This is a genomic window from Serratia sp. CY31944 (assembly GCF_052169175.1).
GTDB classification, from domain to species: Bacteria; Pseudomonadota; Gammaproteobacteria; order Enterobacterales; family Enterobacteriaceae; genus Serratia; species Serratia sarumanii.
This window is the reverse complement of record NZ_JBJNLG010000004.1, coordinates 1-55791: the sequence shown is the minus strand read 5'-3', so window position 1 is coordinate 55791 and position 55791 is coordinate 1. Positions and strand designations below refer to the sequence as shown.

The window sequence follows — 55791 nt, the reverse complement described above, 5'->3', positions numbered from 1 at the left end:
CGCAATGGTGAAATTCATGCCGTGGTGCTCGCCGGTCCAGATGGCGTGCATGCCGCCGCGATCGGCGATTTCACACAGTTCGATCATCTCCTGGTAGAGCTTCTCCTGCGATTCTTCGGGTAACGTTCGTTCCATATGCACGAATAAAGACAGTTTCATCACACTCTCCCGCTTGGCTTCAACCGGCGAATTGCTTGATGGCACCGCTGTGCTCATCGCCATAATAGATACCGTAATTGCCCACGGCGTTTTCTTTGACGAACCGGCCCAGCATCGATCGCAGCGCCGGATCCTTGATCGGCAGCCGCGCCAGCGTCGGCATGTCGAACCATTCCGCCGCGCCCAGCTGCGGCGTCAGGCTGCCGGCGTCGGTCGGCAGCGCGCACAGGAAAACGATGTGTTGCTGGTGCTTTTGGCGGTCGTCATAGACGGAATAGACGAAGCCCGGATGGGCATTAATGCCCAGCTGTTGCAGCAGCTCCCCCAACGTTTCGCTGACGCTGCGTTTCTCCACCGCGCTGGACGGCAGTTGATAGCCGCCGTCATTTTGCCGCACCATCACGGCGTGCCCTTCAAACTCGATCAACGCGCTTACCACCACCTGCGGCCCGCCAATCAGCGACTGCGCGTTTTGATAAGGCGTGAAATAAGCGCCGCGGTAATACCCCAGACCGGCGGTGGCGTTGGACTCGAACCCTTCGACCTTGCCGATTAGAATGGCATGATCGCCGGCGTCCACCACCTGATGCAGCGAGCAGTCGAACCACGCCGAACTGTTATCGATCAGCGGCACCCGTGACGCGCTCCAGCGCCAATCGATCAGCGCAAAGCGGTCTTCGTTCTTTTGCGCAAAAATGGTTGAAGCCTCTTTCTGCTGTTCCGCCAGAATATTAATGGCGAAATGGCTGCACTGGGTAAAATGCGCCAGATTCGCCGAACGTTTATCGATGCTCACCAACAGCAGCGCCGGATCCAGCGACACCGACGAAAACGAATTGGCGGTGAAGCCAATCGGCTTCCCCTGCTTGTCTACCGAGGTCACAATGGTGACGCCGGTCATAAAGGCGCCGAAAGCGTCGCGCAACTGCCTGCGTTTATCCGCGTCCATTTGCCGCTCCTAAAGTCAAAGGTTGCTCTGAGGTCAGAAAATCAAGCATCAGCGCGTTGACGCGTTGCGCATCGGTCAGACTGACCATGTGTTTGGCGTTCTCAATGATTACCGCGCGCCCGTTCGGTGCGGCCTGCGCCATTTGCCGCGCCATCTCCGGGCTGGAATTGGCGTCGTGCTCGCCGGTCAGCACCAACACCGGGCAGCGGATAAGGTGCCAACGCGGGGCATACACCCGATCGCCGGTAGCAAACGCCTGATAGGCGCGGGCATAACCCGCTACGTCCACCTGTTGCAACCAGCCGCCCACCTGCCGGCGCAGACCCTGTTCGGCGGGATCGGCGCCAAACCACCGGCTCAGCGGCGAGTCGAGCTGCGTCTGGCCGCTGGCCAACGCGCTGGCGCGTTGCGCGACCGCGGCGCTGGCCTTTGCTGAGCGCTGAAACACGCCGCTCATCACCACCGCACGATTGACCCGCTCCGGATAATCGATCGCCAGACCGGCGGTGATCAACGCCCCCATCGAGTGCCCCGCCACCGCCGCGCTCGGCGCGCCCAGGGTATTTAAGAAGGCCGCCATCCAGCGCACGTAATCCTCCAGCGTCGCGGCGTGGGCGAAGCCTTCGCTTTCTCCGTGGCCCGGCATATCGACGGCGATGACCCGAAAGTGCGCGCTGAGCGCATCGAGCTGGGGATACCAGGCCTCCGCGTTCATGCCTACGCCGTGGATCAATACCAGCGGCTCGCCACGCCCGGCCTCCAAATACCCCACCCGCAAAGCGGGTTCAGACAGCTGCCGGATTGTTCTGATCATGGCCCAGCTCTTTCAGATCCAGATAACGATTGCCGATGCGGTGGTGCGGCCGCCCCCCCAGCGCCGCGCCCAGTGCGATGACGATTTCATCGTCGAAGGGCGCGTCGTTGATGTTGAACTGAAATGTCAGGTAGTGCTCGCGGCTGCCTTCGTCGTTTTTCCCCATCATCGGGATCAGGATCGGCGCGTTGGCCGGCCCGCGGGTATTGTTGAACGCCAGATAGCTCTTGCCGTTGACCGCCGAACGGTAGTGGTTGCCGAAATGCAGCGTGTGGATCAGCGCCGAGGCATGTTCCAACTCGCCGCCCAGCCCCACCACCGCGCTTTTGCCGAAGGCTTCCACCCGCTCGCCGGAGCCGGCTTCTTTGAGGATCAAACCGGTCAGCAGCTCGCCCAGCACCGGCGCCATTTCTCGAATCTTTGGCGCCAGATCCTCGACAAAGCCTTGCCCGGCCCAGGGGTTTTTAATCACCGCCGCCGCCGCGATCATCACCAGCGGTTTGCCGGCCGATTTGCCGCCGTCGGCGTAGAGGGTTTCTGTGGAAACCAGGGTCTTGCGGATGTCTTGATGCATAAGGGACCTCGAAAAGTAAATCAAATGTTAATCAGATGTCGCGAGTCGAGGGTATAGCATCGGGCAGATTGGTATGTCAAAATTTGGTATACCATAATACGGTATTCTTATTTTCACTTAGGGCGGTAGAGCAAATTTGAAAATAACAGCTGTTAATCAATGCATTAGTAAATTTGCGTGGGCTTTGGCAGGGAGTGAAACACCGGCCACGACCGCGTCCGCTCAGCACCCTGTGCCCGTGCCGCAGCCGTTGAGCCAGCGGCTATCGGCACCGAAAAGCGGTTTTTTTAGGCTATCTTTCGATTTTGTGAGCTGCTGCAACATTCGCCGTTTTGGCGATGCGGCGCGAAATCGACCGCCGTTGCTTTGCGGGTTGGAAAGATGTTAATAGTACCGGGCAAACGGAAATACGCGTCGTTATCCGGATTAATGATGATCCAAAAAAAATAGAGACAATTATGGTTCAGGCGTCATTGAAAATTGAGAATGCACCGGTCACCTTGCGCGAATTGGCATTGGCGAAAATTAGGCAGGCGATTATCTCAGGGTATTTTCAGGCCGGCGATCGTTTGGTGGAACGCAGCCTGTGCGAGGAGCTGGGCGTCAGCCGCAGCGTGGTGCGCGAGGTGATCCGTTATCTCGAAGCGGAGGGGCTCATTGAAACGCTCGGCAAGAAAGGGCCGATTGTCGCTATTCTGACCTGGGAAATTGCCGAGCAGATTTATACTATTCGCCTGCTGCTTGAACAGGATGCCGCTCACGACTGCGCCCTGAAAGCCGGGCCGGAAGATAAAAAGAAACTGCATGAAAAATTAATTGCGATTAATCAGGCGTCGGCCGGGCAGGACGATATTCAGCGCGTTGAAGCCTCGCAGGCTTTTTATGAAACCATTTTCCAGGTGGCCCATCACGCCATTGCCTGGGAAATCGTTCAACGCCTGAACAGCCGCATCAGCCGCCTGCGCGCCCTGACCCTGAAAACCCCGGAGCGCCAGCTGGCCGGCTTCGAGCGCATGACGCGCATTTATCACGCCATCGAACAAAACAATCCGACGCAGGCCAGGCAAGAAGTCATCGATCACCTGACCGAGGCCGCCGCGCTGGCCAAGCGCATTCTGCAACAGGAGTCCTGAGATGCCCGCTTACTGGATCGCCCATGTTACCGTGAAAGATCCGCAGCAATATCAGCATTACATGGATTTGGCGCCCCAGGCGTTTCGCCAGTTCAACGCCCGTTTTCTCGCCCGCGGCGAACAGGCGCAAACGCTGGAAGGCCCATCGTTTGTGAAACATGTGCTGATCGAATTCGACGACTACGCCACCGCGTTGGCCTGCTACCATTCGCCGGCCTATCAGTTGGCGAAACAACAGCGGCGCCACGTGGCGGAAGCCATGATTACCATCGTCGACGGCTTGCCGCCCGCCCATTAAAAAGCCCCCGCCGTTACGGCGGAGGCTGGGTGATGTGAGGCGTGATAACCGCGTTCAGAAGCGCCGGGTCAGGCCGGCGTTTTCCGCTAGTTATTTCTCTTCAGGATCTTCCCAGTTTCAGCCCAGATCTGGCTGCGATAATGATCGTCTTCCTGAGAGAAGAAAAGTACGGTCAGCCCATCCTTGTCCAACAGCGCAATGCCATCGGGAGCAGGACGCCACGCCACAGGCTCTTGCGGCAAGACGTCGGGCGTGCAATCAGATAAAAATTTCAGGCTATAGCCGCCGGCCGATTCCACACTCTCCGCGTTGAGCTGCACAACACAAGACTTTGATTTATCACTGACCGTCCACTGCCCGGATAGCGTTTCGGCGGAAGGTAACACCAGACTGCTTGCCATAGAGGCTCCTGAAAACAAGAAAATTATTCCGACAAGAATAAATTTGCACATAGCTGGCCCATGCGAAACGGTGGGCATCATCGCCCACCGTTGCCGTTTTACACGATAAAGTCAACAGCGACGTCGGCCTGCCCGACGATGTGCACCAGGAAGTCTGGATTTGCACCGCCATGGATATTGAAGGCCAATTCACTCAGATTGCTCTGGGTATCATAGGATACCAGCGCTTCACCGGCCTGCCCGCTGAAATGATCGACAAACTGAATGAAATCACTGCCTTTAGCGCCCTGGTTGAAGAAGGACAGATCGATCTTGTCCTTGCCTGACTCAAAGTCCCAAATGGTATCAGGAGCCCGAACAGGCGAGTCATTCACATCAGAGAAGACAAAAATGTCGTTGCCTTGCCCTCCCCATAACTGATCCTGGCCCGCTCCACCGTAAATGACATCGTTGCCGGCGCCGCCTTTGAGCGTATTGTCTGCGTGATTCCCAACAATGACGTCATTACCTGAGCCCCCTATCGCGTTTTCGATGGTGACGCCAGCGGCGATGGAAACATTCCCTTTTAATCCCCCGACGTCGGAGAAAGCGCCTTCGTTCAAGTTGATACGTTGATTTTGGCTATACCCCGAGAAATCAAGGGTATCATTACCGCCTGCATCCCAAACAGACATCACCAGTTTGTCGTGGCTGTCGTTAAGCGTATAGAAGTCTCGGCCTGTATTTGAATTAAACCCGTAAACGGTGTCGCCGGTTCGGGTGGTCATATTGGCGCCGTAAAGATGCTGGATTGCCGCGATATCATCAACCAGCGGCGCAGCGGCATAGTAATGGCCATGATCCGCATTGGTAATGGATTCATTCCAGTAACTCATTACGCTAAACTGCCGGGTATCTTCGGCGTAAACTGCCTTGGTATAATCTGGGCTGCCTTGCCCCGCATTATAAGTGCCCGGGTGATCTAACCCGAGAGTATGGCCAACTTCATGGGTAATGGTTAAGCGGCCGTAATTACCTAGCTCAGGATGCAAATTTTCGGAGTGATTCTTAATGTTGTACCAACTTTGCCCATCAGAATTGAACCCCCTGTAATCATTGCCATTATATGAGAACGGTTTCAAGGCATACGCTTGTCCTGTCCCCTCATAATTGCCAAAGGTAATATTGGAGGGTTGGCCTGCGGCAACTTCGACAAATTTGATGTTGGCAACATCGGCCCAGGATTGCAAAGACAGCTTCGCCTGTTCTTGTTGCTGTTGCGTGAACGCGCTCAGCCCCGTATCACGTTCCGGGGAGCGGTGGCCCAGGTTCAGTTCGTTATAATCCCAATCCGGGAAGGAATAGGTCACCGTCGCCTCTTTTCCCGTGACGTGAACGCCATTCCAGGTTTTATCGCCGCGCGCGATCTGCAACCCCGCCTCATTTATGTCATAAGACGGTTTGTTATTTATCGTCAGGCCATTCCCGCGCTCATGGTAGTGAATAAGATCGTTAACACTGTCCCAACCCGTTTCGTTTCCATTCATGGTATTACCCATAACTTTCTCCACAAAGTAGCTAGTATTGCTATGACATCCGAAATGTCCCTTGGGGATAATCAAGATCCTGAGAATAGCGATCACCCGATATGCCCCACTCTTTTTGCCTATCCCTTTACAATTGACTTTTAACTACCCGATGCCTCCTTATCCATGATTGAGAACTGATGCAACTGCGTGAGATCGCGATATGTCCGTGCAAAATGCACGGAAATAATAGGCGCATTGATCCGGCAAGGGTTTGATTCCAGAGTTTGCGCGTTGAGGCTAAGTTGAGATGCCGCTCAAAGGGGCGGATGGCAACGGCCGTTCGATACCTTGTCTCGTTGCCAGAGACCACAGCAGACGTGGTCTCGTGTTGTGACCGTTGCCTGCTATCCGAACCGTTACCCGAAGAAAATTACGTGAATGCATTTGCGCCACCATCCAGTTTTGCTAATGATTATCATTCGCGAGGCTATCTCACACGTAAGCAAAGTGTCAACAGATGAAACAAAACATTTCTTGATTTGCATCATGATTTTTTCGCTAAGCCCCAGTGAGCGGGCGACGACGGGCGTTGCAGAGTGCATAAAATGGCGTTTATCACCGTCTGGACTGGGTTTTTTGTCAGTGTTACCGCATAGAGCAGGCAGAATACCCTTCGGGGGTACATCATGGCGACTGAACATTTGGCCACAAAGAAACATCAAGAATGATTAATTTTCACAGCAATAACACGGCATGGTCCGATTACTTATTTTTCGCTGCAATATAAGGGATGCTTATAAATAACAGGAGTATTCCTAATGCGTTCACGCGGGATGTATTCCATGCTGGCGGGCCGATTTTTAGCCGCGCCCGCTGGCTATTCCCATTTTAATTGGCAAGACTATATTGAAAGAAGCTCTGCCCTGGAGCGAGAATATGGGTAATTTTCCGAGGAAATACCGCATGACCCTGTTGCCCAAGCAGAGCAATAACAAAAATCCGATTGATCTCTATGGCGAAATCGTAGACGACTTGCCCGGCCTGATTTGCTTCGGCAACCGCCTTGGCGGTTACTTCAATAAACAGTGGCGCGACTATACCGGCGCCATCGCCGGTGAACACGGCGCCGCCGACTGGCTCGATACCCTGCACCCCGACGATCGCGAGCGGCTGGCCGCGCAATGGCGCCAGGCGATCGTGGCCCTTTCCTCGTTCGCCGGCGAAGCCCGCCTGCGCGATCGCAGCGGCGCCTACCGTTGGTTTATGCTGGCGTTCAACGCCCGGCAGGACGGCATGGCGCTGGAGCTCAGCTGGTACCTCACGGCGACCGACATCCATCCGCAAATGCTGCAGCGCCAGCAAAACGTTCAGGCGCTCTCTATCCAGCAAGACATGCTGGACGCCAGCGTCGACTGCATCAAAGTGATCAATCACGACGGCACGCTGCGCCACATGAACCGCTCCGGCAGCCTGGCCCTTGGCCTTGATCCGGCGCAAAAAGAGTTTGGCATGCCCTGGCTGGGGCTGCTGTCGCCCGAGATCCGACGCCGCGGCAGTAAGGCGCTGCGCAGCGTCAGAGCCGGAAAGAATGCGCGCTTCACCGGATTGAGCGTGACGCCGCAGGGTAAAAAACAGCACTGGGACAACATTCTCACGCCGGTCAGCGACGAACACGGCGCCGTGGCCGAGATCTTGTGCGTCTCGCGCGACGTGACTTCACAGCGCGTGATGGAACAACGTCTGTTGCTCGCCAGCGAATATGACGAATTGACCGGCCTGCCCAACCGGCGCCTCTTCAAGAAAAAGCTGAAGCAAGAGATGAAGCGCGCCCTGCACGGCAACAAGTCCCTCGGGCTGATGCTGTTGGATCTTGACCACTTCAAGCTGGTGAACGACACGCTGGGCCACGCGGCGGGCGACCATCTGCTGCGGATCTTGGGTAAAAGACTCAGCGCCTGCATGAATGCGCACTCGTTCGTCTCCCGCCTCGGCGGCGACGAGTTTGCCGTGGTGATCAGCGACGTCGAAAACGAGCAGGATATTTTCCGCATCGCCAACAAGTTTCTGCTGCAGCTGGAGACGCCGATCACCCACGGCGGCAAGACGCTGCATTGCGGCATGAGCCTTGGCGGCGCCATCTATCCCAAAGACGCGCGCGACGCTTCAGAGCTGATGAAATGCGCCGATACCGCGCTGTATGAGCTGAAAGACGGCGGCCGCGGCGGTGTCTATATGTTCGACCGCAAAATGATGGACAAGGCGCGCGCCCGCGCCAGCCAGCTCAACTACGCACGCCAGATCGTGCGCGACAACTGCATCCGTCCCAGCTACCAGCCGAAGGTCTGCCTGACCGACGGCAGCATCGTCGGCTTTGAAGCGCTGCTGCGCTGGCACTGCCCGATCAACGGCGTGCAGCTGCCGGCAACGGTAAGCGAGGCGTTCAACGACTACGAACTGGCGACCAAGATCAGCGAGGCCATGCAGCTGAAGGTCTTCGCCGATATCGCCCGCTGGCGCGCGGCCGGCGTGGCGGTGCGGCCCATCTCGCTGAACGTGTCGCCGATCGAGTTTTTACGCGACAACTACGCCGAAACCTTCCTGCAGCGCCTGCTGAAGTTCCACATTCCCCACCCTCTGATCGAACTGGAAGTGACCGAACACGCGTTCAACAAGCACGGCTCGAAGTACGTGCTGCGCGCGCTGCAAATGCTCAAGGAGATGGGCATCCGCATCGCGCTGGACGATTTCGGCACCGGCCACTCCTCCTTTAGCCATATCATGGATTACCCGCTGGACTGCATTAAGCTGGACTGCGACTTCGTTCAACGGATGAATACCGAACCGGCGATCCTGGCGATCGTGGAAAGCATCGGCATCCTCGGCCAAAAACTGTCGATCGATATCATCGCCGAGGGCGTGGAAACCGAGCTGCAGCGGCAAACGCTGTGCGAAGCCGGTTTCCATATCGGCCAGGGTTATTTGTTCAGCCGGGCTGTGGAATCCCAGCGGGTGCCCGAGCTGCTGCAGGCGATACGACAACCAGCCAAAGGCGGCATGACGAACCGTTAAACCAGGCATCGCATATCCATATTCGGGGGTTTTGCCCCCCATATTCCCCACCGTTTTTTCACCACTTCCTCAGCGAGATATTTGTGAGAACCCTCACAAAGCATAAACGTATCTTTACATTTTTGAACGCTTAAGCTTCCGTTCTGTCGGATTTGAGTGTATTCCAGAGCGTCAAAGAGATTTTTTTTTCACTTAATTGGGAACGTTACCGGAGATTTGTTAAAAAATAGTTAATCCAAATCAATGCACTACTCAATGGCAGGAGGTTCTGCGATGCACGCTAGGCAAGAGAAGAATGCAATGTTCATTTCGTTCGATGCCGTCTCGGTCTCAGGAATCACGGTAGAAGCAATGAAGATTGCCAAACGACTGCAAGCCTGTGGATTTCGGTCTTATCTTGATCTGGGATACGACATCAAGATTGATAAGGGAAACTTTAATAAACCCTATAGACATGAGCATGATATCTACCGGGATGTCTTTACGCTTGTCCGCCTGGACGGCATCACGTCGATTCCAGACTACCACCCCGCCTTTCTCGACTACGCGCACGCGGCGTTGATCGGCCAGAAAACGCCCATTGACGAGCAAGAAAAAGTCGCTTTGTTGCACACCATTGCGTTGAAGGCGCGGCAGCTGGCGGATCGCCTCATCGCCCAATGGGAAGCGCTCGCAATCAGCCATGTGGTGGTGGAAAACGGCACGCTGCCGGAAAACATCATCTATACCAAAGCGCTGTATCTGGCGATCGAAGATTACGGCCGGCGTTATCGACTGACACGTTTCGTGATATGGCGCGATCATGACCTGATGTGGAACAGTGAAAAAAAGGTGCTCAAATACGGCCCCCCACCTTATTCTCACGCCATCAAACCTATCGCTTCAAAATACATTACCTATGTCACGCTCAATCACGATCTGAAGCAGAAGCTTGAGGCCTGGTGCAATCATGATGTCCATGTCGAGGTAAAGAAAAACACCTATGATTTCTCGGAAAGCCTCGAAAGGATAAACTGTAGAAAGCAGATTAATATACGTGAAAATGACATTCTTATTGCCAGAACCACCCGCATAATCCCCCAGAAAAGATTGGACCGCGATATTGTACTGGTCAGCAAGCTTAACGATTTATTTATACGTGACAACAACACTCGCCGAGTCTGTTTGGCGATCGCCGGCAATGAATATGAGAATCCTTCATGTTATTTGCAGCTCGCCAAATTGGCGCAGGAGCTGCAAGTTCTCCCCTACGTCAAATTTGTCGGCATGCTTCCCCATGCCAGTATGCGTTCGCAAAGTGATACGCTTTGCATAGAGGACCTTTATTATTCCTGCGATTTGGTCTCTTTTCTCACCTCATATGACTATGACAGCTACGGCAATCCCATTGGTGAAGCGGTAAGCTGCCGGCGCTGCTATATCGCCACCAGCTACGAGTATTACCATGAGGTCTATGGCCAGCACGGCTTTGAAGCCCCTATCATGACGATCTCTGAGTTACACGACGGTTTGCCAAGTGACGAATTCGTCGACGAACTCTATCAATTTATTAATAACAAAGAAAAAATGAGACGCGTAGCGGAAAACAATTTCACGCTAGGGAAACGGGTGCTGTCAAACAACGTCATGGAATATTTAAATATTAGTTAAACGTCAATATCACTTGATGTGATATTTCACTTTCAGACAAGGCATTTCTAACCGTGGACTTTCATTAGCCCTGGAGGATCTATGCGTGATACTGTTTTTGTGTCTATCGTACTGCCCGTTTATAATGAAAGCGACCGTATTGAGGCGGTCTTGCTTTCTCTATTCAATCAGAATACCAAAGATGAATTAATCACCCACGACACTTACGAGCTGATTATTGTCGATAATAACTCCACCGATGATTCCGTCGCTAAAATAAATGCTTTTAGTGAAAGTCATCCGGTTATGGATATTCTCGTTATCGATGAAAAGGTACAGGGGGTCTCTTCGGCCAGAAAACGCGGTATGGATTATGCGTCGCTGCGATCTAAAGCCCGCGATAGCCGGCTGGGAAAGAAACGCAAGCACTATATCGTGTCTGCCGATGCCGATTGCACCGTGGATGCATTTTGGCTTTACGAGCTGGTGAATACCATGCTCGATCAACAAGGTGACCTGGGCACCAGCAACTATTACTACAACCCCGTAGATTTTGAGCAGCGCCCCAACCTGTTCCGCGAGATCCAGAAAACGCTGCGTCTGCGCGAATTCTCGTTCTCCCTGTTCGGCGGCTTCCCCGACGGCAAGGGGTTCGGGGTGGAACGCAGCCTGTATGACGCGGTAGGCGGCATTGAAATCTTCTATCAGCTCAACAACGGCCGTTTTGTCGAGCACCTGTCCGACGACTGGGATTTCGGCATTAAGGTTATCGCCTACGGCGGCAAACCGGTTTACGCCCGGCATGCTTACGTTGAGATCAACAGCCGTCGGGTCGACACCATCCTCGACGAGGTAATCAACGGCATCGCCTACGGCAAAGACGGCATCATTATCATGAAGGACGTCCGGCCGGACGTTGAGCAGCAGAAAACCGTGCTGGCGGACGCCACACCGGCGGAGGCGAAACTGGCCTGGGATTACTCGGTCAAGGACTACACGCCCAAGAATATCTTACTGCCCGTGCTGCTCAACCCATATCTGCTGTTGGAAAACAGCGAAGTGCGCGATTTCTTCTCCGGCCCGTTAGCCGACCGCCTCTACCGCCGCATTCACGAGCTGAAACACGAAATGCGCATCATCGATTTCAAACCAATTCATGCCTACAAAACCCCCGCCTATCGGCTCTACCTTGAGTTTCGCGATGCGCTGTTTGCCGCCATGCGCCGCGCCGTCGGTGACGATATCGGTTTCCCGCCCGCATTGCCGACCTGTTTCGACGCGGTCAACGACGAGGATTTCTCCCGCTTTGTTTATTACTTCTGTGAAGACCGCGAGTCCGGCGAAGCACATAACTATTTCGGTAATGGAGGGGTCTTCTGATGAATGACGAAGCCTTGCAATCGTTATTGGATATCGATGAAAACTACCCTACGCCGCAGGTGAACGCTTTCCTGGCGCAACCGGAAAACCGGGCCTTTCTGGAGTATGTGCATAAGGATCCTTTCGGCTGTCACGTGTTCCCCGGCGATATCGTCGACTACCCGCTGTCCGCGTTTTTTGCCGATATGGAAGACGACATTCGTCAGGCGGGCAAAATCCATCTCTGGGCCTATATCCCGACCTGCCGCTATCGCTGCCATTTTTGCCAGTACCCCACGGTGATACTCAATCCCAAGGCGCCCGCCTCTCAGGAGGTATTCCGCGATTTGGTCGACTTCAATATCAAAGAAGCTCAAATGTGGCTGGCGCGCGTGCCCAGTCTGGCCAAGGTGGAAATCGGCGAATTCAACGTCTTCGGCGGCACGCCGTCCCTGCTGCCGGAGCCGGAACTGCGCCGCATGATGGCCTTCTACTACAGCCACTTTAACTTCGCCAACGCCACCCTACGCTTCGAAGGAGAGCCAGGCACCCTGAATAAAGCCTATCTGACACTGTTGAAAGAGCTCGGTTTCAGCAAAATCAGCTTCGGCACCCAGTCCTTCAATGATGACATCATCACCGCCTGTGGGCGCATGCATTCGGCCGAGGAGTGCGTGGAAACCATTTATCATGCGCGTGCACTCGGCATCGATTGGGTCAGCGTGGATCTCATCTATGGCATGCTTGGTCAAAGCGTGGACGACGTAAAATACGACATGGAAAAGGCGCTTGCGCTGGATTTGTCACATGTCGTCTGCACCAAGCTGCACATGGATGAGTTTATTAAAAATCGCACCGGCGTCTCGGGCGAACGCGAAAGCCTGTGGCAGAAAAAGGGGCTGATCAGTGTCAATAACATGCGTTTCCCAGGACTGGGCAAGCAGTACCAAATGCGCGAACTGGTCGAAAGATACCTGAACGACGGCTATACCGAACACCCCACCATGTACTTTCACCGCAATGATCAACAACCGGAAAAGTGGAAGGCACTGATCACCGATCTCGACAAACAGTATCCAGAAGTGGCGATCGGTTTGGGCGGCAGTTCCAAATCGACGCGCTCCGAAGCCATCAACATCACCGGTTACAAGAAATACAAGGACGCGCTTAACGAAGATCGGCTGCCCATCGAGGAAAGCCGCGGTTTTTCTCCGATCCAGCGCGAAGTGAACGCTTTCAAAATGGCGCTCTCCACCTTGCAGCCAGTGGACGATCGGGTGTTTAAACGGCGCTTTGACGGCAACAGTCTGTTTGCTAACCCGATCATCCGCCACACGTTGAAAATCTTGGTGGATAAAGCGTTGGTCACCGTCGATGGCCCGTGCGTCACGCTAACGCCCATCGGCATCACGCTGGTTGAAGCCATTATCAATACCCAATTTTCCGCAGAATTCCCCCATCAGGAGTAAATGATGAGCGCAACCGCCTCCAAACCTAAACCGGTATTCAGCTTCTATTACATCGGCATCGATACCGAAGCCGGCGTAACGCAACAACAGTTTGAAACCTTTGTCCGCGAAAAAGGCGTACATATCCCCTGTTATCCCGGCTGGCGCTGGACGTTGCTACGCGGCCTTCGCGGTGAGCGCGTCGGGCAATACCTGATGCTGTATGAGATTGACAGCGTCGAGCAGCGCGATCGTTACGTTACCGCTACGGGGCAGCGAACGACACAGGCGCATGAATTCTGGCGGCAGCATGCCGACGCGCAGGAGATCCTCGCCCAGTGGCGAAAATTGGGCACCTACAGTCAGTTGCCGACGCTGTTCAGCGATTACCGTCTGCTGGCGGAGAATGAAAGAAGTGACGTGCCGAGTGGCCCGCGTTATCAAGAACGGCCCGGAGAGGCACCCGAAGCACGCATTATCGGCATCCACAATCTGGCGCTGCACGAGGGCGTGACGCCGGCACAGTTCGAACGTTTTATCGCCGAGAATCATCATCGCATTGAAGATTATCCGGGTTGGAAGTTTCATTTGCTGAAGGGAGAGCGCGGTAATCGGCTAGACCAGTACGCGGTCATGATGGAAATCGCCAGCCTGGCGGCGCTGGACGTGTTCTACCCGGAACCCGACATCGCCACCGTCGAAGCGGCAACCTTCGCCAAAGCGCATCGCGACACCAAACAAATGTATGAAGAGTGGAAGCAACTGGCGTCATTTTCCGGTTCGCCGCAAATTTATACCGATTATCTGTCCGTCGCACAGAGCCGATCGTCATGATGCTGCATTGGCTAACCGGTGAGGCCACAGAGAATCATCGCCAGCAAATCGCCACCCGAGCGATCTTTTTCCTCGCCGGGTTGGGCATGGCCGCCTGGGCACCGTTGATCCCTTTCGTGAAAGCGCGGTTGGGCATCGATGACGGCACGCTCGGTTTGCTGCTGTTTTGCCTTGCTGCCGGCTCCATGGCGATCATGCCCTTTGCCGGTTATCTGATCGGCAAACTGGGCTGCCGCACCGTGTTGCTGGGTGCAGGCGTCTTGCTGTGCATCGACTTGCCGTTGTTGGCATTACTCGATGTCCCGCTGTTGATGGGGGTGGCGTTGGGGGTATTTGGCGCCGTTAACGGCATCATGGATGTGGCGATGAACTCACAGGCAATAGTCGTCGAGCGGGAGAGCGGCCAGGCGAAAATGTCCGGCTTTCATGGTTTTTACAGCCTTGGCGGCATTGCCGGCGCCGGTGGCATCAGTCTGCTCCTGCTGCTGGGCATCGTCCCGTCCCTGGCCATCGGCCTGATCGTCGTCCTTATCGCGATCCTGCTGCCGATCGTCGCCGGCGACTTGCTCACGTACGGCGGCATCGGCGAACGGTGCCGGGGCGGCGTGCGGCTAGCGCTGGCCCACGGCAAGATCCTGTTTATCGCCCTGCTCTGTTTCTTCGTGTTCCTGACAGAGGGAGCGATGCTCGACTGGTCGGCATTATTCCTTCATGCCGAACGCGGCGTGGCCAAATCGCAGGCAGGGTTGGGATTCACTCTGTATGCCATCGCGGTGGCCTGCGGACGGCTGTATGGCGACAGACTGATCGGCATCATCGGACGCTACCGCACTCTGCTGGTCGGTAGCCTGTGCGCCGCAGCGGGATTGCTGTTGATCGTCACCGTCCCTCTGGCCTGGGCCGCCTTTGGCGGGCTGATGCTGGTCGGACTGGGCATCGCCAACATCGTTCCCATTCTGTTCAACGCCGTCGGCAATCAAAAACAGGTACCGCCTGGCCAGGCCTTTCCCGCCGTGACGCTGGTCGGTTATGTCGGTTTATTAACCGGCCCGGCGCTGATCGGTTTTATCGCCAAATACACCACTCTGACTTTGGCTTTCGGTTGCACGCTGATCTGCCTGGTGCTGGTCTGCATCAGCGCCAGAGCCGTGACGCGCTCATCTCACTGACTTAATTTGCGAGGATCGTTTAATGAATGTATCAACAACGCCGGTTTTCTCCCTGCATTACGTGGGGATCAACCTGAAAAGAGGCATCGCCTCGGATCGCTTCGAGGATTTCGTTCGCCGCAAAGGCGTCGCCATCCCGGCCTATCCCGGCTGGCAATGGACGCTGCTGCGCGGCCTGCGCGGCGAGCGTGAAAATCAGTACCTGATGGTTTATCAGGCTAAGGACGCCGCCACCTACGCGCGCTATATCGACGGCAACGGCGAGCTGACCGATGAGGCGCACGCCTTTTGGCGGCAGCGCCCGGAGGCAGCCGCACTGATTGAGGAGTGGAAAACCTTCGCGACCTTCGCCGAACTGCCGACCCTTTACACCTGTTACAGCCTGGTGGCGGAGAATAGTCGCAGTTCGTTGCCTCCCGGCCCCAATTATCGCGACCAACCGGGACAGGAAAGCATTCAACGTGTCGTCGGCATTCATAACCTGGCGCTCAAAGCGGGCGTCACGCCCCAGCGTTTTGAACGGTTCATCACCGACAACATCCACCGCGTGGAAGACTACCCAGGTTGGAAGTTTCACCTGCTGAAGGGCCAGAGCGGCAACCGCCTGGACCAATACGCGGTGATGCTGATCATTGAAAGCCTGGCGTCGCTCAACGCGTTCCATCCGGATCTCGATGTCTCAACCGAGCAAGCGCTCAGGTTCGTGGCGGAGCATCAGGACACTGAACACATGTACGACGAGTGGAAAACACTGGCGTCGTTCTCCGGCGCGCCACAAATCTACACGGATTATCTGGCGATTAGCGGCAACGAGAATCACGCGCATCCGGCGTAAACCGAGTGGCGGCGTTGAGCGCCGCCGCCTTCACGGCCGCCGTTCGCCGAACGGCGCCAATTGCATGCCGACCAGCGTCACCACGCAGATGAGCGCCCCGGCGTAGAAGGTGGAGGCGGAACCGAACAGCTCCCACAGGGTTCCGGCTCCGAGACTCGCCAGCAGTAGCGCCACGCCGCTGATCAGATTGAACATGCCGAACGCGGTGCCGCGCAGGTGCGCCGGCGCGGTATGCGCCACCATCGCCGCCAACAGTCCCTGCGTCATGCCCATGTGCACGCCCCACAGCGCCACGCCAAACAGCACCCCGCCCCAATGATCGCTCAGCGCCAACACCAGATCGGCGGCGATCAGCACCAGCAGCCCGGCTTTCAGCAATCCTTCATGGCTCATGCGATCGGACAGTTTACCGAACGGATAGGCCGAGCAGGCGTAGACCAGATTCATGGCGACCATCACCAGCGGGATCAACGCCAGCGGCGTGCCGCCCTGCTGCGCCTTCAGCACCAGGAACGCTTCGCTGAAGCGCGCCAGCGTGAAGACGGCGCCGATGCCCACCACCCACCAATAGCCGCGCCCCAGCAGCCGCAGATTGGCGCGGGTGATCGGGTTGGTGCGCTTGTGGGTTATCGCGGCGGCCGGCTCTTTCAGGCCGAAAAACAGCAGCGCAATCGCCAGCGCCGCCGGGATCGCCGCCACCCAAAAGATGGCGCGAAAATCGTTGTGCCACAGCAGCATCAGGCCGACGGCCAGCAGCGGCCCTAAAAAGGCACCGACGGTATCCAGCGACTGGCGCAGCCCGAAAGCCGCACCGCGAATCTCCGGCGGCGTCACGTCGGCCACCAGGGCATCGCGCGGCGCCCCGCGGATGCCTTTGCCCACGCGATCCAGCAGGCGCGCGCTCATCACCATGCCGGACGACGACGCGATGGCGAAAAACGGTTTGCTGATGGCGCCCAGCCCGTAGCCCAGCAGCGCCAACCCTTTGCGCTTGCCGAGGTAATCGCTCAGCACGCCGGAGAACACCTTGACGATCAATGCCGTCGCCTCCGCCAGCCCTTCGATCAGCCCGATGACGATGACGCTGGCGCCGAGCGTCGTCGCCATAAACAGCGGCAGCAGGCTGTGGATCATTTCCGAGGAGACGTCCATCAGCAGGCTCACCCCACCCAACACCCACACGCCGCGCGGTATGCGGCCCAACGTAGCGAAACGCGACAGCATGGTTCATCCTCGAGAGATTCAGCGCCACCGGCGGCGCTTCATGACATTTCCAAGATTGGATAGTTGATTTTGTTCGTTCACAGATCTGCCGCCTTTAGAGATAGTGCAACGACCTTGTGACACCCATAATAATGCAGGTAATTAACATAATGATATATAGCAAAAAGATGATTGTGATGGCGGCGCTGCTGAGCTTTTCCGCCGCGGCCGCGCCAGGGGTGGATCTCGTCGCCAACGAAACGCCGATCCACACGGTGAAGAGCGCCGAAGCCGTGGCCAAAATCCCCGCCGATTTCAAGTTCGTAGAGCCCGGCACGCTGACGGTGGCCATTTCCCTGCTGGGCAGCGGCCCGCCGTTCGGCCTGTACGCCCGCGACAATAAAACGGTGATCGGCAGCGAGGCGGACATCGCGCGCCTGGTGGCCGACGGCTTGGGATTGAAACTCAAGCTGGTGCCCACCTCGTGGGAAGACTGGCCGCTGGGGGTGGCCTCCGGCAAATATGACGCCGCGGTTTACAACATCACCGTGACCAACGAACGCAAGACCAAATTCGATTTCGCCACCTATCGCCAGGATACGCTGGGGTTCTACGTCAAATCCGACAGTAAAATCACCCAGATTAACACCGCGCCGGATATCGCCGGTAAAAAGATCATCGTCGATTCCGGCACCAATCAGGAAGCGGTGCTACTGGCCTGGGACAAGGAGAACCGCGCCAAGGGGCTGGCACCGCTGCAGCCGGTGTATGTCACCGACAAGGCCGCCTCCACGCTGGCCATTCAGTCCGGCCGCGCCGATGCCACCTTCGGCCCCAACGTCTCCGGCGCTTATCAGGCGCGGCTGACCGGCAAAACCCGGCTGGTAGGCATCGTGCCCGGCGGCTGGCCGAAGACCGCCAACATCGCCGTCACGCTGAAGAAAGGCAATGGCCTGGTGGATGCGGTGCAGGCATCGCTCAACAGCGCCATCGCCAACGGCAGCTATCTGCAGGTGCTGGATCGCTGGGCGGAGAGCGACGAGAAGATCGCCCATTCGGAGATTAACCCGCCGGGGCTGGGGGATTGAGAGAGCAACAGGCTCCGCGCAGCGGGGCCTTATCGCCGCTCAATCGAGAAGTGTCATTCCGCCGCCGCTTTCTGCCTTCCCAGCTTGCGGTACAGCGTGCTGCGCGAAACGCCGAGCGCCTTGGCCGCCCGGCTGAGGTTGCCGCCCGCCCTGTCGATCGCCGCCTGCAGCGCCTCCAGGCCGGTATCGGCGTTCTCCTGGCGCGGCGCCAGCACCGCGATGGACTGCGGCAGATCGTCCAGAGTGAGCACCGCATGATCGTCCGCCAGCGCCAGCAGCACCTTGAGCGTACTCAACAGCTGCCGCACGTTGCCGGGCCACGGGTAGCGCGCCAGCATCGCCAACGCTTCCGGCAGCAGGCGAATGTCGCGCCGCTCGCCGCCCAGCTCTCGCCACAGCTGCATAATAAAGGCTTCCAGCTGCGCCCGCTCTCGGAGCGGCGGAATGCGCAGGCTGTATTCCTGTATGCGGTACAGCAAATCCTCGCGAAACGCCCCCGCCTCAACCTGCCGATGCAGATCGTGGTGCGTGGCGCAGACCAGCGCAAAATCGACCGCAAAGGCGCTGCGGCTGCCGAGCGGCGTGACCGTTTTTTCCTGTAACACCCGCAGCAGCCGCGTTTGCAGGCCCGCCGGCATGTCGCCGATTTCATCGAGGAACAGCACGCCGCCGTCCGCCTCGCGGATCTTGCCGATATAGCCTTTCGGGTTGGCGCCGGTAAACGCCCCCGGCGCATAGCCGAACAGCTCGGATTCGATCAGCGGCTCGGGCAGCGCCGCACAGTTGATCGCCACGAAGTTGCCGTTGCGCCAGCGGCTCTCTTGAAACAGGCGTCGGCTGAAATGCTCTTTACCGCAGCCGGTTTCGCCGGTCACGCACAGCGAAAGGCCGGCGTTGAGAATCCGCAGCGCTTTCTGATGCTGCTCGTCATGCCGTTCCGCCGGCGGCGTGGAACGCAGGGCGCTGACGCGGCGCTGCGGCGCCTCGAGCAGAGAATAATAGTGCCGTTGATTGCCGGCCAGCGTCTGACGCGGCGCGCCGGAGGGCTGTCGCAACAGATCGGGGAACAGCTGGGCGAACTCGACGGAGCCGAATGCGGCCGGCGAGAGCTGAAACTCCATCATCGCCAGCCGATTGGCGGCGACCAGCACTTCGTCGTGAAACACCAGCAGCAGCTCCTGCGCGCTGCCCAGACGACCGGCATCGGCGTGCAGGCGCAGCGTCCAGTGACGATCGGCGATCGCGCTTCTGACCCAGCGGTGTTCAATATGTCGCACCGCCTGCATGATCAGGCGCTGCGCATCGCGATACGGCCGCTGCGCGGGGGCGGAGAGATCCAGTATGCCGGCAATGCGGCCATCCGGCCGATAGATCGGCGCGGCGGTGCAGTTCAACCCGGCGTTTTGGTTGAGGAAATGCTGGTCGCCGCGCACTTCGCAGAACGCGCCCAGCGCCAGCGCGGTGCCGATGGCGTTGGTGCCCCGCTCCGCTTCTCCCCACTGGTTGCCCGGCGCCAGCGCAAAGCGCGACGCCTTGTGCAAAAAGTCGGTATTGCCGCGGGTTTCCAGCACCAGCCCGTCGGCGTCGGCGATCACCACAATGGCGGGCTGGCGCGTAATTTGCGCGCCCAGCTGCTCGATCAGCGGCTGTACCCGTTGCGGCACCCAGTCGTTGCGGCTGCGCAGCTCTTCGAGCAGTCCGGCTTTGATAAACGGGATATGGCGATCGGCGCGCGTCAGGCCGTAGCCCCGGCTGCGCTGCCAGGATTCCGCCAGCGGACTGGCGCCCTCGGTGGGCAAGCGGTCGTCAGGCAACATGCGTTTCTCCCCCGTTTGCGAGTGTTGCAAATATGTATCACAGATGTGCATCAAGCGTTGCGACACGGGACACAAAAAAACACCGACGACGGCGGAATCGCCCGATTCGCTAAGTCATATCAGTTTTTAACACGCTAATAAATAAGCCATTTTTATCATCACCCTCGCCTTTCGTTAATCTGGCACGCGCCGTGCTTCTCTGTGCTGCGGCGGCATGCCGCATTCACAGGCGCAGCCCAATAGCGCTGATTTTCATCTGCAGAGAGGTGCTTAACATGAAATATGTCCACCCCGGTTTGCCTGGCTCGCTGGTTTCGTTCCGCAAGCGCTATGGCAACTACATTGGCGGCAAATTCGTCGAACCGGTATCCGGCAACTACTTCACCAACACCTCGCCGGTGACCGGCCAGCCGATCGCCGAATTCCCGCGTTCCGACGCCAAGGACATCGAGCTGGCGCTCGACGCGGCGCACGCGGCGGCGGACGCCTGGGGAAAAACCAGCGTGCAGGCGCGTTCCAACGTGCTATTGGCGATCGCCGATCGCATCGAATCGCGGCTGGAGATGCTGGCGCTGACCGAAACCTGGGACAACGGCAAACCGATCCGCGAAACCCTGAATGCCGATCTGCCGCTGGCGGTCGACCATTTCCGTTACTTCGCCGGCTGCCTGCGCGCGCAGGAAGGTACCGCGGCGGAGATCGACCAGAACACCGTGGCCTACCATATCTATGAACCGCTGGGCGTAGTCGGCCAGATCATCCCGTGGAACTTCCCGCTGCTGATGGCCGCCTGGAAACTGGCGCCGGCGCTGGCGGGCGGTAACTGCGTGGTGCTGAAACCGGCGGAACAGACCCCGCTCGGCATCAGCGTGCTGATGGAAGAGATCGGCGATCTGCTGCCGCCGGGCGTGCTCAACGTGGTGCAAGGCTTCGGCGCCGAGGCCGGCGAAGCGCTGGCGCGTAGCAAACGCATCGAGAAGATCGCGTTCACCGGCTCCACGCCGATCGGCCGCCACATCCTCGCCTGCGCGGCGGAAAACATCATCCCCAGCACCGTCGAGCTGGGCGGTAAATCGCCCAACATCTATTTCGCCGACATCATGCAGGCGGAGCCGGAGTTCATCGACAAGGCAGTTGAGGGGCTGGTGCTCGGTTTCTTCAACCAGGGGGAGGTCTGCACCTGCCCTTCACGCGCGCTGATTGAAGAATCTATCTATCCGCAGTTTATGGAGAAAGTGCTGGCGCGCATCGCCACCATCCGCCAGGGCGATCCCTTCGACACCGACACCATGCTCGGCGCGCAGGCGTCGCAAGAACAGTACGATAAGATCCTGTCCTACATCGACATCGCCAAGAATGAGGGCGGCAACATCCTCGCCGGCGGCAAACGCACGCAGCATGAGGATGAATTGCAAAACGGTTTCTACCTGCAGCCGACGTTGATTACCGGCAACAACAGCATGCGCTTCTTCCGCGAGGAGATCTTCGGGCCGGTGATCGGCGTCGCCACCTTTAAAGATGAAGCCGAAGCGCTGGCGCTGGCCAACGACACCGAGTTCGGGCTGGGCGCCGGGCTGTGGACCCGCGACATCAACCGCGCCTATCGCATGGGCCGCGCCATCAAGGCGGGCCGCGTATGGACCAACTGTTACCACCTGTATCCGGCGCACGCCGCGTTCGGCGGCTACAAGAACTCCGGCATCGGGCGCGAAACCCACAAGGCGGCGCTGTCGCACTATCAACAGGTGAAAAACCTGCTGGTCAGCTACGACGCTAAACCGCTGGGCCTGTTCTGAGCCGGGCGTAACAACCAGAAGGCCACCCGCAGGTGGCCTTCCTTTTTAGTTTAGCAACGCTTATTGCGCCATGCCGAGATCGATCACCATGCGACCGCGAATGGTGCCCGCCTTCATCTCGTCGAAGATGGCGTTGATGTCGCCCAATGGCCGTTTGGTCACTTTCGGCGTCACTTTGCCTTCGGCGGCGAACTGGAACGCCTCTTTCAGATCTTCGCGCGTGCCCACCAGCGAACCCACCACCTGAATGCCGTCCAGCACCAGCCGCGGAATGCTCAGATCCATGCTCTCCGGCGGCAGCCCCACCGCCACCACTTTACCGCCGGCGCGCACCGCATTGACCGCCGAGTTGAAGGCCGCTTTCGCCACCGCCGTCACCACCGCCGCGTGAGCGCCGCCGGTTTGCTGTTGAATGATCTCCTCGGCGTTTTGCGTTTTGGAGTTGATGGCCAGATCGGCGCCGATCTGTTTGGCGAACTCCAGCTGGCCGTCGTTGACGTCGATGGCGATCACTTTGGCGTTAAACACGTTCTTGGCGTACTGCAGCGCCAGGTTGCCCAGCCCGCCCAGGCCATAGATGGCGATCCACTGCCCCGGCTTGATATCGGAAATTTTCACCGCCTTGTAGGTGGTGACGCCGGCGCAGGTGATGCTGCTGGCGGCGAAAGAATCGAGCCCGTCCGGCACTTTCACCGCGTAGTCCGCCACCACGATGCACTCTTCCGCCATGCCGCCGTCAACGCTGTAGCCGGCGTTTTTCACCGAACGGCACAGGGTTTCGTTGCCGCTGACGCAGTATTCGCAATGGCCGCAACCCTGGTAAAACCAGGCGACGCTGGCGCGGTCACCCACTTTTAGCGAGGTGACGCCCTCACCGACGGCGGAGACCACGCCGATGCCCTCATGCCCCAACGTAATGCCCGGCACCTCGCCGAAATCGCCGTTTTTCACGTGCAAATCGGTGTGGCACACCCCGCAACACTCCATTTTCAACGCCGCTTCGCCGTGCTTCAGCGGGCGCAGCACTTTATCCTGAATGTCTACGGTATGGTTTTTCGTCACTACGGCAGCTTTCATGGTGTTTTCCTTAGCAGAGTGGGAAGTACAGTTGTTAATGTAGTGACTGTATTCGGTGAGGGCAAGCGCCGCATGATTTGTGTAAAAACAAATAATTAAATATGAACCAGCATGATTATTTCATAAAAAACAATTAACAGACGGCGCGATCTCATTCGCATTGACCGCAGCGGCGGCGAACGATCGCGCACCTCTGGCTTGATTCACCGCTTAAATCGATTCACGGGAATTTTCAGGTAGCGTTGCCCATCGTCTTCGCAGTCAGGCAACACGCCGCCGCGAATATTGACCTGCAGCGCCATCAGCATGAGTTCCGGGTGCGGCAGCGTGGCGTCCCGCTGCTTTCTTTGCGCAATAAAGCGGGATTTATCCATGTTGACCACCCAGGGATTGTTCTCGCGCTGCTCTCTCACGGTGCTTTCCCAGCGGGCCTCACGCCCCGCCGGGCGGTAATCATGGCCGGTAAACAGGCGGGTATCCCCCGGCAGGCTCAAGATCCGCTGCAATGACTCCCACAAGGTTTCCGCATTGCCGCCAGGAAAATCGGCCCTTGCGGTACCGCTGTCCGGCATGAAGAACGTATCGTGGATAAACGCCGCATCCGCAATGTAATAAGTGACGGACGCCAGCGTGTGCCCGGGAGACAGCAGGACTTCAGCGCGCAGGTTGCCGATAAAAAAGACGTCGCCGTCCGCGAACAGCGCATCCCAGACGGTATTGGCCGCAGGCAGGTCTTTTAAATTATAGATCTCTTCCCACAGCCCCTGAACGGCGGTAATTTTTTCACCGATGCCGGTGAAGGCGCCGGTTTTCTGCGCCAGCCAGGTGGCGGCCGAAAAATGGTCGGCGTGCGGGTGCGTATCCAGCACCCAGGCCACTCCCCACCCCCGTTGATGGATAAAATTCAGGATATCGTTGGCCTGTTGATGCGAGACCGTGCCCGATCGGCGGTCAAAATCCAGCACCGGATCGATAATCGCACAGCGGCGCGCCTCGGGATCGGCAACCACATACTGCAGGCTGCCGCTTTCCGGCTCATAAAACGCGTGAACTTCCGCCGTGGCCCGCACGGACTGATGCTTGTAGTACCAGCTGAGCGCCTTATCGGCGTCCGCGCCGTATTCGTCGCATTGGAGGCGAAACTGCGCCTCATCTATCTGACCTTCGCGCAGCGCATACAGCAGGGAAAGGCAGGCAGAGCGAGCCCCGCTTCTGCAGTGCGCCAGGGTTTTCTTGCCTTGCCGCAACAGAAACTGGAAGGTGTAAACGGTCTCCCAGGTCAGCGTATCGAACGTATAAGGGAGATAGACGTAGCGCATTCCCCCTTGTTCAGCCAACGCTTTCTCTTGCTGATGGTCAAGATACTCCCCCGGCTCCTCATCCGGCCGATTGTTGACGATAAGGCGGTAGCCCTGTTGAGACAGCGCCTTGAAATCACTCGCTTCGGGCGCGCCCGAAAAGGAGAGTTGAGGGTGGTAAGTGCGGATGCGCATGTTTTTTTCCTTCCGTTTCATAGGCTTTTAAATAACATATACAGAGCCAGCGCCAGGAGCATGAGGGCATAGAGCACGTTGATAATGCCCTCGCGTTTTTTCAGGCGCTCGGCGAGTGCCACCCCCACCACGCCCCCCAGAACGCCGCCGACGATGAGCCAACACGTAATGGCGAGCGACACCTTTCCGGACATGGCGTAGCTGGCGCTGGTCGATAGCCCCATGGCCGCCACGACCACCAGTGAGGTTGCCACCGCCTCAACCATCGAGAAGCGAAAAAACCAGACCAGCGCCGGCACAACCAAAAATCCGCCGCCAATGCCCAGAAAGCCCGCCAGCCCGCCCAGCGCGAGAACGCTGGGCCATACGATGGCGGGATGAACGGCAGAATGGGAGGACGGCAAGGGGTTGCCGGCAAGGGGATTTCTTTTCAGCGTCAATCCGGCGACCACCAGCATCAACAGGGAGAAAGGCAGGGTTATGTAGTGTCCGTCCGTGATTTTTCCCATCTGAGAGCCGGCCAGCGCCCCCATGACGGCGAGCAGCGAAACGACAAGCCCGGTCTGCCACCTGACGTTGCCTTTGGAGGCGTGCGCGGCCAGGTTGATCAGCGCGTTAATGGCCACAGACATGGCGCTGGTCCCTATAATCAAATGCGTATCCGGCACTTTCACCATATACAGCAATAATGGCACGCAGACGATTGAGCCGCCGCCGCCGGTCAGGGCCAGGAGAAATCCCACAATTCCCCCGGTGACCACTAACAGCATCACGATATAAAAACTGAAATGGAAAAAATCCACTGCGTTAATCCCTTAATGATGCTCATGCCATTTATTAACGATCAGTTCACCGGCAATGTCAAATAACTTATTTCTATTTGTTATTACATATAGCAAAATGGAATATGTGATTTTTTATATAACCACAAGTTCTATGAATTCGCTTTTAATCTGGGCGACAACCTCCTACTTTCTTATGAAAGGAGGCCTGCATGAAACCAGAGAAAATAAACACCCAGAAAAGCGTCGTTATTATTGGCGGCGGCTCATCCGGAATAGGTATCGCGGCAAGCATAAGGAAGCGAGTTAAAGACATCGATATAACGGTCGTGGAGCCTAACGGCTGTCATTATTATCAACCTGCATGGACTCTGGTGGGCGGCGGGCTCTTTGATATCACGAAAACACGGCGCTCCATGCATGCCGTTCTGCCCTCAGGCACCGCATGGATACAGGATAGCGTGGTCAGGGTTGAGCCCAGTCAAAAGTACATCGAGACACGCCAGGGGCAGAAAATAAACTATGACTTTCTTATTGTTGCATGCGGACTGATTTTACGCTGGGATAAAATAGAGGGCCTTGAAGAAACCCTGGGATTAAACGGCGTCACCTCTAATTATCGCTTTGATCTTGCCGAATATACCTGGCAACTGGTCCGCGAAATGAAAGGCGGCCAGGCGATATTTTCTCAGCCGCCGCTCCCCATCAAATGCGCCGGCGCACCGCAAAAAGCCTTGTATCTTTCATGCGACCACTGGCGTCGCCAAGGCATCCTGAATAATATTAACGTCAATTTCTGCCTTGCGGGCGCGGCAGTTTTCGGCATTCCGCAATTTGTCCCCCCGCTGACCGAGTATTTGGGAAAATACCGAGCACAGGTCAACTTCAATCATCATTTGATCCGTGTTGATGGCGAGAAGCGGCAAGCGACATTTGCCGTAGAGACAAATGAAGAAGGAAAACGCGAGTTAACTCTGCCCTTCGATATGCTCCACGTGGTGCCGCCCCAATCGGCCCCGGCGTTTATTTCGCAAAGCGGCCTCGCTGATGGTGCCGGCTGGTGCGATGTGGATAAATCGACGCTGCAGCATAAGCATTGGCCGGATATTTTTGCGGTAGGCGACTGTTGCTCGACGCCAAACGCCAAAACCCTGGCGGCAGCCCGCAAGCAGGTGGTGGTGGCGGCTGAAAACGTCGCGGCGCTGATTCAGGGCGCGCCTCTCACTGCCCATTATGATGGTTATGGTTCCTGTCCATTGACGGTTGAGAAAGGCAAAGTTGTGCTGGCGGAATTTGGCTATGACGGTAAATTGCTGCCCACGTTTCCGCTGCTCGACGCCACCCAGCCCAGCCGTCTGGCCTGGTGGCTGAAAGCCTGGTTTTTACCCCGGTTTTATTGGGCAGGCATGCTGCGTGGTGTTGAATGGTTTGCCGGCAGCAAGCGGCCGTGACGCGCGCTCGGTCCCCCTCTCGTTCCTGCCGTTGCAGACGCTTGACTATTTGGCGAGACGAGGCCACCATCGTTTGCAGGTTCCTCAGGCTGATTGCAAGCCGTTACCACTACCGGTCGATCATCGATGAAAAATGCCCCCGCCGTTACGATCCACTACTGTTCACAATGCAACTGGCTGCTGCGCGCCGGCTGGATGGCGCAAGAGCTGCTGAACACCTTCGGCGACGATCTCGCCTCCGTCACCCTGATGCCGGGCACCGGCGGGGTCTATCAAATCAGCGTCGATGGCGTAATGATTTGGGATCGCAAGATTGACGGCGGTTTCCCCGATGCGGCGCAGTTAAAGCAACGGCTGCGCGATCACAGCTTCCCCGATCGCTCTCTCGGCCACAGCGACGGTAAAAAAGCCCGGCACTGAAAATCGGGCGGTAAGCACGGCTTCAGCTTAACGCATAGCTGGCCGCCATCACGACGCCGTTCATGGTCATATGCAGCCCGATGGGCAAATAGATCCCTTTGGATCTCACTCGGGCGGCCGTCAACACCAGCGAGATGAGCACCAGAGCTGCCAATGTGCGCCAATCGGTGTACTGGGTATGCAAAACGGCAAAGATGACAGACACCGTTAACGCGACCCAAAGCACCTTATCGTTAAACCAATACATCAGCGCGTTAAACAGACAGCCGCGAAATACGATCTCTTCATAAATGGGGACCACGAAAACCAACAAAGCGGCATTGAGCGCCAAAATTTCGCCAGGTAATGCCACCTGCTCCGTCACCCAGGTTTCCGTTTTCTCCACGCCCATCAAACGCGGGAAAATAAACTGAATCACCAACAGCGCGAACAGCAGCAGCGCAAAATCGCTGCGTTTAACCTCGCCTTTGCCCAATCCTTCTCTGCGGCGGAAAAAGAGCAGGTATAACGAAAAGATAGCGATGAACTCCATTCCATACAGCAGCGGCAGCAATAGCCCTTGTCGCATCAAGGCGGCTCTGTTCTCAAGGAGCAGCGGAATAAACGTAATCAGGAACATCAGCAAAAACATGGAAAAGCAGCCGTTGACGGCTCGCGTTCTCGCGATAAACGCATTGTCGACCATATAACCATCCTTAGTTTTGAGCAGCGATTGACGGAACAGCAGCAAGGCAAGATATCGCGGCAGTTTATCCCCATGCGATATCATTGTCATGAACCCGTTCGAAGCGAACGTCCATTCGCAAATTTCTCCAAGCCATTGGCACGCGGTTGATTTCGCCCGGGTCTCCTGAGTTATACTGAGCGCTCTTTTAGCCACGTAATTAATAAATTTTTATGATTGAACGCTTGCTCGAAAACACGATGTACGCCTCCCGTTGGCTGCTCGCACCGGTTTATGTCGGCCTTTCACTGGCTCTGGTCGCCCTGTCGATCAAGTTTTTTCAGGAGATCCTGCACGTCCTGCCCAACATTTTTTCTATCGCCGAAGCCGATCTGATCCTGACCCTGCTGTCGCTGGTCGACATGGCGCTGGTGGGCGGGCTGTTGGTGATGGTGATGTTCTCTGGGTATGAAAACTTCGTCTCGCAGTTGGATATCACCGAAGGGAAAGAAAAGCTGAGCTGGCTGGGCAAAATGGATGCCACCTCGCTGAAAAACAAAGTTGCTGCGTCTATCGTTGCCATCTCCTCCATTCACCTGCTGCGGGTGTTTATGGACGCCAAGAACGTGCCGGACAACAAGCTGATGTGGTATGTGATCATCCACCTTACCTTTGTGCTGTCCGCCTTCGTGATGGGCTACCTGGATAAAGTGACCCGCTCCAAGCACTAAACGCGCTGCCACACCCGATCGCCAGGATCGGGTGCCTCCCTCTCGCTCCTCTCTTCGCCTGTTTCTGCGCCGTCGTTTTTTTCATCTGGCACATCTGATGATAATTTTATTATAATGTTATTACACTCATCATGGACTGAACGCCGGCGCTCGCACCGGTTTCGCCGCAGACAGGATCACGCCCCCCATGCCATTGACTGGTCACCCCCTGCAATTCAACGATATTCAGGCGATTTTGCCTCATCGTTATCCCTGCCTGCTGGTCGATCGCGTGCTGCCCGCCGGCACCTGCATTGCCGAAGGGCGGCTGAGCGCCATCAAGAACATCACCGCCAATGAGCCGACGTTCTGGAACGGCCACGCGCACTTCGCCGGATTTCCCGGCGTGCTGTTGGTGGAAGCGCTGGCGCAAAGCACCGGTCTGCTGGCCCACTACTATCTCGGGGCGCTGAATGAGGGGGAGCATTACTATTTCGCCGCCATTCAGCGCGCGCGGTTTTATCGCGCCGCCCGCCCCGGGGACCAGGTGCTGATGGAGGTCGCTTTTGTTCGTCGGCGCGGGGCGATCGCCCGCTTTACCGGCCGCGCCAGCATCGATGGCCGGCGCATTTGCACCGCCGATTTCATGTGCGCCCGTAAATAGGCCGCTTGCCAAAGGAGCCCTGCGAATACCATGTCTCTGGTTGACAGCTTACTCAGAACCCTCGATTTCTCTCCGCGCGGCCAGGTGATCGCTCGCGAAGCCGACGCCTGGGGCGAAATCATCGTTTCCGATCACAAGGACTACCGCACGCTGCGGTTTGACGGCATCTGCGAACAGAGCAAGATGAGCCTCAGCAACCCCGCGCAGCCGATCCACAACTACATCAAAGCGATGCTGATGGCGGTGGCCTGGCAACCGCCGAGCTCGGCGTTGATTTTGGGGTTGGGCGGCGGCAGTCTGCTGCGCGCGTTGCACGCGCTCGATCCGGCGATGCGTCTGGACGTCGTCGAGCTGCGCGCTGCGGTGATCGCCGTCGCGCGCCGCTATTTTACGCTGCCGGCCACCGGCACCATCAGCCTGCGCACCGCCGACGCCATGGACTTCGTGCGCCCGCCCGTCGAGACGCGCTACGATCTGATCTTCTCCGATCTCTATTCGGCGTTCGCCATGGATCCGCAGCAAGGCACCCAGACCTTCCTGGAAAACTGCGCCGCGCGGCTGAACGACGGGGGCTGGCTGGTGCTCAATTACCACGATCTGCCTGACGAAAACAGCCTGCTGTACCACAGCCTGCAGCGAATATTCGGCACCGTACTGTTTTGCGTCGCCCCCAGCGGCAACGTGATCATTTACGCCACGCCGGCCCAGGTGACGCTGCCGCTGAGCGCGCTGCGCAGCCTGGCCGCCAGCAGCGGCGAGCTGTTCAACTGCGAACTCGGCTACCTGTCACGCAAAATAGAGCGGTTGCATTTCCGCTAAAGACGGGCGGCGGCGCGGTCTGGCTGGCCGCTTCGCCCACATGGTATTATCATTCAGTTATCATTCTCTGGAGGATCCTGATGGAAAAGAAAACGGCGCGGCTAACGGTGCTGATTGACCCGGACAAGAAGAAAGCCCTGGAGGAACTGTGCCTGCAGCAGGACGTCACCCCTTCCCAGGTGGTGCGCCAGCTGATCCGCGATTACCTGCATAAGCATCAGGTGGACTATCCCAGCCAACCGACTCACGCCAATCCGCGCGTCGAAAGCAATTGAGCGGCGGCCTGCCCCGCACACCGTGAAGCGCGCTTTGCCCCTGCGCGCGTCTCTAATCCGAATCCTCCGTTGCGGTCTGTCCATTCGGCAATATCGCTGCTACTGTTTTATGCGTTCATACTCTCTCTTCGGAAAGGAAGCGCCATGTTCAGCCATATTACCGTCGGCGTCAGCGATCTGGACGCCGCCGCCGCCTTCTACGACGCCATCCTGTTGCCGCTGGGGTTACAGCGGCGGGAAGTGACGCCGGACGGCGGCCCCGCCGCCCGCTGCTGGGTGATGCCGGGCCAAACGCTGCCGCGTTTCTATGCTTACCAACCCTTCGACGGGCAACCCGCCAGCGCCGGTAACGGCAGCATGCTGGCCTTTCTCGCCGCCGATGAGCTGGAAGTCAAACGCGCTTACGCCGCCGGCCTGCTGGCGGGCGGCAGCGGTGAAGGCGAGCCCGGCGAACGCGCGCATTACGGCAAGGGCTATTTCGGCGCTTACCTGCGCGATCCCGACGGCAACAAGGTCCATGTGGTGTACCGGGGCGATCTCGCCTGATGAAATGTTCGGTTCATATCGCCACCGGCGTAGACGGATTCATCGCCGACGCGGGCGGCGGCGGCCGAAGGCGATGAGCAGCGCCGCTAACGCCAACAGCGCCGCCACGCCGTAGGTCACCTGCATGCCGTAAGCCACGGCGGCAGCGGCGCCCGCCACCCGCTGCGAAGCCAGATAAAACAGCGCCCCCATCGCCGAAGCGCCGGTGATCGCCCCAAGATTGCGCGCCAGGTTCACCATGCCGGCGATCAGCCCGCGCCGTTCGGGAAACAGATCCTTCATCAGCATGGTGTTGTTTGCCACCTGAAACAGCGCATAGCCGGCGGTCAGCAGCGCGATGGGGCCAACATAGCCGAGCACGCCCCAGCGGTTAAGCAGCGACAGCAACGCGGCCCCGGCGGCCACCGCCGCCAGCCCAAACTGGCCAATGCGCTGCGATCCGAAACGATCCACCAGATAACCGGCCGGAATGCCGGTCAGGATCGCCACCGCCGGCCCCGCCGACATCACCAGCCCGACCTGCGCTGCGCTTAGCCCCAGCGCGCGCGACAGGTAGAACGGCCCGACCACCAGCGTGGCGGTCATGACCGTCATCACCAGCGCGCTGGCCGCCAGCCCCGCCGTCAGGGCCGGATGGCGGAACATCGCCGGCGCCAACAGCGGCGATGCGGCGCGGCGTTCCACGCCGATGAACAGCGCCCCCGCCAACAGCGCCCCCAGCATCAACGCCAGGTTGAGCGCACCGAAGTTGCCGCGCCCAAGGGTCATCGCCAGCGAATAGCAGAGCAATGCGCCGCCCAGCAGCAGCGTACCGGCGCGATCGAACGGTTCCTGGCGCGCTGCCGCGCGCGGCCCATTCGGCAGGTATCGCCAGGCAAGCCACAGCGCCAGCAGCCCCAGCGGCAGATTGATAAGAAACATCGCCCGCCAGCCGAAACCGGCGATCAGCGCGCCGCCCAACGACGGCCCCAGCGCGGTGCCCACTGCCGACATCGTGCCGAGCAGACCCATCGCGCGGCCGATTTTATCCGTGCCCAGCGCCTCGCCCGCCAGCGCCATGGCGATCGACATCATGACCGCGCCCCCCAGCCCCTGCGCCATGCGCGCCGCCAACAGCAGCCAAAGCTGCGGGGCCAGCGCACAAGCGAGCGAAGCGGCGGTAAACAGCGCGATGCCCGCCAGCAGCAGGCGGCGGCGATTAAGGCTGTCGCCGAGGCGGCCGATGCCGATGATGCAGGTGGTGACGGCCAGTAAATAACAGAGCAATACCCATTGCACCGCCTGGAACGAAGCATGGAACGCGGCGGCGAGCGCCGGCAGCCCGACGTTGGCGATGCTGATGCCGAGCGATGACAGCAGCATGCTCAGAGACAGTGCGGCCAATATGCCGCGGACGCCCTGCGGCGAAGGATGGGATAACATGATAAACACTCCTGACATAGACTGAGGATTAGCCTATGTCAGGGGTTGGAATGGCGGAAGACGCACGGCATGCACTGTATCCATGCGTCTTCCGCCTTATCTGACGCGAGCCGTTACCAGGCGGCGATCTCCGCCTCGGTGAGCGGCAGGGTTTGGGTGACGCCGGTTTCCGCCGCCAGGGTGGCCGCCTCCAGCACCGCCATCACCGCCAGCGCCTGCGCAGCGGTAACCGGATTGCTGCCGGCGCCGCGCAGGGCGTCGCGTACCTGGAAGTAATACTGGCGCTGATCGCCATCCGGCGTCGGCAGCGTGCGCACCGGCTCCGTGCCGATAAACAGGCTCATCGCGTCGTCGTCTTTGCCCCACTCCGCCGAGCCCGGCGTCACGCCGGCCAGCAGTTGGCTCTCCTGCCCGTCGGCGCGCGTTTTGACCACGCTGCCTTTCTCGCCGTGCACGGTAAAGCGCGCCACGCCGCCCGCCACCAGCATGCTGCCGTGCAGGATCACGCGGTGCGTCGGGTAGTTGAGCACCACGTGGGCCCAGTCGTTAACCTGCGCGTTGGGGCGCAGCGTGGCGATGTTGGCCTGCACGCTGTGCGGCAAACCGAACAGCTGCAGCGCCTGATCGACCATGTGCGGCCCCAGATCAAACCACAGCCCGCTGCCCGGCAGGTTCTGCTCGCGCCAGCGCACCCGCACTTCGGGGCGGTAACGATCGATGTGCGACTCAAAGTGCGTCACCTTGCCGATCAGCCCCTGTTCGATCACCTGCTTCACCCCCAGGTAGTCGCTGTCCCAGCGGCGGTTCTGGAACACCGACAGCAGGCGATCGTGTTTTTCCGCCGCCGCAATCAGCGTGCGCGCCTGCGCCAAGTCCAGCGTAAAGGGCTTATCCACCACCACGTGCTTGCCCGCCTCCAGCGCGGCCAGCGCCAGCGGCGCATGGGTGTCATTCGGCGACGCGATCACCACCAAATCCACCTCCGGCCGGCGGATGGCCTCCAGCGGATCGGCTATCACCTGCGCGTGCGGCAGATCGGCATGCACCTTGGCGGCATCGCGCGAAGCCACCACGCTCAGTTCCAGCCCCGGCACCGCGTTAATCAGCGGCGCGTGAAACGCCTTGCCGACAAAGCCGTAGCCAATCAGCGCCACCTGCAACGGTCGAGCGGTATCGTTCATCAGTGTTCTCCTCTAGCGGTCGTCGGCGACGACACAAAGTTCAATCAGTGACTGTTCGTCCAGGTTGTCCCACGGGCGATCGGTAAACAGCCGTTGGATCTGCGCCAGATCCGCAACGTGATGCGGTTCGCAGCGATCCAGCTTCATATGGTCGGCCACCAGCCAGCGCTCACCGCTGTTGGCCAGCATGGCGCGTTTGACCTCTGCATCGGCCTCGTCGCCGGCGCTCAGCCCCAGCTGCGCATGCACCGCACAGGCGCCCAGCAAGGCGATATCCGCGCGGTAGCGTTCCAGCAACGCCAGGGTGGCGCTGCCGGCGAACAGCCGCTGGCGCGCATCCCACTGGCCGCCGAGCAGAATCAGGTTGATCTCCGGCCTGTCGCTCAGGCACTGCGCGATATCCAGCGAAGCGGTGATCACCGTGGCCGGCCCGCGCAGCGCCTGCGCCACCGCCAGCAGCGTGCTGCCCGCATCCAGCATCAGGGTGCTGCCGGGCGGGATCTGCGCGGCCACCGCGCGGCCGAGCCGCTGCTTGACCTGCGGCAACAGCGCCGCGCGCGCCTGGCGCGGCATGCCGGACGGTTCGAGCGCGATCGCCCCGCCGTGATGTTTCTGCGCCAACCCTTGCCGCTCGAGATCGGCCAGATCGCGGCGCACGGTATCGACCGAAACGCCGATGGCGCCGGCCAATTCCGCCACCGCCGCCTGCCCGCGTTCGCTGAGCAAATCCAATAAATGGCGCTGTCGTGCCGCTTTGTGCATGGGTTTATTCCGCAGTAAAAAGCATAAAACAGCAATATACAGCAGAAAACAGCATCAGAGAAGCCGCAATGATGCGCACCGAAGATCAAACATCTTTTCGCCTGCGGGACGACGATGAGGGCATAACGCATAACAATCAGGAGAGGTGATGAGCATCGATCTGACGTTTACAGACCTGAGCGTGCGCGCCGTGCAATACAACGCCCGCGCTTCGGTGGAAGATTTTGACGCCTGCATGGCGGAATACGCCGCGCTGGCCCAGCGTGCCAGGGCGCAGACGCCGGGCATTTACGATCTGCGCTACGGCATGAGCGCCGCCGAGCGCCTCGATCTGTTCCCGGCCAGCGCACAGCCCGCCCCGCTGCTGATCTTTATTCATGGCGGCTACTGGCATTCACAGCGTAAAGAGGAAGCCTGCTCGATGGCCGCCGCGTTTGCCCGCCGCGGCGTGGCGGTCGCCACGCTGGAATATACGCTGGCGCCGGAAGCGACGCTGGCGGAGATCGTGCACGAGGTGCGCAGCGCCGTCGCCTGGCTCTATCATCACGGGGCGCCCTTCGGCATCGATCCGGCGCGCATTTTCGTCAGCGGCAGTTCGGCCGGCGGCCACCTGTGCGGCATGCTGATCGCCGACGGCTGGCAGCAACGCTATCGCCTGCCGCCCGACGCGATCAAAGGCGCGCTGGCGCTGAGCGGCCTCTACGATCTGCGGCCGCTGTGCGATATCTATATCAACGACTGGCTGCACCTGACGCCCGAACAGGCGCAAGCCCTCAGCCCGCTGTTTTTGCTGCCGGCGAAAGAACATGCGCCGCAGATCCTGCTCGACGTCGGCCAGCGGGAAACCCAAGGCTTCAAAAACCAGACGCAGGCCTATTATGACGCCTGCCTGGCGCGCGGCCTCGACGTCCAGCTGCTGGCCGATCGCCACTGCAATCACTTTACGCTGGTCAACGAGCTGGCCGATGCGGAAAGCGCGATGTTTCGGCAGGTGATGGCGATGATTGACGCAACGCAACCGTAGCCTGCCGTTGCAGCCACAGCCTGGCGGCGATCGCGATCGCCGCCAGTGCGGCAAACATGGCCCCGCACAGCAGGCTGCCCTGTAGCCCCCAGGCAGCGATAAACCAGCCGCCCACCAGCGACCCCACCGCCACGCCCAGATTGATAAAGGCGATATACAGCCCGGTGGCGAACGCCGGCGCCTGCGGCGCTTCGGAGGTCAGCCAGATCTGCGTCACGATCAAACCGCTGGTGTGCGCCGCCCCCCAGTACAGACAAAGCGCCGTCATTGAACCGATATTCGCGCTGCCGTAGCGATACAGCAGCGCATAGGCCGCCATCAAGGCTATCGGGTGCAGCAACACCGTCACCGCACGATGACGGCTCAACCCCTTGCCGGCCAACAGGTTGCCCGCGACACCGCCCACACCGAACGCCACCAGAAGCAAGCCGATGGCGCCGCCGCTGAGGCCGATTTCACGGCTGAGGTACTCGGCCGCGTAAGCGTAGACGGCAAACATGGCGGCAAAGATCAGCACGCAGGTGGTGATATTCAGCCACAGCGTGCCGCTGCGCAGGATGGCCAACTGCTTGCCATAGCTGAGGCGCTGCACGGCCGCATCAGGCAAGCGCCACAGCAATCCCAGCGCCGCCAGCAGGTTGACCAGCGCGCAAAATCGGAACGACGCCTCGTAACTGAACTGCCCGGCGATCCATTGCGTCAACGGTATCCCCAACACCATGCCCATGCTGGTGCCGATAAACGCATAAGCGGTTGCTTTGGTAGCCAGATGCGGCGGATAAAGCGCCGCGGCCGCCACCATCGCCAGTGAAAAGTAGATCGGATGAAACAACGCCGGCAAAATGCGCAGCAGCATGAGCATGGCAAAGCTGTCCGCCTGAGCGGCCAGCGCGCTGGCTGCCGCAAACACGGCCAACGCGATCAACAGCATGCGTTTGCGATTAAACCGCGATGCCAGCAGCACCAACAGCGGCCCGAACAGCGCAATGGTCAGGGCGAAGACCCCAACCAGCCAGCCGGCCTGCGCCGTGGAGATGCCATAGCGCGCGATGATCTGCGGCAAGATACCCACTACGCCAAACTCGATGCAGTAAACGCCGAACAGCCCCAGCGCGATGAAGAAAATCGGTGGCAACAGGCCCATCACATCGCTCCCGTCGCGGCATAAACCGCCTGACAAATCTCGCCGACAAAGGCGCCGGACATCCCCTCCAGCGCCGTGTTGGTAAACGCCACCACGCTGAGCTGCCGGGCCGGATCGACAAACCACGAGTGGCCATAGGTGCCGCCCATCCGCCAGCTGCCAACGGACTCCGGCGTTTGCGCGGCGACGGGATCTTTCAGCACGGTGATGCCCAGGCCAAACCCGCGCCCTGGCCAAAACGGCATCGGCAGATCGCCGATTTGGTTGGTGGTCAGCGCCGCCACCCAATCAGCCGGCAGCACCTGCCCGCCCCCCTGGCGCAACGTTTCCAGCAGGCGCAGGAAATCCTCCGCCGAACCGACCATGCCGGCGCCGCCGGAGGCGTACGCCTGCGGATCCAGCGCACGCGCCGGCGACAGATGAAAACCGGCGCTGCCGTCGATGAACGGTAAACGATCCGGCTGGCGCAGGCGGCGTGGCTCGCCGGCATGATCGGCGTATGCGGCCGCCAAACGCGCGGCGTCCACCGCCAGGAAATCGGTATCCGTCATCGCCAGCGGCCCGGTCACCCATTTTTTGACCGCCTGCGCCAGCGGCAGGCCGCTCGCCTGTTCAATAACCGCGCCCAACACATCGGTGGCGATGGAATAACGCCACGCCGCGCCGGGCGGAGCCAGCAACGGCGCGGAAGCGATACGCCGCACATTTTCCTGCAGGCTTACCGCCGCCTCATCCATGCCGTCGGAGACCGCCGACTGAGCGTAGAATCCCCCTTCCGGCTGGAAAAAACGGTAGCTTAATCCGGCGGTGTGGGTCATCAAATGCCATAGCGTCATCAACGGTTGGGTGCCGTCCGCCAGCCGCGGGCGAAAATTCGGCAGCCAACGCGTGATCGGATCGTCTAACCGCATGCCGCCTTGCGCCATCAGCGCCAACGCCGCCGTGGACACGATCGGTTTGGACACCGAAGCCAGCCGAAACAGCGTATTGCACGCCATCGGCTTGCCCGCTTCGCGATCCGCCATGCCCGCCGCGCGTCGATAAACGATCTCACCGCCCTGCGCCACCAAAACGACCGCGCCAACCAAGCGTTTTTCGCGCAAAGCTTTCTCTAGCGCGCCGTCGATCGCGTTGGTGGAGGATCCGTATTCACTCATCTTTATTGCTCCAGGTAGTCAGCCCATGCTGTCGCCACCGAGCATAGAGCGTGGTGATTAACGGAAAAACAGGCTAGATTTCCTTTCATAGCGGACATTCACGTCCGCAATGGGGCAAGCAATGGATAATCTGTCTGGGGTAAGCGTCTTTGTGCAGGCCGCGGAGACGCTGAGTTTCGTTGAGGCCGGGCGCGTGCTCGGCATTTCCGCTTCCGCGGTGGGGAAAAGCATCGCCCGCCTGGAAAACCGGCTGGGCGCGCGCCTGTTTCACCGCAGCACGCGCAGCATGACGCTGACCGCCGAAGGCCGGCTGTTTCTGCACCGCTGTCAGCGCATTATCGGGGAATTGGCGGCGGCGGAACGGGAAATCAGCGATACGCACAGCGCGCCGCGCGGCAAGCTGCGTGTCAGTTTGCCGCTGGTGGGCGGCCTGTTGAATCCGGTGCTGGCGGAATTTGTTCGGCGTTACCCGGAAATTGAGCTGGAAACCGATTTTTCCGACCGTCGAGTCGATGTCATCGAAGAAGGTTTTGATGCCGTGGTTCGCGTCGGCGAGACCGAAGACTCACGGCTGATGAGCCGCCAGCTGGGCACGTTTCATCTGCAGTTGGTGGCCTCGCCGGATTATTTGCGCCAGATGGGGATCCCGCATCAACCGGCGGAACTGCAAGGCCATGCCTGCCTGCTGTACAAATTTCCCTCGACCGGCAAAGTGGAGCCCTGGCCGATCGCCGGATGGGAAAAGCTGCTCGCCGAGGGGATCAACGCCCGGCTGGTCTGCAATACCGTCGATACCCTGATTTACCTGGCGGAAAGCGGCCAGGGCATCGCCTGTTTGCCGGATTTTGCCGTAAAGCGCGCACGGGAACAGGGGCGATTGCAACCGATCTTGTCTGAGCATTGCCACCACACCGGCAGCTTTAAAGTCCTCTGGCCTTCCAGCAAACACCTGACGCCAAAACTCAGGGTGTTTATCGATACGCTGAGCGCCCGGCTTTTTCGGGACTAGAGACGGTATACGCGATGGAGTAATAATGGGAAGGAAAATGCGGGGGCCGGAGGACGAGAACCGCCCCCGGGCGTGCCGATCAGCCTTTTTTGCGGCCGATAGCGGAAAAGACGTTGAACACTTCACCCAGGCCGTAAATCGCGCCGAGCAAAACGGCCACCATTACCGGCACCAGGACCACCACGGTGGCCAAGCTTTCAATCATTTCTAACATCGTTCTCTCCTGGTTTATAAGCACAGCGAATCTGTGCCGGAAGAAAAGGTTTCCGGCCAATCGGTTGAGTATCGTGGGGAGGCAGTCTAAAACGTGAGCTACATCACACTTGATGCGAGCTAATGTAACTTACACAATTACATTAACGCAATGCAAAAAATGCTCTGCGCGAAGAAGGAATTGGCGCGGGTTTTTATTGCGTATCCGCTTGATATTGCGGCGAACAAGGAACAAAAGGATAGCCTGCGCGCCGCTCGACCTGCCCGGCCATTTCGGCGATGCTGGTTTGCGCCAGGCTGGCTTCCAGCGCGAGACCGACGCGCGCAAACTCTTGCTCCAGCACCGGGGTAATGGCGTGGCCGATATAGCACGCATCGTTAGGCCGGGTACGGTGCAGCATGAAATACGGTTGATCTTCCACCGCGCGATACACGTCCAGCAACGAGATCGCTTCCGCCGGCCGCGCCAGCAGCGCCCCGCCGCCTTGCCCCATCTGTGAATAGGTCAGCCCCGCCTCCGCCAGCGCGCCGAGGATGCGCCGCACCACCGTCGGGTTGGTGTTGACGCTGCGCGCGATATCTTCGGAACGCACCGTCTGGCCACGGCACAGCGTGATATTGGTCAGAATATGGATGGCAACGGCAAATCGCGTAGAGGTAGACACCTTGGCACCTGCTCAGAGTTTCGTTTATGTCGGACTAAAACATAAGGAAAACGTATCAATTTCCAGTAATACACATAATGAGTAGGGATAAGAAGAATGTCAACCTGCCCACGCCCGGATGCGGCGGGGTTCAGGCTTCGGCACGGATTTCCGCCACTTTGTCGGGATAAAATGCCAGATGATCCTTGATCGCCACCACGGCGTTGTAGGGCATTTCATAGCTCCAGGCCGTATTGGTGCCCTGCTCGCCGTTAAGCGCCAGGGAGAAATAACTGCAGTCGCCCTTATAAGGGCAGTAGCTGACGTGCTCGTTTCTCTGCAACAGCGCCATATTCACGTCCTCACGCGGAAAGTAAAACACCGGCGGATAGGTGGCTTCCTGCAGAATGAGCGCGTTGTGGCTGTCGGCCAGGGTCTGACCGCCGGCACGCACCACGACCCGCGCCGGATGACGGGTCAAGGCGATCGGGTGGTCCGGGCCGGGGATTTTCACCGGTTTGCCGGATGCGGAAACGAGATCGGACATGGCGGCCTCCAGAGTGTGCGCCCCTCCGCGAGGCGTCTTCCCAGTATAGACCAGCGGTTTTGCCGGCGGCCGCGCATTCGGCGAGCAATCGCTTTTCAGCGCCGCAAAATTAAGAATTTTTACCTGTTCGATTTTCTTACGGAGGAATACATTCATCTCAACTTCTACCGGCGGATTAATCGGATTATTTTTAATCCATTAATCAGCCAATTTACCAGGAACTCATTATGAATATTAAACGTGCCGCAGGTGTGTTGGTGGTGGTCATGGCAACCCTTTCCGTTACCGCATGCGGGCATATGTCCAATCGCGATCGCAACACGGCGATCGGCGCGGGCGTGGGCGCCGTCGGCGGCGCGGTGCTGACCGACGGCAGTACGCTGGGCACCCTTGGCGGCGCAGCGCTGGGCGGCATTATCGGCCACCAGACCAGCCGTTAATCATCCGGTTAAAATAATCTCTGCAGGCCGGCGCTTTTTTAACCCATAAGCGCCGGCCTGTTCTTTTATTTAACCGCTGAACTTTCTCAGGACACGAAAATAATAAATAACGTTAAGCGCAGCTTTATTATTCATTAATCTGCGGCGGGGTTATTTATTGCGTCGGCAGCCTGAAACGCGCCATCGCTTTTTCTAACCGTTCCGATTCGCCCTGCAACCGCTGCGAAGCCTCGGTCACCGCGTTCACCACCGTGCCGGTTTGCCGCGCCACCTGATTCAGCGCCGCGATGCGCTCCGTCACGTCCTGAATGCTCTCCCCCTGATTGAGCGACGCCAGGGAGATTTCTCCCATCAACGCACTGCATTTGTTCACCAGATCGATAATCTGGCGCAGGTTGCCCGTCAGTAGATCCACCGCCTGCGAGCCTTGATCGATTTGCAGCAGCGAACGGTTGATCAACTGCTGAATATCGCGCGTCGAATGGCTGCTCTTTTGCGCCAACAGGCCCACCTCTTTGGCCACGATGGCAAAGCCGCGGCCGTGTCCCCCGGCGTGCGCGGCCTCGATCGCCGCATTCAGCGCCAGAATATTGGTCTGGAACGCCACGCTGTCGATCAGCGCGACGATGCCGCGCATTTCGGCCGATTGGTTGACGATCCCTTGCATCGAAACATTGACGGTTTGCATCATCCGCTCACCGGCGCCGGCGCACTGCCGGGCCTGTTCGGTTCGTTGGCTGGCCTGCTGCGCATATTGGCCGTTTTCTTCCACCCGCGCCGCCAGTTGCCGCACGTGCTCGGTCGCCAACTGCAATTCGCCGTCCTGCTTCGCCGACTGCGCCGTCAACTGTCGATTGCCGTCCGCCAGCCGCCCGACGCCGTTCAGGATCCCGCCCGCCGCATCGCGCACCTCGCTCACCAGGCGTTGCAGGCCGCCCTGCATATGGCCAATGCTGGTCTGCAGCTGACGCATCTCGCGGTTGAACGCGCGCCCAGGCGGCAGCGGCCGCGAAAGGTCGCCGGCGGCCAGTACGTTGAGGTGCGCGATCGCCTGCCGCAGCGGTGCGATCACCCAGCGAGAGACGCCGAACCAAACGCCCACGGCGATCAGCGCCAGCGCGGCCAACGCGCCGAGCGCAAAGGTTTTGGCCTGCTCCAGCGCCGCCAACTGCCGCACGTTGACGTCATCGCCACGCCGTTCATTCAGCGCCTGGTAAGCGAGATACTTCTCGTTGAAATCCGCCTGAAACGCCTGGATCGGCACGGCGAAAAACGCATCGATGCTGTTGCCCTGCAATCCTTGCGCCTGCTCTTTCAGGCCGTCATAGAACAGGCGATAGCTGTCTTGCAGGGCGCCCGGCGCTTCCGGCGCATCCGCGCTCAAGCGCTCGAACCGGGCAAAGGCCTGCTCTGAAGCCTGCAGCGCCGCCAACGACTCATCCAGCAGGCTGTGCCAGCTGCCGTCGGAGCCGGTGGCTTTGTCCTGCAGATAATAGATGCCCGCACGGTTCAGGGTGTCGCTGGCCGTCAGTAGCGACAGCCTGGCACGATCCATCGTCGCCTGCTGGCGATGCAAGGCGTCGCCCGTCACCAGGTTAACCTTGGCGTCGCGCAGAATATTGGAAATAAATACGGTGGAAAACAATTGCAGCAGAGAAAATAGCGCGATAACGCAAATTACGCCGCTTAATAAGCCCATGCTCTTGCCGAAGCCAAACGCGCGCGGCAGCGCTGCCGCAGATTTTACCCTGCGGCCCAGTGTCAGTTTTATGTTCATGATTTTTAGTCAGTAATACCAGGATGCCGCGAGTCTAACGGGCATTGATGACACTAATATTTCAGCCTGCTTTGCGTCGCCCCCGCAGGCCAAGGCGCCCAATAATCGGTATTGCCCGTCAACTCTCATTTTTATTTCTTGACTTGTTTAATACCGGATTTATAGTTTTTCCATTAAACAAGAAACAAAGTTTCATATATTAACCGACGCTGAATTTAATATATGAAACGCACAATAAAATCGTCTCAAATATAAAACCAATGAGCGTAAATGCCCTGTTCACAGGTGAAACTCGCTCGCCTTAATAAACAGTCTACTTTCATCAGGGGCCAGGCATGCGCACGATCACGCTTTGTTTTTTTCTTGTTTCACCAGTGAGTTATGCGGCCACCGCCGCATTGCCCAACGACGCTGCCGCCACCGCGGCACCGGTAAAAAAAAGCCGTCCGGCATTGCCGCATATTCATTGGCAAAGCGAGGATAATAAAAAGAATATTGATATCGGCGGCGCGCTGCGTGCCAATTATCGCTATGAAGACTGGCACAGCAGCAATTATCGGAATCCGCCGCATTTACGCTTTGACGCCTTTCGCATCGATGCCGCCGGCCAGATAAACGACGCGTTTTTCGATAGCGGATTCTGGTTTCAGGATCGGCGCAAATACGCCATCGACCGCGCCTATGTCGGTTACCACCTGTCTGAACGTTCCGCCGTGCAGCTTGGCGCCCCGTTCAAACCGTTCGGCCTGATGCCCTACCCGCAGTTCGGCTGGTCGTACGGCATTCCGTTTTACCTCGGCTTTGGCGTCAACACCGGGCTGGGCGCCAAATACCAATATCAGCATGACGATTGGGCCTTCGACGCCGCCTACTACCCGCGCATGATGCCGACCGGCGTGCGTTACGCCCCCGACGTCGCCAGCTACGACGATCTGAAAAACACCAACTATGCGTCACAGCACCTGCAGCGCAACGAAAAACGCGATCAGGTAAACCTGCGGCTGACGCGCGCTTTCCATCAGGGCGGCTGGGACAATGAGCTTGGCGGTTCGCTGGCGGCCTCGCGGCTCTATAACCAGGCGACCGGCGATAACGGCAGCTTCTGGGCGGCGGGTTTACATACGCTGGTGAATTACGATCCCTGGCATCTGTCCGGCCAGGTGATCCGCTACGGTTACGACGCCAAAGGCCCGGCCGGGGCCAACAATTCGGTGATCCTGATGGGGGGCAACGGCCTGACACCGGCCTATCTGATCCCGTCGCAGGCCACCACCGCCGCCATCAACCTGGCGCGCGACGTCGACGTGCCCTGGGGGCCGGTGAAAAAGCTGCGGTTCTACAACGACTACAGCGTGCTATGGAAAGACAGGCACGGCGGCTCAGATTCCAAAATGAACACGCTGGGGGTTCAGGTGTTCGCCATGCCGGTGATGCTGTGGGTGGATCTGACCTGGGCGCAGAACGCCAACCCGTGGGGCGGCGTGGAAAACGCCACCGGCTGGACCGGCACCCAATCCTCCGGCAGCAATAAATGGTATTTCCGCACCAACGTGAACATCGGTTACTACTTCTGAACGCGTCGGGATCTACACTGAAGCATCGCCGCCAGCCGGGCATGGTCGACGCGCTGTTCGCCCGCGACGCCGGGCTGGTGAACGCCGATCTGCAGGCGCTGAAGCGCCTGCAGATCGGTTACCCCTTGACCGACGACACCACGTTAAGCGGCTGGGCGTCCGGCAGAATATTCATGTGCTCCAACACCTGGGCCATGATCTTGCCGAACACCGGCCCGGCCACCGAACCGCCGAAGTGCTTGCCGGCTTTCGGGTTGTTGACCATCACCACCAGCGCCACCTGCGGATCGCTGGCCGGCGCCACGCCGGCGGTGTAGTTGATGTAGCCGCCGTCGTATTTGCCGCTCGGGCCCATTTTCTCGGCGGTACCGGTTTTGATCGCCAGCCGGTAGCCCGGCACCGCGGCGCTCACCCCGCTGCCGCCCGGTAAGGCGTCGCTCTCCATCATATGCACCACGGAGCGTACCGTATCCGCCGGCAAAATGCGTTGTCCCATCACCGGCGGCGTCACCTTGGTGATCGACAGCGGCCGATAAATGCCGAAGGAACCGATCGCGGCGTACTCGCGCGCCATCTGCAGCGGCGTCACGCGCAGCCCATAGCCGAAGGAGAAGGTAGCGCGTTCGATATCGGCCCAGCGTTCACGATGCTGCGGCAGATAGCCGCTGCTCTCGTTGCCGATGCCGAGCTCGGTCGGCCGCCCCAGGCCAAAGCTGCGGTAGACCGCCGGCAGCACCGTGGCCGGCAGCGCCAGCGCAATGTGCGATACCGCGATGTCGCTCGATTTTTGCAGCACGCCGGTGATGGTCAGCTTCGACCAGTGGCCGACGTCTTTAATCAGGTGACCGTTCACCCGATACGGCGTGGTGTCCAGCACCGTATCCGGCCGGATCAGCTTATGTTCCAGCCCCACCATCACCACCACCGGTTTCACCGTCGAGCCTGGTTCGAAGCTGTCGCTGCTGCACACGTTGCGAATGTCTTTCGCCGGGGTGCCGGCATAGTTGTTGGGGTTGAACGACGGGTAACTGGCCATGCCGAGGATCTCGCCGGTGTCGATTTTGACCAGCACCGCACAGCCGGAGTCGGCCTGGTTGGCCACCACGCCGTCGCGGATCTGCGCATAGAGCACGTACTGGATAAATTTGTCGATGCTGAGCGTCACGTTCGGCGGCGGCACCGGATCCACGCTTTTAAGCACGCCGATCACCGCGCCGCTGCCGTCCTTCTGATAGACCCGCAGGCCGTTTTTGCCCTGCAACAGCGGGTTGAAGCCCAGCTCGATGCCCTCCAGCCCCTGGTTGTCCTGGCCGACGATGCCGATCAGCCCGGCGGCGTCCTGGCCCATCGGATAAAAGCGGCTGAAATCCTGCTCGGTGCTGACGCCGGTCAGGTGCAGTTTGCTGATGTAAGCGGCGTTGTCGTCCTCCACCTTGCGCGCCAGATAGACGAAACGCTTGTGCGCGTTGCTCTGGATCAGATGCTGCACGTCCGCCAGCGGGATCTTCAGCACGTTGGCCATGCTCTGCCAGCGCTCGTTGCCGGTGTCGGTCTGGGAATCGAGAATATGCTTCGGATCCAGCACGATGTCTTTGGACGACACGCTGACCGCCAGCGCCTCATCGTTGCGATCGGTGATCATGGCGCGGTTGGTCGGCACCACCTGGGTGCGGATCGAACGCTGGTCGGCCTGATCCGCCAGCTGCTGGTGCTCCAGCAGTTGCAGGTAACCGACCCTGAACGCCAACAGAAAAAAACAGACCAGCATGCCGGCGCAAACCCAGCCGAAACGAACTGTGGAATAGGTTTTACCGCTTTTTTTGGTCGATGGCGCCACTGTTGTGTTAACCCTGCGTTTTTATTCGGTTTATGGTGTTATTTCAGTCTACCTTGCCGGAAATGGTCAGGAGATTGCAGTTTGTAAGAAAGTAAAAACAAACCGCCTCACCGTTGCACATCGGCACTGTCGTTTAACTGCGGTTTACTTTGCCCCGCATCGCCGGGCTGCGGCGCGTTGGCCGGGTCAAAAATATGGTCGAGGATGGCGCGCGCGGTCGGCCCCGCCACCACGCCGTTACCGCCGCCGTTTTCCAGGATCAGCGCCATCGCCACCCGTGGTTTTTTGTAAGGCGCGAACAGCGTATAGAAGATGTGATCGCGCAGCCGCACCGGGATCATTTTGGCGTTGTAGGTCTGGTTTTGCTTCAGGCTGAATACCTGCGAAGTGCCGGATTTGGCGGCGATCTGATACGGCGCGGTGTGGAACAGCTTGTACCCGGTGCCGTTCGGCAGATTGGCCATGCCGTACATGCCATTGCGCACGATGCCCCAGTAAGGCGAATGGGGATCGCCGATCTGCGCCGTTTTCGCCGGCGGCGGGTAGCGCGTCACCCGGTTGTCCTGCTGCAGCGAATACAGCAGGTGCGGCGTTTTCACCTGGCCGTTGTTGATCAGCGTGGTCAGCGCTTTCACCATCTGGATCGGCGTCGCCACCCAATACCCCTGGCCGATGCCCACCGAAACCGTATCCCCCTGATACCACCCTTTTTTGTGCACCTTCAGCTTCCAGTCGCGGCTCGGCAGCACGCCGCGGTACTCTTCGTTCAGATCGATGCCGGTGGACTGGCCGTAGCCGAACTGGCTCAGCCAGTGGTGGATACGATCGATGCCCATTTCATACGCCACCTGATAAAAGAAGGTGTCGGCGGATTCCTCGATCGCTTTGGTGACGTTGAGCATGCCGTGGCCGGTTTTCAGCCAGTCGCGGTAGCGGCGCTCGGTACCGGGCAGCGTCCAGGTCGGGGCGCCGAAAAAGGTGGTGGTGGGCGTTATCACGCCGGCGAACAGCGCCGAAACGGCCATGTAGGGCTTCACCGTCGACGCCGGCGGGTATAAGCCCTGGGTGACGCGGTTGATCAGCGGCAAATCCGGGTTGGTCAGCAGCGCCTTATAGGCCTGATAGCCGATGCCTTTGACGAAAGGATTGGGATCGTAGCTGGGGCTGGAAACCATCGCCAGGATGCCGCCGTCGCGCGGATCTTCCACCACCACCGCGGCGCGCTGCCCCTTCAGCACCGATTCAATGTACTGCTGCAGCGGCAGATCCAGCGTCAGGTAGATGTTCTTGCCGGCCTTCGGTGGCTGCTCTTTCAGCAGGCGGATCACGCGACCGTGATTATCCACCTCCACCTCCTGATAGCCGGTGGTGCCGTGCAGTTCGGCCTCGTAATAGGCCTCGATGCCCTGTTTGCCGATGTTGCGGTCGGCGGCATAGTTCTCGCTCAGCCCGGCCTTGTCCAGGCGTTTGAGATCGCTGTCGTTGATCTTCGACACATAGCCCAGCACGTGCGCCAGCTGGGCGCCGTAAGGATATTCACGCTGTTGATAGGTATCGATCGTCACTCCGTCGAAACGGTATTGATTGACGGCAAAGCGCGCCACCTCGGTGTCGCTCAGCCCGGCTTTGAGCGTCACCGGTTTGTAGCGGCTGTTGTGGTGCATGTCGTCGCGAAACGCGCTGATATCTTCCGGCGTCAGGTCGACGATCGGCGTCAGCGCCTGCAGCAGTGCCGCCATGTCGCTGATTTTGCTGGGCGTGATCTCGATACGATACAGTGTCACGTTTCGCACCAAAGGCGTGCCGTTGCGATCGAAGATCAGCCCCCGGCTGGGGGCGATCGGCAGCATTTTGATGTCGTTCTGGTTGGAGCGCGTCTGGTAAAAGCCGTGCTGGCGGATTTGCAGCCGGTAGAGGTTGACGATCAGCGCGCCGAAACAGACCACCACCAGCGCCAGCGCCACGCCTGCCCGGCGGATAAACAGCCTCTCTTCCGCAGAGTGGTCGCGAATTGTTTCTTTTAACAGGGCCATGCGGTGCCGATACCTTTTGCGTCACATTTCCCCGCAAAATCAGGGAACTGAAAAGCCGGCAAGCATAGCGTTATCGGGCGCACCGCCCCATGAAAAGGTTGCTAATGAAATGGCATAACTGTTTCAGCATATTGGAATGTTACCGGCGGCGTTTTTTTCACCGCGCTTCCCATTGAGCCGCCGTTCGCCCCAATGCTATAATGTGATCTGAATCACAATATTCCCGATATTCCCCCGCATTTCCCTGTCGGCGCCCTGCCGGATGCGGATTTTTGTTACATAGGATCGAGTTCGATGAGTACCATTGCCACCGGTTTAGTCATGATGCGCTGGGAGTTGCTGAGCGCCGTGATGATGTTCTTCGCCAGCCAGTTAAACGTCGTTTGCCGTAAAACCAGCCGTAACGGCATGGCGTTCATGTTCAGCAGCCTGGGCCTGTTTACCGCCTGCTGGTTCGTGATGGGCCTGATGGGCATCCACCTCACCTTGGAAGCTTTCACCCAATTCTGGTCATCGGCCTGGGATCGCTACGTGGACGTGGTCAGTACCATGCCGGTCGATTGGCCGATGCCGTAACCTCGCCGCGGGGGCGACGCACCGGCCGCCCCGCCGATTATTCCGTTTCCGTTGATGGCGCCGCCGCCAGCCGCGCCATCAAGGCCCCCGCCTCAATCAACAGCGCCTGCTCCCGCTCCGTTAAACAGTTTTCCATCGCCGCCAGCAACCACGCCTCGCGCCGGGTACGGCTCTCCTGCAGCAGGCCAAGCCCGGCGGGCGTCAGGCGCACCCGCACCCGGCGTTTGTCTTCGGCATCCGGCGTGCGCACCAGCAGCCCATCGGCCTCCAGCTCACGCAACGCGGCCGCCAGGTTTGAGGAACGCATGCGCTCCGATTCCGCCAGCAGCGACGGCGTCGCCTCGCCGCCGTGGCGATCGATAGCCCCCAACAGCATCAGCTGGGCCCAGGATTTTTCGTCGCTGCGCGATTCGCGCCGCATACGGCGCACCAGCGACATTAACTGCGTGCGCAGCAGCGTCACGTCTTCAGGATGATCTTTTTTCATTGGCATCAATCTAGCGTTCAGTTTATCTCTGCTTTCACACCGCCGGATCGCGCGGCTCTGGCTTAACCCAGTTACCTATGATAATATAGCTATTAATATATAGCAAAAAGACACTGCGTCGGCAGGGTTACGTTTGCTCACGCATTGCCTCTCGCCGATTAATTTGCAGTGTTATTATTATTTTGCTCAATAAATCCCTCCTTATTCAACGTGGTACGGTAAGCCGATGGAAGCGTGGAAAGTCAATCTGATCTCGGTCTGGCTCGGGTGTTTCTTCACCGGGCTGGCGATGAGCCAAATCCTCCCTTTTCTGCCGCTGTACGTCGAACAGCTCGGCGTCAGCGATCACCAATCCCTCAGCCTGTGGTCCGGGCTGGTGTTCAGCGGCACCTTTTTGGTCTCGGCGGTGGTGTCGCCGCTGTGGGGCAGCCTGGCCGACCGCAAAGGCCGCAAGCTGATGCTGCTGCGCGCCTCGCTGGGCATGGCGATCGTCATCGCGCTGCAGGGGCTGGCCACCAACGTCTGGCAGCTGTTCGCGCTGCGCGCCCTGATGGGGCTGACGTCCGGCTATATTCCCAACGCCATGGCGCTGGTCGCCTCGCAGGTGCCGCGCGATAAAAGCGGCTGGGCGCTGGGCACGCTTTCTACCGGGCAGATCTCCGGCGTGATCGCCGGGCCGCTGCTGGGTGGGCTGATGGCCGACCATCTGGGGCTGCGGGTAGTGTTTTTCGTCACCGCCGGGCTGATGTTCGTCAGTTTCCTGGTGACGCTGTTCCTGATTAAAGAGCGGCGCATCACGGTGAAAAAAGCGGATCAGCTGAGCGGCAAGGCGGTGTTCCGTTCGCTGCCCTATCCGACGCTGATCCTCACCCTGTTCGTTTGCACCCTGATGATCCAGCTGGCCAACTCGTCCATCAGCCCGATCCTGACGCTGTTCATCCGCGAGCTGTCCGGCGACGTCAGCAATATCGCCTTTGTCAGCGGCATGATCGCCGCCGTGCCCGGCATTGCAGCGCTGATCTCGGCGCCGCGCCTCGGGCGGCTCGGCGATCGCATCGGCACCGCGCGCATCCTGATCGCCGCGCTGCTGTTCACCACCGGCCTGTTCGCCGTGATGGCCTGGGTCAATACGCCGCTGCAGCTGGGCATTCTGCGTTTCCTGCTCGGCTTCGCCGACGGCGCGCTGATGCCGGCGGTGCAGGCGCTGCTGCTGAAGTATTCCTCCGATCAGGTGACCGGGCGCATCTTCGGCTATAACCAATCCTTTATGTACCTGGGCAACGTGGTTGGCCCGCTGCTGGGGTCGGGCATTTCGGCGATGATGGGGTTCCGCTGGGTGTTCGCCGTGACGGCGGTGTTGGTGCTTTGCAATGCGCTGCAGCTGCGCCATCAGTTCAAAAAAGTGGAGAGCCAACGCGCGGGATAACGGGGAATGCGGGGAAACGCCTCAAGCAGTGGCGGGACAATGACGCCCATCAACCGTGCCACCACTGCCAAAGGCGGCCGTAGCCTACTCGACGCGGCGATCGTTTGGTATTTATGTAAGTAAATAAAGTGTTGCGGGTGTGTTGAGGGCCGCCGCAGCGGCCCTTGCGGATCAGAACATGGTATTGTCGTTGGCCGATTTTTCCGGCACATCCTGATTGACGTCCCAATGCTCGGTGATTTTCCCCTGATCGTTCACCCGGTAAATATCCACGCTGGCGGTACCGCGATCCTGCGGGTTATTTTGGTATTTGACGTGAACGTAGACCAAATCGCCGTTGACCGCGCTGCGGTATATTTTGGCGCTGTACTGCGGATTGTCTTTAAAGGTCTGGCTGAAGAAATCCAGGAACGGCTTGATGCCGTCGCCGACGAACGGGTTATGCTGCTTGTAGTTTTCCACAATCAGCTTCTGCGCCACGCCGATGTCGTGGCGATTGAAAAAGCCCGCGTACAGGTCTTCCACCACCTTCAGCTTCTGCTGAGCATGATGATAACCGCCTTTGCCGGCCGATTTGTCAGACGCCGCCTGATCCGTCGACAGCGCCGGGTAACTCGCCAGCAAGCCGCCGACGATCGCACAGGTGATCAATGCCTTTTTCATAACTGCTCCTTATTTTCCTGAGTGACCTACGATTTTCAGCTGCCCTTTCAGATGGGTGAAGCTGCCATCCTTGGCGGCGATGTTGGTGTACACCTCGCCGCGCTCAAAGTCCTCGATATGCGTCACGTTGTCGCCGGACTGCGGCTCATGCCAATAGACCATATAGACCTTTGGCCGGATCTCCACCGCGGTGTACTGCACGGTGTCGGTGATGCCCTGCGACGCCTCGCCGATACCGGTGAACGTCATGGTCTTGTCATCGGTAAAATCCAGCTTGAAGGCGAAATCGCCGAAGGTCACCTGCACCACTTTACCGACCGCAATGAACTGCCCGTGTTTTTCCGTCATCGTTGCCGCCTTACTGTTAGTCAGGGAGGGTTGCGCCGCCGTAGCGGCGGGTAATGCGAGGGGGAAAGTCAGGGCTATCGCCAGCGCGATGCCCGTTCTCTTCACTGTTTTCATCGTTCCTTCTCCTTTCCGTGGTTGAAAACGAGAATCATTATCATAATTTGGCAATGGGCAGAAATATAAGAATAATCTCTATTCCTATCAGGCACCTGGCGGCGAAAAAAGACGGCGAAAAATCGCCGCGGAATGGCATGGCAATAGCGCGTTCTGGCCATTGGTTTTTACGCAATGAACGGAATTTCTGCTTTCAGGAAGGGAGACTGCTCGGAGATTTGATGGGTCTATAGCGCAGATCGCTTTAAGCTAATGCGTATTTGTTCTTAAGCCGCCCACCCCCGAAAGGCGGCGGCGAACGGCGTAGCGTTTAACGCAGCCAGGGCGTATAGGTGACGCCGACCAGCAACCCTTCCGGGCTGAGCAAACGGGTAACGCTCTGCCCCCACGGCTCTTCGCGGTTGGCGACCAACAGCCGATAACCGCGATCGACCAGCCCCTGGGTGGCGGCCGCCATGTCGGCCACGTCGAACTCGATCCACGCCTGCGGCAGCGCGAGATCCGCCGGCCAGCGATCGTCGCCAAAGCAGGACTGCGCCGCCTGCGCCAGCGGCCACAGGGCGAAATGCTTCACGCCGTCCAGCGCGCCTTGCTCCGATAGCAGATAGGTTTCGTTGCCCGGCATCGGCTTGAGCGGCAACCCCAGCGCCTCGACATAAAACGCCTTGCTCTCGTCGCTCTCACGCGTGATGGGCCCGAATCCGGCGACAAACAACACGCCCAGCCCGGCAAACTGTTGATCCATGCTGCACTCCCTTTCGGTTAGCGCCCCTGCCGCACCTGCAGCGGAGCAAATCCATAGGCCGCCTTGAAGCGGTTGCTGAAATGGCTGGCGGAGCTGAAGCCGCACGCCAGCGCGATCTCGGTGATCGGCTGTTGGCTGTGCCGCAGCAGCCGTTCCGCCCGCTGCAGCCGGGCGCGCATCACAAACTGGTGCGGCGCCAACCCGGTGGCGTGCTTGAACATGCGGGCGAAATGGTATTCGCTCAACCCGGCCTGCGCCGCCAGATCCGTCAACAGCAAAGGCCGATCGAGGTGGTTTTCGATATATTCCCGCACCCGCCTTGCCACCGCAGGCGCCAGGCCGCCGCGCGCCTGCGGCAGCTTCCACTGCAGCTGACTGTAACGCTGGATCAGATGCGACATCAGCAGGTTCGACGCGCTGCTGAGCGCCAGCAGATTGGCGCTGTCCCGCCAGTCGCAGTTGAGCAAAAACTGGCGATACAGCAGCGTGATCCGCGGATCTTCGCCGAAGCTACGCGGCTCTACGTTGATCGCCGCCGGGCTGCGATCCCAGGTCTGCTCCGCCAGCTGCCGCAGATGCCCGTCGGTGCAATACAGGTGCACGAACGACAGATCGCTGCGCACGTCCCAGGTGGAGGCGTATTGGCGCGGCATGATGCAGAACCGATCCGGCCCGCCGCCGTTGCGCCAGCCGCCCGGCACCTGCTGGTAGCACTCATAGCCGTCGGCGACGTACAGGCTCAGGGTATGGTGGTCGGCGCTTTCCTGCGTGACGCGATCGTTGCAGTTGGACCAGGCGGCCAGCTCCACGCCGGTGCCCAGCAGCACGCTGCCGTGCAGCCGCGCCTTGTGCTCACGCAGTGTTTCAAACGCCTGATAGTTGGACATCGCCGGCCCCGTTGTTCGACATGCAGACAGTGTAAAGAGTGGCGCCGCCGCATACCAGCCGCCGCCCCGCGCTTTTGGCAAAAAAAGCGCAAGAATATGCAACTGGGCGCAAAGCGCTGCAAGCGCCGCCGCGCGCCAAAGCGGATACTGCGCCATCGGTTTTTTCGGAGTAACAAATAGAATGAATGCGCTGTTGTACCTCGCCGTAGTGCTGATTTGGGGCACCACCTGGATTGCGATCACCCTGCAACAGGAAGGCCCGGTGGCCATTCCCGTATCGATCGCTTACCGCTTCGCCATTTCCGCCGCGGTGATGTTCGCCGTGCTGTTGCTAACACGCCGCCTGCGCCGCCTCGCCCCGCGCGATCATCTGTTCTGCGTGCTGCAGGGCTGCTGCGTGTTCGGCTTCAACTTCTTCTGCTTCTACCACGCGGCGGCCTACATCAGCAGCGGGCTGGAATCGGTGATTTTCTCGATGGCGGTGCTGTTCAACGCCCTCAACAGCCTGCTGTTTTTCCGCCAGCGTCCCAGCCCCAACCTGCTGCCGGCGGCGCTGCTGGGTTTGACCGGCATCGTGGCGCTGTTTTGGCAAGATCTGGCCGCCACCCGCATGGCGCCGGAGCTGCTCAAAGGCATCGGCCTGAGCGCGCTCGGCACCTACGGCTTCTCGCTGGGCAACATGATCAGCACGCGCCATCAGCGCCGCGGGCTGGATATCTTTTCCACCAACACCTACGCCATGACCTACGGCGCGCTGTTGATGACGCTGATCGCCTTGGCGCAGGGCGCATCGTTCCAGATCGAATTCAGCAGCCGCTATATCGGCTCCCTGCTGTACCTGGCGATTTTCGGGTCGGTGATCGCCTTCGCCGCCTACTTCAGCCTGCTCGGCCGCATCGGCGCCGGCGCGGCGGCTTACAGCACCCTGCTGTTCCCGCTGGTAGCGCTGACCATCTCAACGATCTACGAAGGCTATCAGTGGCACTTCAACGCCGTGCTGGGCCTGTGCCTGATCCTACTGGGCAACCTGGTGATGTTCGCCAAGCCGGGGCTGAAATGGCGACGGCCAGGTATCGCGAAACAAAACTCAACCCTTTGAAGCCATTGGCGAATATCGTTATCATCAGGTTTTGTTGATAACGGATGATGGCAAATGCTCAGAAGTGATGATGTGACACCCCGCGCCTACAAACAGGTGGACGTGTTTACCCGTACGCCGCTGCAGGGCAACCCCGTGGCGGTGGTGCTGGAGGCCGAGGGGCTGAGCAGCGCGCAAATGCTGGCATTGGCCCGTTGGACCAACCTTTCGGAAACCACCTTTGTGCTTAAACCGACGCACCCGGCGGCGGATTATAAGGTGCGCATTTTCACCACCGAAAAAGAGCTGCCCTTCGCCGGCCACCCGACGCTGGGCACCGCCCACGCCCTGCTGGAAGCCGGTTTGACGCCTAAACGGCCTGGGACGGTGATGCAGGAATGCGGCGTCGGCCTGGTGGCGGTCGATATCCAGCCGGAAGGCACATTGGCGTTCGCCGCGCCCGAAGTTGAGTTCCGCCCAATGGCCGCTGAGGAAACAGAACGGCTGATGGCCGCTTTACGGCCCGCGGTGATGGCAGCAAGCTCTCTGCCGGTGATTGCCGAGATGGGCATTCGCTGGCTGATGGTGCGCCTGCCGGACGCACAATCCTGCCTGGCGGTGACGCCGGATCAGGCCACGATTAAACAGTTGCAAACGGCGTGTGATGTGGATGGCGTGGTGATCTATGGCGCCTGCTCCGCAACCGAACCGGCCGATTACGAAATGCGCGCGTTTATGGTGGAATGCGGCGCCTTGATTGAAGATCCGGTGACCGGCAGCGCCAACGCCTGCCTGGCGCGCTTATTGAAGGCCAGCCGCTTTCCCGACGGCGGCCAGACCGCACAGGGCTACCAGGTGCGCCAGGGCACCCAACTGAATCGAGATGGCCGCGTGAGCGTGCGCTTTATTGACGGCGAACCCTGGATCGGCGGGCACTGCCGCACCCTGATTGATGGCACATTGGGTATTTAGTTTGGGGGGTAAGAGGATAGTGAGCATCTTTTGGGAACGTCAATTAGCAACGCTCAAAGCCTATGTTTAGCTGTTCTTCATTACATAGGTCAACAAACTGCTGAGAGACAATTATTCTTTCACAATAGATGCTATCCCTAGCAATAAAGAACTCCCTGTCACACTTGTAAGCAGGCACATCAATGAGCTTGCTTCCATCTTCAAGTTCTCTGAACGTCGAGGCTTCCTCATCAATAATTGGAAAATAATTATTCACTTTACACAGAAAAATCGTTTCAGTTACGTTTTCTACCGCACATTCATAGAATAACATCTCAGACGAAACCTTGCGTTCAAATACAGCCTTAGCTCTTTTTGAAAAAATTGGAATTCCGAGACTGGCAGGAAAATAGTCATGCAAATTAAAAATGTCGCTACTCAAAGCGCTTGGCATTTTCCCTTTTGGCAGTGAGTAGGATTGGAACTTACCATCACCTTCATTCCAAATAAAAAAGCTGGACAATCTTGATTTCGGATCGGGAAAACAAATCAAGTTATCGCCAAATGTAAAGCTACTGAAAGTATAGAAGTTCATGTCACTCTCATTCAACCTAATTTAACGATGTTGCATTTTATTTTCTTTCTTGCTAAGCGCTCTTTGATTAGGGAAAAAATAGCATCCCAATCACCACCTCCCAATCCTGCACCAATCATAGGCAATTGTATACTAAGCCTTTCTTTTAATGCATAATCAGAAACCAAACTTAG

General features: G+C 58.9%; 55 protein-coding genes (1 of these 55 only partly in view). 26 read left to right on the top strand and 29 right to left on the bottom strand.

Going from position 1 to position 55791, the window contains the following annotated elements; genetic code table 11:
• The 4 genes in view from ACJ8IN_RS05890 to ACJ8IN_RS05875 are tightly spaced (at most 19 nt apart) and all read right to left on the bottom strand, a layout consistent with a single transcriptional unit that may run on beyond the window.
• Positions 1–159 carry the beginning of an LLM class flavin-dependent oxidoreductase gene (locus ACJ8IN_RS05890; protein WP_049199552.1) on the bottom strand. 879 nt of this gene lie to the left of the window's left edge, so 159 of the gene's 1038 nt are visible here — the first part of the coding sequence; it begins with the start codon at positions 157–159; its stop codon lies beyond the left edge, outside the window.
• A gap of 19 nt (positions 160–178) precedes the next feature.
• A complete protein-coding gene (locus tag ACJ8IN_RS05885; protein WP_047567507.1) occupies positions 179–1108 on the bottom strand; it encodes a flavin reductase family protein in 930 nt (309 codons plus the stop codon).
• Positions 1095–1922, bottom strand: a complete 828-nt coding sequence (locus ACJ8IN_RS05880) for an alpha/beta fold hydrolase (RefSeq protein ID WP_048321561.1) — start codon at positions 1920–1922, stop codon at positions 1095–1097. Before ACJ8IN_RS05880 ends, ACJ8IN_RS05885 begins: the two co-directional genes overlap by 14 nt.
• Complete coding sequence (locus tag ACJ8IN_RS05875) at positions 1894–2496, bottom strand: amino acid synthesis family protein (RefSeq protein WP_033648297.1); 603 nt, start codon at positions 2494–2496, stop codon at positions 1894–1896. Before ACJ8IN_RS05875 ends, ACJ8IN_RS05880 begins: the two co-directional genes overlap by 29 nt.
• Positions 2497–2834: 338 nt before the next feature.
• Between ACJ8IN_RS05875 and ACJ8IN_RS05870 the strand changes: the two genes are divergently transcribed.
• A complete protein-coding gene (locus ACJ8IN_RS05870) occupies positions 2835–3629 on the top strand; it encodes a GntR family transcriptional regulator (protein ID WP_308325712.1) in 795 nt (264 codons plus the stop codon).
• 1 nt (position 3630) lies between these two features.
• Positions 3631–3927 carry a DUF1330 domain-containing protein gene (locus tag ACJ8IN_RS05865; RefSeq protein ID WP_049212328.1) on the top strand — a complete coding sequence of 99 codons (297 nt, stop codon included), beginning with the start codon at positions 3631–3633 and terminating at the stop codon, positions 3925–3927.
• Between the two features lie 86 nt (positions 3928–4013).
• Here ACJ8IN_RS05865 and ACJ8IN_RS05860 read toward each other — a convergent pair whose 3' ends face one another.
• Together ACJ8IN_RS05860 and ACJ8IN_RS05855 are read right to left on the bottom strand one after the other, a co-directional pair.
• The gene (locus ACJ8IN_RS05860) at positions 4014–4328 is read right to left on the bottom strand and encodes an AprI/Inh family metalloprotease inhibitor (RefSeq protein WP_033648294.1); all 315 of its coding nucleotides are present in this window, start codon (positions 4326–4328) and stop codon (positions 4014–4016) included.
• Between the two features lie 98 nt (positions 4329–4426).
• Entirely contained in the window at positions 4427–5866 is a 1440-nt protein-coding gene (locus tag ACJ8IN_RS05855) for a serralysin family metalloprotease (RefSeq protein WP_161764378.1), read from the bottom strand.
• Positions 5867–6799: 933 nt separating this feature from the next.
• Here ACJ8IN_RS05855 and ACJ8IN_RS05850 point away from each other — a divergent pair.
• From ACJ8IN_RS05850 to ACJ8IN_RS05820, 7 genes are all read left to right on the top strand, one after another.
• Positions 6800–8905, top strand: coding sequence for a putative bifunctional diguanylate cyclase/phosphodiesterase (locus tag ACJ8IN_RS05850; RefSeq protein WP_308325711.1), 2106 nt, complete (start codon positions 6800–6802; stop codon positions 8903–8905).
• Positions 8906–9205: 300 nt separating this feature from the next.
• Entirely contained in the window at positions 9206–10555 is a 1350-nt protein-coding gene (locus tag ACJ8IN_RS05845; protein WP_230202051.1) for a glycosyl transferase family 2, read from the top strand.
• 81 nt (positions 10556–10636) lie between these two features.
• Positions 10637–11914, top strand: a complete 1278-nt coding sequence (locus tag ACJ8IN_RS05840) for a glycosyltransferase (protein WP_047567518.1) — start codon at positions 10637–10639, stop codon at positions 11912–11914.
• Complete coding sequence (locus ACJ8IN_RS05835; RefSeq protein WP_047567520.1) at positions 11914–13362, top strand: radical SAM protein; 1449 nt, start codon at positions 11914–11916, stop codon at positions 13360–13362. Before ACJ8IN_RS05840 ends, ACJ8IN_RS05835 begins: the two co-directional genes overlap by 1 nt.
• A 3-nt stretch (positions 13363–13365) precedes the next feature.
• Entirely contained in the window at positions 13366–14175 is an 810-nt protein-coding gene (locus tag ACJ8IN_RS05830; RefSeq protein ID WP_047571622.1) for a hypothetical protein, read from the top strand.
• Entirely contained in the window at positions 14172–15344 is a 1173-nt protein-coding gene (locus tag ACJ8IN_RS05825; protein ID WP_060420677.1) for an MFS transporter, read from the top strand. Before ACJ8IN_RS05830 ends, ACJ8IN_RS05825 begins: the two co-directional genes overlap by 4 nt.
• A gap of 22 nt (positions 15345–15366) precedes the next feature.
• Positions 15367–16179: a hypothetical protein gene (locus ACJ8IN_RS05820; RefSeq protein ID WP_047567528.1), complete on the top strand. Its 813-nt coding sequence runs from the start codon at positions 15367–15369 to the stop codon at positions 16177–16179.
• A 30-nt stretch (positions 16180–16209) separates the two neighbouring features.
• On the opposite strand, the gene ACJ8IN_RS05815 is transcribed toward ACJ8IN_RS05820, so the two are convergent.
• A complete protein-coding gene (locus ACJ8IN_RS05815) occupies positions 16210–17403 on the bottom strand; it encodes an MFS transporter (RefSeq protein ID WP_197846362.1) in 1194 nt (397 codons plus the stop codon).
• Between the two features lie 149 nt (positions 17404–17552).
• Between ACJ8IN_RS05815 and ACJ8IN_RS05810 the strand changes: the two genes are divergently transcribed.
• A complete protein-coding gene (locus tag ACJ8IN_RS05810) occupies positions 17553–18470 on the top strand; it encodes an ABC transporter substrate-binding protein (protein ID WP_094860074.1) in 918 nt (305 codons plus the stop codon).
• A 53-nt stretch (positions 18471–18523) separates the two neighbouring features.
• On the opposite strand, the gene ACJ8IN_RS05805 is transcribed toward ACJ8IN_RS05810, so the two are convergent.
• Positions 18524–20287, bottom strand: a complete 1764-nt coding sequence (locus ACJ8IN_RS05805) for a sigma-54-dependent Fis family transcriptional regulator (protein WP_197846363.1) — start codon at positions 20285–20287, stop codon at positions 18524–18526.
• A 275-nt stretch (positions 20288–20562) separates the two neighbouring features.
• Here ACJ8IN_RS05805 and exaC point away from each other — a divergent pair, with 275 nt between their 5' ends.
• Positions 20563–22083: an acetaldehyde dehydrogenase ExaC gene (exaC, locus tag ACJ8IN_RS05800; protein WP_060420671.1), complete on the top strand. Its 1521-nt coding sequence runs from the start codon at positions 20563–20565 to the stop codon at positions 22081–22083.
• Between the two features lie 60 nt (positions 22084–22143).
• Here the strand turns inward: exaC and adhP are convergent, their stop codons facing one another.
• The 3 genes from adhP to ACJ8IN_RS05785 form a co-directional block, all read right to left on the bottom strand.
• A complete protein-coding gene (gene adhP, locus ACJ8IN_RS05795; RefSeq protein WP_060420668.1) occupies positions 22144–23160 on the bottom strand; it encodes an alcohol dehydrogenase AdhP in 1017 nt (338 codons plus the stop codon).
• A gap of 203 nt (positions 23161–23363) precedes the next feature.
• Positions 23364–24653 carry a bifunctional sulfur transferase/dioxygenase Blh gene (gene blh, locus ACJ8IN_RS05790; protein ID WP_060421162.1) on the bottom strand — a complete coding sequence of 430 codons (1290 nt, stop codon included), beginning with the start codon at positions 24651–24653 and terminating at the stop codon, positions 23364–23366.
• Between the two features lie 17 nt (positions 24654–24670).
• Positions 24671–25456 carry a sulfite exporter TauE/SafE family protein gene (locus ACJ8IN_RS05785; RefSeq protein WP_077791463.1) on the bottom strand — a complete coding sequence of 262 codons (786 nt, stop codon included), beginning with the start codon at positions 25454–25456 and terminating at the stop codon, positions 24671–24673.
• A 191-nt stretch (positions 25457–25647) separates the two neighbouring features.
• Here ACJ8IN_RS05785 and ACJ8IN_RS05780 point away from each other — a divergent pair, with 191 nt between their 5' ends.
• Together ACJ8IN_RS05780 and ACJ8IN_RS05775 are read left to right on the top strand one after the other, a co-directional pair.
• Positions 25648–26886, top strand: coding sequence for an NAD(P)/FAD-dependent oxidoreductase (locus tag ACJ8IN_RS05780; RefSeq protein WP_060420665.1), 1239 nt, complete (start codon positions 25648–25650; stop codon positions 26884–26886).
• A 126-nt stretch (positions 26887–27012) separates the two neighbouring features.
• Positions 27013–27306 carry a SelT/SelW/SelH family protein gene (locus tag ACJ8IN_RS05775; RefSeq protein ID WP_004928553.1) on the top strand — a complete coding sequence of 98 codons (294 nt, stop codon included), beginning with the start codon at positions 27013–27015 and terminating at the stop codon, positions 27304–27306.
• 22 nt (positions 27307–27328) lie between these two features.
• Here the strand turns inward: ACJ8IN_RS05775 and ACJ8IN_RS05770 are convergent, their stop codons facing one another.
• Positions 27329–27991: a CPBP family intramembrane glutamic endopeptidase gene (locus tag ACJ8IN_RS05770; RefSeq protein WP_060421159.1), complete on the bottom strand. Its 663-nt coding sequence runs from the start codon at positions 27989–27991 to the stop codon at positions 27329–27331.
• A 215-nt stretch (positions 27992–28206) separates the two neighbouring features.
• On the opposite strand from ACJ8IN_RS05770, the gene ACJ8IN_RS05765 reads away from it, so the two are divergent.
• The 5 genes from ACJ8IN_RS05765 (at position 28207) to ACJ8IN_RS05745 (ending at position 30984) form a co-directional block, all read left to right on the top strand.
• Positions 28207–28701, top strand: coding sequence for a TIGR00645 family protein (locus tag ACJ8IN_RS05765; RefSeq protein WP_033648490.1), 495 nt, complete (start codon positions 28207–28209; stop codon positions 28699–28701).
• A 187-nt stretch (positions 28702–28888) separates the two neighbouring features.
• The gene (fabZ, locus tag ACJ8IN_RS05760; protein WP_033648284.1) at positions 28889–29344 is read left to right on the top strand and encodes a 3-hydroxyacyl-ACP dehydratase FabZ; all 456 of its coding nucleotides are present in this window, start codon (positions 28889–28891) and stop codon (positions 29342–29344) included.
• Between the two features lie 30 nt (positions 29345–29374).
• The gene (locus ACJ8IN_RS05755; RefSeq protein WP_060428331.1) at positions 29375–30163 is read left to right on the top strand and encodes a spermidine synthase; all 789 of its coding nucleotides are present in this window, start codon (positions 29375–29377) and stop codon (positions 30161–30163) included.
• An 80-nt stretch (positions 30164–30243) separates the two neighbouring features.
• The gene (locus tag ACJ8IN_RS05750) at positions 30244–30438 is read left to right on the top strand and encodes a ribbon-helix-helix protein, CopG family (RefSeq protein WP_004928567.1); all 195 of its coding nucleotides are present in this window, start codon (positions 30244–30246) and stop codon (positions 30436–30438) included.
• A 144-nt stretch (positions 30439–30582) separates the two neighbouring features.
• A complete protein-coding gene (locus ACJ8IN_RS05745; RefSeq protein ID WP_033634513.1) occupies positions 30583–30984 on the top strand; it encodes a VOC family protein in 402 nt (133 codons plus the stop codon).
• 39 nt (positions 30985–31023) lie between these two features.
• Here ACJ8IN_RS05745 and ACJ8IN_RS05740 read toward each other — a convergent pair whose 3' ends face one another.
• From ACJ8IN_RS05740 to ACJ8IN_RS05730, 3 genes are all read right to left on the bottom strand, one after another.
• Positions 31024–32406, bottom strand: a complete 1383-nt coding sequence (locus ACJ8IN_RS05740) for an MFS transporter (protein ID WP_060420658.1) — start codon at positions 32404–32406, stop codon at positions 31024–31026.
• Between the two features lie 113 nt (positions 32407–32519).
• Positions 32520–33587, bottom strand: coding sequence for an oxidoreductase (locus ACJ8IN_RS05735; RefSeq protein ID WP_060420655.1), 1068 nt, complete (start codon positions 33585–33587; stop codon positions 32520–32522).
• Positions 33588–33599: 12 nt separating this feature from the next.
• Positions 33600–34349: a DeoR/GlpR family DNA-binding transcription regulator gene (locus ACJ8IN_RS05730; protein ID WP_033655028.1), complete on the bottom strand. Its 750-nt coding sequence runs from the start codon at positions 34347–34349 to the stop codon at positions 33600–33602.
• 148 nt (positions 34350–34497) lie between these two features.
• Between ACJ8IN_RS05730 and ACJ8IN_RS05725 the strand changes: the two genes are divergently transcribed.
• Entirely contained in the window at positions 34498–35373 is an 876-nt protein-coding gene (locus ACJ8IN_RS05725; RefSeq protein ID WP_060420652.1) for an alpha/beta hydrolase, read from the top strand.
• Here the strand turns inward: ACJ8IN_RS05725 and ACJ8IN_RS05720 are convergent.
• Positions 35300–36517 carry an MFS transporter gene (locus ACJ8IN_RS05720; RefSeq protein ID WP_060420649.1) on the bottom strand — a complete coding sequence of 406 codons (1218 nt, stop codon included), beginning with the start codon at positions 36515–36517 and terminating at the stop codon, positions 35300–35302. The genes ACJ8IN_RS05725 and ACJ8IN_RS05720 overlap by 74 nt on opposite strands.
• Positions 36517–37674, bottom strand: a complete 1158-nt coding sequence (locus ACJ8IN_RS05715; RefSeq protein ID WP_033655025.1) for a serine hydrolase domain-containing protein — start codon at positions 37672–37674, stop codon at positions 36517–36519. Before ACJ8IN_RS05715 ends, ACJ8IN_RS05720 begins: the two co-directional genes overlap by 1 nt.
• 121 nt (positions 37675–37795) lie before the next feature.
• Between ACJ8IN_RS05715 and ACJ8IN_RS05710 the strand changes: the two genes are divergently transcribed.
• Positions 37796–38683, top strand: a complete 888-nt coding sequence (locus ACJ8IN_RS05710; protein ID WP_060420646.1) for a LysR family transcriptional regulator — start codon at positions 37796–37798, stop codon at positions 38681–38683.
• A 79-nt stretch (positions 38684–38762) separates the two neighbouring features.
• On the opposite strand, the gene ACJ8IN_RS05705 is transcribed toward ACJ8IN_RS05710, so the two are convergent.
• From ACJ8IN_RS05705 to ACJ8IN_RS05695, 3 genes are all read right to left on the bottom strand, one after another.
• A complete protein-coding gene (locus tag ACJ8IN_RS05705) occupies positions 38763–38897 on the bottom strand; it encodes an AcrZ family multidrug efflux pump-associated protein (RefSeq protein ID WP_033634505.1) in 135 nt (44 codons plus the stop codon).
• A gap of 193 nt (positions 38898–39090) precedes the next feature.
• Entirely contained in the window at positions 39091–39561 is a 471-nt protein-coding gene (locus ACJ8IN_RS05700; protein WP_033648278.1) for an Rrf2 family transcriptional regulator, read from the bottom strand.
• Positions 39562–39691: 130 nt separating this feature from the next.
• Positions 39692–40087 (bottom strand): DUF427 domain-containing protein, encoded by a 396-nt coding sequence (locus ACJ8IN_RS05695; RefSeq protein WP_060420643.1) that lies wholly within the window; start codon positions 40085–40087, stop codon positions 39692–39694.
• A 227-nt stretch (positions 40088–40314) separates the two neighbouring features.
• On the opposite strand from ACJ8IN_RS05695, the gene osmB reads away from it, so the two are divergent.
• The gene (gene osmB, locus ACJ8IN_RS05690; RefSeq protein WP_004940700.1) at positions 40315–40527 is read left to right on the top strand and encodes an osmotically-inducible lipoprotein OsmB; all 213 of its coding nucleotides are present in this window, start codon (positions 40315–40317) and stop codon (positions 40525–40527) included.
• Between the two features lie 154 nt (positions 40528–40681).
• Here the strand turns inward: osmB and ACJ8IN_RS05685 are convergent, their stop codons facing one another.
• Positions 40682–42226, bottom strand: a complete 1545-nt coding sequence (locus ACJ8IN_RS05685; protein WP_195904032.1) for a methyl-accepting chemotaxis protein — start codon at positions 42224–42226, stop codon at positions 40682–40684.
• Between the two features lie 413 nt (positions 42227–42639).
• On the opposite strand from ACJ8IN_RS05685, the gene ACJ8IN_RS05680 reads away from it, so the two are divergent.
• Entirely contained in the window at positions 42640–43878 is a 1239-nt protein-coding gene (locus ACJ8IN_RS05680) for a hypothetical protein (protein ID WP_060420636.1), read from the top strand.
• A gap of 118 nt (positions 43879–43996) precedes the next feature.
• Here ACJ8IN_RS05680 and ACJ8IN_RS05675 read toward each other — a convergent pair whose 3' ends face one another.
• Both ACJ8IN_RS05675 and mrdA read right to left on the bottom strand, forming a co-directional pair.
• Entirely contained in the window at positions 43997–45715 is a 1719-nt protein-coding gene (locus ACJ8IN_RS05675; RefSeq protein ID WP_060420633.1) for a penicillin-binding transpeptidase domain-containing protein, read from the bottom strand.
• Positions 45716–45822: 107 nt separating this feature from the next.
• Entirely contained in the window at positions 45823–47748 is a 1926-nt protein-coding gene (gene mrdA / locus ACJ8IN_RS05670) for a penicillin-binding protein 2 (protein ID WP_047567561.1), read from the bottom strand.
• Between the two features lie 294 nt (positions 47749–48042).
• On the opposite strand from mrdA, the gene ACJ8IN_RS05665 reads away from it, so the two are divergent.
• Complete coding sequence (locus tag ACJ8IN_RS05665; RefSeq protein ID WP_033634498.1) at positions 48043–48324, top strand: YjcB family protein; 282 nt, start codon at positions 48043–48045, stop codon at positions 48322–48324.
• A 37-nt stretch (positions 48325–48361) separates the two neighbouring features.
• Here ACJ8IN_RS05665 and ACJ8IN_RS05660 read toward each other — a convergent pair whose 3' ends face one another.
• Positions 48362–48811, bottom strand: a complete 450-nt coding sequence (locus ACJ8IN_RS05660; protein WP_047567562.1) for a MarR family winged helix-turn-helix transcriptional regulator — start codon at positions 48809–48811, stop codon at positions 48362–48364.
• A gap of 226 nt (positions 48812–49037) precedes the next feature.
• On the opposite strand from ACJ8IN_RS05660, the gene ACJ8IN_RS05655 reads away from it, so the two are divergent.
• The gene (locus tag ACJ8IN_RS05655; RefSeq protein ID WP_039566203.1) at positions 49038–50237 is read left to right on the top strand and encodes a multidrug efflux MFS transporter; all 1200 of its coding nucleotides are present in this window, start codon (positions 49038–49040) and stop codon (positions 50235–50237) included.
• A gap of 171 nt (positions 50238–50408) precedes the next feature.
• On the opposite strand, the gene ACJ8IN_RS05650 is transcribed toward ACJ8IN_RS05655, so the two are convergent.
• The 4 genes from ACJ8IN_RS05650 to ACJ8IN_RS05635 all read right to left on the bottom strand — a co-directional run bounded on the left by ACJ8IN_RS05650 (position 50409) and on the right by ACJ8IN_RS05635 (position 52994).
• Complete coding sequence (locus ACJ8IN_RS05650) at positions 50409–50900, bottom strand: nuclear transport factor 2 family protein (protein WP_033648272.1); 492 nt, start codon at positions 50898–50900, stop codon at positions 50409–50411.
• Positions 50901–50909: 9 nt separating this feature from the next.
• The gene (locus tag ACJ8IN_RS05645; RefSeq protein WP_204275775.1) at positions 50910–51362 is read right to left on the bottom strand and encodes a MoaF-related domain-containing protein; all 453 of its coding nucleotides are present in this window, start codon (positions 51360–51362) and stop codon (positions 50910–50912) included.
• Positions 51363–51672: 310 nt separating this feature from the next.
• Entirely contained in the window at positions 51673–52107 is a 435-nt protein-coding gene (locus ACJ8IN_RS05640) for a glyoxalase/bleomycin resistance/dioxygenase family protein (protein ID WP_060420630.1), read from the bottom strand.
• A 17-nt stretch (positions 52108–52124) separates the two neighbouring features.
• On the bottom strand, positions 52125–52994 hold the full coding sequence (locus tag ACJ8IN_RS05635) for a helix-turn-helix domain-containing protein (protein ID WP_060420627.1): 870 nt from the start codon (positions 52992–52994) through the stop codon (positions 52125–52127).
• Positions 52995–53175: 181 nt separating this feature from the next.
• On the opposite strand from ACJ8IN_RS05635, the gene ACJ8IN_RS05630 reads away from it, so the two are divergent.
• Entirely contained in the window at positions 53176–54093 is a 918-nt protein-coding gene (locus ACJ8IN_RS05630; protein WP_060420624.1) for a DMT family transporter, read from the top strand.
• A 54-nt stretch (positions 54094–54147) separates the two neighbouring features.
• Positions 54148–55044, top strand: coding sequence for a PhzF family phenazine biosynthesis protein (locus tag ACJ8IN_RS05625; RefSeq protein WP_060420621.1), 897 nt, complete (start codon positions 54148–54150; stop codon positions 55042–55044).
• A gap of 43 nt (positions 55045–55087) precedes the next feature.
• On the opposite strand, the gene ACJ8IN_RS05620 is transcribed toward ACJ8IN_RS05625, so the two are convergent.
• Complete coding sequence (locus ACJ8IN_RS05620; protein WP_060420618.1) at positions 55088–55618, bottom strand: imm11 family protein; 531 nt, start codon at positions 55616–55618, stop codon at positions 55088–55090.
• Positions 55619–55791: the final 173 nt, after the last annotated feature.

Excerpts from the sequence above, each read along its gene's own strand:
- ACJ8IN_RS05885 (WP_047567507.1), bottom strand. The coding sequence starts at position 1,108 with ATGGACGCGGATAAACGCAGGCAGTTGCGCGACGCTTTCGGCGCCTTT.
- ACJ8IN_RS05880 (WP_048321561.1), bottom strand. The coding sequence starts at position 1,922 with ATGATCAGAACAATCCGGCAGCTGTCTGAACCCGCTTTGCGGGTGGGG.
- ACJ8IN_RS05875 (WP_033648297.1), bottom strand. The coding sequence starts at position 2,496 with ATGCATCAAGACATCCGCAAGACCCTGGTTTCCACAGAAACCCTCTAC.
- ACJ8IN_RS05870 (WP_308325712.1), top strand. The coding sequence starts at position 2,835 with ATGCGGCGCGAAATCGACCGCCGTTGCTTTGCGGGTTGGAAAGATGTT.
- ACJ8IN_RS05865 (WP_049212328.1), top strand. The coding sequence starts at position 3,631 with ATGCCCGCTTACTGGATCGCCCATGTTACCGTGAAAGATCCGCAGCAA.
- ACJ8IN_RS05860 (WP_033648294.1), bottom strand. The coding sequence starts at position 4,328 with ATGGCAAGCAGTCTGGTGTTACCTTCCGCCGAAACGCTATCCGGGCAG.
- ACJ8IN_RS05855 (WP_161764378.1), bottom strand. The coding sequence starts at position 5,866 with ATGGGTAATACCATGAATGGAAACGAAACGGGTTGGGACAGTGTTAAC.
- ACJ8IN_RS05850 (WP_308325711.1), top strand. The coding sequence starts at position 6,800 with ATGACCCTGTTGCCCAAGCAGAGCAATAACAAAAATCCGATTGATCTC.
- ACJ8IN_RS05845 (WP_230202051.1), top strand. The coding sequence starts at position 9,206 with ATGTTCATTTCGTTCGATGCCGTCTCGGTCTCAGGAATCACGGTAGAA.
- ACJ8IN_RS05840 (WP_047567518.1), top strand. The coding sequence starts at position 10,637 with ATGCGTGATACTGTTTTTGTGTCTATCGTACTGCCCGTTTATAATGAA.
- ACJ8IN_RS05835 (WP_047567520.1), top strand. The coding sequence starts at position 11,914 with ATGAATGACGAAGCCTTGCAATCGTTATTGGATATCGATGAAAACTAC.
- ACJ8IN_RS05830 (WP_047571622.1), top strand. The coding sequence starts at position 13,366 with ATGAGCGCAACCGCCTCCAAACCTAAACCGGTATTCAGCTTCTATTAC.
- ACJ8IN_RS05825 (WP_060420677.1), top strand. The coding sequence starts at position 14,172 with ATGATGCTGCATTGGCTAACCGGTGAGGCCACAGAGAATCATCGCCAG.
- ACJ8IN_RS05820 (WP_047567528.1), top strand. The coding sequence starts at position 15,367 with ATGAATGTATCAACAACGCCGGTTTTCTCCCTGCATTACGTGGGGATC.
- ACJ8IN_RS05815 (WP_197846362.1), bottom strand. The coding sequence starts at position 17,403 with ATGCTGTCGCGTTTCGCTACGTTGGGCCGCATACCGCGCGGCGTGTGG.
- ACJ8IN_RS05810 (WP_094860074.1), top strand. The coding sequence starts at position 17,553 with ATGATATATAGCAAAAAGATGATTGTGATGGCGGCGCTGCTGAGCTTT.
- ACJ8IN_RS05805 (WP_197846363.1), bottom strand. The coding sequence starts at position 20,287 with ATGTTGCCTGACGACCGCTTGCCCACCGAGGGCGCCAGTCCGCTGGCG.
- exaC (WP_060420671.1), top strand. The coding sequence starts at position 20,563 with ATGAAATATGTCCACCCCGGTTTGCCTGGCTCGCTGGTTTCGTTCCGC.
- adhP (WP_060420668.1), bottom strand. The coding sequence starts at position 23,160 with ATGAAAGCTGCCGTAGTGACGAAAAACCATACCGTAGACATTCAGGAT.
- blh (WP_060421162.1), bottom strand. The coding sequence starts at position 24,653 with ATGCGCATCCGCACTTACCACCCTCAACTCTCCTTTTCGGGCGCGCCC.
- ACJ8IN_RS05780 (WP_060420665.1), top strand. The coding sequence starts at position 25,648 with ATGAAACCAGAGAAAATAAACACCCAGAAAAGCGTCGTTATTATTGGC.
- ACJ8IN_RS05775 (WP_004928553.1), top strand. The coding sequence starts at position 27,013 with ATGAAAAATGCCCCCGCCGTTACGATCCACTACTGTTCACAATGCAAC.
- ACJ8IN_RS05770 (WP_060421159.1), bottom strand. The coding sequence starts at position 27,991 with ATGGTCGACAATGCGTTTATCGCGAGAACGCGAGCCGTCAACGGCTGC.
- fabZ (WP_033648284.1), top strand. The coding sequence starts at position 28,889 with ATGCCATTGACTGGTCACCCCCTGCAATTCAACGATATTCAGGCGATT.
- ACJ8IN_RS05755 (WP_060428331.1), top strand. The coding sequence starts at position 29,375 with ATGTCTCTGGTTGACAGCTTACTCAGAACCCTCGATTTCTCTCCGCGC.
- ACJ8IN_RS05750 (WP_004928567.1), top strand. The coding sequence starts at position 30,244 with ATGGAAAAGAAAACGGCGCGGCTAACGGTGCTGATTGACCCGGACAAG.
- ACJ8IN_RS05745 (WP_033634513.1), top strand. The coding sequence starts at position 30,583 with ATGTTCAGCCATATTACCGTCGGCGTCAGCGATCTGGACGCCGCCGCC.
- ACJ8IN_RS05740 (WP_060420658.1), bottom strand. The coding sequence starts at position 32,406 with ATGTTATCCCATCCTTCGCCGCAGGGCGTCCGCGGCATATTGGCCGCA.
- ACJ8IN_RS05735 (WP_060420655.1), bottom strand. The coding sequence starts at position 33,587 with ATGAACGATACCGCTCGACCGTTGCAGGTGGCGCTGATTGGCTACGGC.
- ACJ8IN_RS05730 (WP_033655028.1), bottom strand. The coding sequence starts at position 34,349 with ATGCACAAAGCGGCACGACAGCGCCATTTATTGGATTTGCTCAGCGAA.
- ACJ8IN_RS05725 (WP_060420652.1), top strand. The coding sequence starts at position 34,498 with ATGAGCATCGATCTGACGTTTACAGACCTGAGCGTGCGCGCCGTGCAA.
- ACJ8IN_RS05720 (WP_060420649.1), bottom strand. The coding sequence starts at position 36,517 with ATGGGCCTGTTGCCACCGATTTTCTTCATCGCGCTGGGGCTGTTCGGC.
- ACJ8IN_RS05715 (WP_033655025.1), bottom strand. The coding sequence starts at position 37,674 with ATGAGTGAATACGGATCCTCCACCAACGCGATCGACGGCGCGCTAGAG.
- ACJ8IN_RS05710 (WP_060420646.1), top strand. The coding sequence starts at position 37,796 with ATGGATAATCTGTCTGGGGTAAGCGTCTTTGTGCAGGCCGCGGAGACG.
- ACJ8IN_RS05705 (WP_033634505.1), bottom strand. The coding sequence starts at position 38,897 with ATGTTAGAAATGATTGAAAGCTTGGCCACCGTGGTGGTCCTGGTGCCG.
- ACJ8IN_RS05695 (WP_060420643.1), bottom strand. The coding sequence starts at position 40,087 with ATGTCCGATCTCGTTTCCGCATCCGGCAAACCGGTGAAAATCCCCGGC.
- osmB (WP_004940700.1), top strand. The coding sequence starts at position 40,315 with ATGAATATTAAACGTGCCGCAGGTGTGTTGGTGGTGGTCATGGCAACC.
- ACJ8IN_RS05685 (WP_195904032.1), bottom strand. The coding sequence starts at position 42,226 with ATGGGCTTATTAAGCGGCGTAATTTGCGTTATCGCGCTATTTTCTCTG.
- ACJ8IN_RS05680 (WP_060420636.1), top strand. The coding sequence starts at position 42,640 with ATGCGCACGATCACGCTTTGTTTTTTTCTTGTTTCACCAGTGAGTTAT.
- mrdA (WP_047567561.1), bottom strand. The coding sequence starts at position 47,748 with ATGGCCCTGTTAAAAGAAACAATTCGCGACCACTCTGCGGAAGAGAGG.
- ACJ8IN_RS05665 (WP_033634498.1), top strand. The coding sequence starts at position 48,043 with ATGAGTACCATTGCCACCGGTTTAGTCATGATGCGCTGGGAGTTGCTG.
- ACJ8IN_RS05660 (WP_047567562.1), bottom strand. The coding sequence starts at position 48,811 with ATGAAAAAAGATCATCCTGAAGACGTGACGCTGCTGCGCACGCAGTTA.
- ACJ8IN_RS05655 (WP_039566203.1), top strand. The coding sequence starts at position 49,038 with ATGGAAGCGTGGAAAGTCAATCTGATCTCGGTCTGGCTCGGGTGTTTC.
- ACJ8IN_RS05650 (WP_033648272.1), bottom strand. The coding sequence starts at position 50,900 with ATGAAAAAGGCATTGATCACCTGTGCGATCGTCGGCGGCTTGCTGGCG.
- ACJ8IN_RS05645 (WP_204275775.1), bottom strand. The coding sequence starts at position 51,362 with ATGAAAACAGTGAAGAGAACGGGCATCGCGCTGGCGATAGCCCTGACT.
- ACJ8IN_RS05640 (WP_060420630.1), bottom strand. The coding sequence starts at position 52,107 with ATGGATCAACAGTTTGCCGGGCTGGGCGTGTTGTTTGTCGCCGGATTC.
- ACJ8IN_RS05635 (WP_060420627.1), bottom strand. The coding sequence starts at position 52,994 with ATGTCCAACTATCAGGCGTTTGAAACACTGCGTGAGCACAAGGCGCGG.
- ACJ8IN_RS05630 (WP_060420624.1), top strand. The coding sequence starts at position 53,176 with ATGAATGCGCTGTTGTACCTCGCCGTAGTGCTGATTTGGGGCACCACC.
- ACJ8IN_RS05625 (WP_060420621.1), top strand. The coding sequence starts at position 54,148 with ATGCTCAGAAGTGATGATGTGACACCCCGCGCCTACAAACAGGTGGAC.
- ACJ8IN_RS05620 (WP_060420618.1), bottom strand. The coding sequence starts at position 55,618 with ATGAACTTCTATACTTTCAGTAGCTTTACATTTGGCGATAACTTGATT.